A 57671-nucleotide genomic window follows, 5' to 3' on the forward strand; every position below is an offset into this window, starting at 1 on the left:
GGGTTTTAGTCTGGCGTAAAGTAAAAGCCTGCCAACCGCAAATGGGCGTGATTATTTTAGAGCCTAGTTTGTTTAGATTCGAAAATGACGTACATAAAATAGAAGGGCAAATAGGTCCAAAAAGCAAAGTGTTTATGGGCAGTGTTTGGCTATTTATAAAAGGATTTAATAACAACCATTGGCTTATTATTTCAGCCAATGGTGTTGATAAGCAAAGCTATGCCCGATTAAAACGAGCTGTTTTGAGTGCGGTTAATGGCGCTCAGGGGTCAAAATAGTGGGGGTTGGGTTTTCGTTTTGCTCAGGGTAATCAATTGTGTAATGAAGCCCTCTACTTTCTTTTCTTTGCATTGCACTTCTAATAATTAACTCTGCTACTTGCACTAAATTACGTAGCTCAAGTAAGTTGTTACTTACTCTAAAGTTAGCATAATAGTCGTGTATTTCTTGTTGCAGCAACTCAACCCGATGTAGTGCGCGCTCTAAACGCTTAGTTGAACGAACAATACCGACATAATCCCACATAAATAGGCGTAGCTCATGCCAATTATGCGTAATGACTATTTCTTCGTCCGAGTTAGTTACACGGCTTTCATCCCATTGCGGCAAGGTCATGGGTTCTGGTGCATGTTCAATTTTACTTAAAATATCTTTCGCTGCAGCATGGGCAAACACAATGCACTCTAATAATGAGTTACTTGCCATTCTGTTTGCACCGTGCAGGCCGGTGTAAGCTACTTCACCAACTGCATACAGATTATCTAAATCTGTTTTACCATTAAAGTCAGTCATTACACCACCGCAAGTGTAGTGTGCGGCAGGGACAACCGGAATCGCTTCTTTTGTAATATCTAACCCAACACTCAAGCATTTTGCATAAATGGTAGGGAAGTGCTCAATAATAAATTCTTTATCTTTATGGCTAATATCTAAGTAAACGCAATTAGCACCTAAGCGCTTCATTTCAAAATCGATTGCGCGAGCGACTATATCACGAGGGGCTAGCTCTTCACGTTCATCAAAATCTTTCATAAAGCGAGTGCCATCGGGGCGTTTTAAATACGCGCCCTCACCGCGCATTGCCTCGGTAATTAGAAAGTTTTGTAATTCAGGGTGGTATAAGCTGGTGGGATGGAATTGATTAAATTCCATATTAGCCACTTTACAGCCAGCTCGCCAAGCCATAGCAATACCGTCACCGCTTGATACATCAGGATTAGATGTATATAAGTACACCTTGCTTGCTCCACCGGTCGCAAGTGCTACAAATTTAGCCGATATAGTTTCGACTTTTTTAGCTTTTTTGTTCCACACATACATACCCTCAACGTGTGTTCCTGCTTTGCCAGTATTTTTATCAGTAATTAAATCAATTGCATTGTATTGCTCAAGTAGAGTGATGTTTTTATGTAATTTCACTTGGCTTATTAATGTTGTTTGAACGGCTTTACCAGTCGCATCGGCGGCATGCAAAATTCGACGATGGCTATGACCGCCTTCTCGCGTTAAGTGAAAACGCTCTTTGCCTTTGCTATCAAATTCCATGTCAAAAGGCACACCTTGGTCAATTAGCCATTGAAGGCAATCGTGTGCATTACTTGCTGTATAGTGAACAGCTTCACGGTCACATAGGCCGCCGCCAGCATCTAAAGTATCTTCAACATGCGATTCAATACTGTCATTTTTTTTATCAAATACTGCGGCTATACCACCTTGTGCATAAAGTGTAGAGCCTTCGGTAAGCGCGCCTTTACTAATAACGGTAACGTTACAATAGTTAGCTAGTGATAAGGCAAGAGATAAGCCAGCCGCGCCGCTTCCGATAATTGCGACATCTGCGATGTGATGTTTATTTTGGTTCATGTCAGGGGTACTTTGCGGTTACAATGCTTAAATAAAGCAGTATTTGTTTTTAATATGTGTAGTTGTATCATATTTGTCATACCACTATGTAGTGATTTTAATGGCTTAGCGCCGTTATTTATGAACTATTTTATATAAAAATAATATTAAGCAGAACTTTTTATTCATGTCGCGGTCAGAGTATTTGTGAACAATGGCGATAATATGAATAACAAGCAAAAACCAGACATAGGAGTACCGGCTCGAATGAGCGAGCAGGAATTGGATTTAGTGCTAGTAAGAAGAGTGCAGCAGGGCGATAAAAATGCCTTCAATCTATTAGTAAAGAAGTATCAAAACAAAATTGCAGGTTTGATCTCTCGTTATGTATCAAATCAAGGCGATATTGCTGATGTAGCGCAAGAAGCTTTTATAAAAGCTTACCGTGCACTTCCCAACTTTAGAGGCGACAGTGCTTTCTATACTTGGTTATACCGTATTGCCGTTAATTGTGCTAAAAATTATTTAGTTGCTCAGGGGCGTAAGCCGCCAGCTAATGATATTGACGCTGAAGAAGCTGAATTTTATGATTGTGGTGACTCGATGCGTTCAAACGCATCACCTGAAAACCTTTTATTAAGTGAAGAGGTTCGCGCTGTAATTTTTAATACAATTGATAGTTTGCCTGAAGACCTTAAAACCGCAATAACTCTCAGAGAAATTGAGGGTATGAGCTATGAAGAAATAGCTGTGGTAATGGATTGCCCTGTAGGCACAGTACGTTCGCGTATATTTCGTGCCCGTGAAGCAATTGATAACAAATTAAACCCATTAATAGGCGAGTCTTAGTATGACAAAAGCACACCTTAACAAGTTAGATAACGAATCGTTATCTGCATTACTTGATGGCGAGCAGCACCTAGCTGATGCAAAAATTGCAGAGCAAGATGTTTCTACGTTTGGTCGTTATGCGTTAATTGGTGATGCAATGCGTGCTCAAAAAAATAACCACGACATCCATATTGATATTAGCGAACGCGTTGCTCTAGCACTTGAAAGCGAGCCTGTATATGCTGACTTTACCCAGTCGAAAGCGCAGTCTAAAGTGGACGATAAGCCAGAACAGAATAACGTAGTGGCATTTAATTGGCGTAAGCCTGTTGCTCAGCTTGCAATTGCCGCAAGTGTGGCAATGTTTGCGATTGTGGGAGTAAGCACGTTACCGCAAAGTGATCCACAGCAAAATGAAATCCCATTACTGCAAACAACACCGTTAACAGGTATGGCGTCACCAGTAAGCTACTCATCTGCGCCCGCTCTTGAAAACGCAGAGCAAGGTTTACGTGAGTTGCAACAACAGCGTATTGGCGCGTTAGTATTAGAGCATCAACGTCAAGCACGTGTTGCTAACTCTCTTCAAACAGCGCAAAATGAAACAAAAGCGCAAGAGGAAAAAAACTAATTAAATGAAAGTAATCACTTTTGTTCTGTCGTTGGTATTGAGCTTTACTGCAGTTGCCAACGACACAAATCCTGCCAAAACGTTATTATTAGAAATGGCTAATGCTGTTCATAATCGTAACTTTGATGCCTCGTTTGTGGTTGTTAAAGGTAAATCAATGGAACCCTATCGATGGGTGCACGCCAAACAAGGTGAAACTGAACTCGAACACTTAAGTTTGCTCAATGGCGCAGGCCTTGAAATGATTAGAGTCAACGACCAGGTAACTTACTTTGAACCTCAGTCTGAACCTTATTCACTAAAAACAGACTCTATTGCAGGGCCTATCCCAGAAGTACTTTTTAAAGACATACAACGCTTAAGTGAGCACTACGATTTTGTACTTGGCGGAAAAGGGCGTATTGCTGGGCGTGCTGCACAACTTGTACGTATAGAGTCAAAAGATGAGCACAAATATAACTACTGGATTTGGCTTGATATGGAATCGGCGCTGCTATTAAAAGCTGCTTATGTAAACCATCAAGGAGAAGCTCTTGAGCAGCTTCAGTTAACCCATATTAGTGTGACTGAACAACCAGCTCCTATGCTATTAGAAGTGTTAAATCGAAATTTTCCTACACCCTTACCTGAAAGCGAGTTGGAAGGAGTTGATAATTCGTCAACTAACTGGAAAATAAGCTGGTTACCTGCCGGTTTTGAGCTACTCAAATCGGACAGACACAAGCTAGATTTGAATAATGAGCTTACGGATTACTATCTATATTCAGATGGGTTTGTTGAAGTGTCGGTATTTATTCAGCGACCACTACCTGGTAAACGTTTAAGTGGTGCACTCACCTCTGGCGCTACAACGGTTTATGTGCATAATGGCGGTAATTTTGATGTATCGGTTGTTGGTAATGTGCCAAGCCTAACTGCAAAGGCAATAGCCGAATCTGTTACGCGCGCTTTATAAACGATTCGTAAGGATTGTTATGATTGAACAAACCCTCACTGTTGTGGCCCTTAGTGGTCACACGGCTCATTTAGAAGCCGAGCAAAAGCAAGCTTGCGCTGGCTGCAACGGTCGTTGCGGCTCCCAAGTATTTAGTAAATTATTTGGCACTGCAAAAAAAACACTCCCTTATAAATTTGAGTCCCCTGTCGAAATAGGCCAGAAGATCACTTTATCCCTTGATGATAGCCATATGGTAAAACACGCATTTGCTGTGTATATGCTGCCGCTTTTTTTAAGTCTTGTTTTTGCACTTGCTACGTCTGAGTTATTAATAATGGGCGAAGTGTGGCAAATATTTGCAGCTGTTATGGGCGGTGTTTTGGGGTTTTATATTGCAAGAACACGTGTTAAATCGCTCAGGCACGATATAAAAGTAGTAAAAATTCACCCAATTAGCATCCCTTTAACTCAAATAGATGGTGATTGACGCCAATTAAATGTAAAATTGGCGTTTTATACCCAAGTAACTTGGAAATACAGGAAGCTGTGATTTAAAACAATTTAATAAATGTTAACCAGCATGGTTGCTGTGTGAGCCGTTATTGATTGTTTATATCATTTTTCGTCATTATGTATGTTTTGAATTAATTAAAAAGCATGCTAAAACAAGTATTTGCAAGTCACTTAGGTATCCATATTTAGTCCTTTAAATAAGAAGTATTGAACTCAGTTTATGAAGCATATCCGTAATTTTTCGATAATCGCCCATATTGACCACGGTAAATCGACCCTTTCAGATCGTTTGATTCAAGTTTGTGGCGGTTTAACCGACCGTGAAATGCAAAAACAAGTTTTAGATTCAATGGATATTGAGCGCGAACGTGGTATTACCATCAAAGCGCAAAGTGTAACGTTGAACTACAAAGCAAATGACGGCGAAACATATCAACTTAACTTTATCGATACCCCAGGGCACGTTGACTTCACCTATGAAGTATCGCGTTCTTTAGCTGCATGTGAAGGCGCATTATTAGTTGTTGATGCAGGGCAAGGCGTTGAAGCGCAAACTTTAGCAAACTGTTACACCGCAATTGAAATGGACTTAGAAGTAATTCCTGTATTAAACAAAATCGATTTGCCACAAGCAGATCCATTGCGTGTTGCTGAAGAAATCGAAGAAATTATTGGTATTGATGCTTTAGACGCTGTGCAGTGTAGTGCTAAAACAGGTGTTGGTATTGCCGAAGTACTTGAAATGATCGTCAAAGACATCCCGCCGCCAGTTGGTGAAAAAGATGAGCCTCTACAAGCGCTAATTATTGATTCATGGTTTGACCCATATCAAGGTGTTGTATCGCTTGTGCGCATTAAGCACGGTGAGCTACGCACGGGTGACAAAATTAAAATCATGTCTAACGAGCACATTCATACAGCCGATCAAGTGGGCATATTCACACCTAAGCAAACCAATACAGGTATCTTACGTACCGGTGAAGTAGGCTTTGTTATCGCAGGTATTAAAGAGATTCACGGTGCACCCGTTGGTGATACGATCACACATCAAAGAAACGCAGCACCAGAACGTTTACCTGGCTTTCAGAAAATTAAACCGCAAGTATATGCAGGTATGTTCCCAATTGCGTCTGACGAGTATGAGTCATTCCGTGATGCGCTTAACAAGCTAAGCTTAAACGATGCGTCTTTATTCTTCGAGCCAGAAAACTCAACGGCACTTGGCTTTGGTTTTCGTTGTGGTTTCTTGGGTATGCTCCACATGGAAATTATTCAGGAACGTTTAGAGCGCGAATACGATATTGATTTGATTACAACCGCACCAACGGTAATTTACGAAATCGTAACGAAGGACGATCGCACTTTCCAAATCGATAATCCGTCTGACTTACCCGCAGTAAATGACATTGTAGAAATTCGTGAGCCGATTGTTGAGGCAAATATATTAGTACCGCAAGAGTACTTAGGTAATGTAATTACCCTATGTATTGAAAAGCGCGGTAGCCAAACCAAAATGACTTATCACGGTAAGCAAGTTGCAGTAACGTATGAGTTACCAATGGCTGAAGTGGTAATGGATTTCTTCGATAAGCTTAAATCTACAAGCCGTGGTTTTGCATCGCTAGATTATAATTTTAAGCACTTTCAAACCTCAGACATGGTGCGCGTTGATATTTTAATTAATGGTGAACGTGTTGATGCGCTTGCAATTATTGCTCACAGAGACAGTGCGCAATCGCGTGGTCGTCAGCTTGCTGATGCGCTTAAAGAGCTTATTCCGCGCCAAATGTTTGATATTGCAATTCAAGCAGCGATTGGCCAGCATGTTATTGCGCGTACAACTGTAAAACAGCTACGTAAAAACGTAATTGCCAAATGTTACGGTGGTGATGTGAGTCGTAAGAAAAAGCTACTCAAAAAACAGAAAGATGGTAAAAAACGCATGAAACAAGTAGGTAATGTAGAAGTACCTCAAGAGGCGTTTTTAGCTATTTTGAAAGTTGGCAAATAACAACAAAGGATTATAAATGGCTGGTTACTTTTCAATTTTATTGGTGCTGTTAACCTTAGGCTCAGGCTTAATATGGTTAATAGACCACTTAATGTATGCACCAAAAAGGCAAGAGCGTTTAGCGTTAGCACAAACCTCTGCTGGCGCAAAGTTAGATGATGAAACAGCAGCATTAATTGCACCAGAGCCAGTATTAACTGAAACTGCAAAATCGATTTTTCCGATGATTGCTGCTATTACTATTTTCAGATCGTTTATCTTTGAACCTTTTCAAATTCCGTCAGGTTCAATGATGCCAACACTACTCGTGGGCGATTTTATTTTAGTACAAAAGTATTCATACGGTATAAAAGACCCTGTTTGGCGCACTCAATTAGTTGAGATGGACGAGCCAGAACGTGGTGATATTGTTGTTTTTAAGTTTCCTGGTAATGAAACAATTGACTACATCAAAAGAACAATAGGACTACCTGGCGATAAGGTTGTATACCGCGATAAGCACCTATACATTCAGCCAAAGTGTGCTGAAGGTGAAGTAAGCCGCAGTAACTTACAATGTGGTGAGTACAACAAAATTGACATGGAAGTGAAAGATAGAGGCGAGTTTATGCTAAAAGGCATGGAATCGGTTCGAATAAATGAATCGCTAACAGAAGATGGTCACGATATTTTAATTTACCCTGAGGTTCCAGAGAAAAAAGGTCGCTACTTCAGACAAGCTGGTACTCGCACCGATGAGTGGGTTGTACCCGCAGATCACTATTTTATGATGGGTGACAACCGAGATAATAGTGAAGATGGTCGATTTTGGGGATTTGTACCAAAAGAAAACTTGGTGGGGAAAGCTGTCTTTATATGGATGAGTTTTGAATTTGAGAATGGCCCTGATGATGTTTTACCAGGATGGGTTCCAACTGGTGTTCGCTTTGAACGCCTAGGTAATATTCAGTAACAATGAAAAAAAATGTAACAGAGTTATACAACAAAATCGGCTACGAGTTTTCTGATCAAGGTTTACTTGAACAGGCAATGACGCACCGCAGTCACAAAGGTCAGCATAACGAGCGCTTGGAGTTTTTAGGCGACTCAATTTTGAGTTTTGTTATTGCTAATGCACTTTATGCCAAATTCCCTAAAGCACGTGAAGGCGACTTAAGCCGCATGCGTTCAACACTGGTACGTGGTCAAACACTTGCTGAGTTTGGCGTTGAATTTGGTTTAGGTGATTACTTACGTTTAGGCCCAGGTGAGCTTAAAAGTGGTGGATTCCGCCGCGAATCAACACTTGCCGATGCAGTAGAAGCCATCATTGGTGCTGCGTTCTTAGATTCAGGTATTGAGCGTTGCAGCGAGCTTATTTTATCGTGGTACGAATCACGCTTAGATGCTATTTCACCAGGGCTTAATCAAAAAGATCCGAAGACCCTGCTGCAAGAGCATCTACAAGGTCGCAAACTTCCTTTACCAGGCTACACTGTGGTTGATACAAAGGGCCAAGCGCACAATCAAACATTCACGGTTGAATGTATTGTTGATGGAATGGATAGCATAATTTCTGTTGGTAGCTCACGCCGTAAGGCCGAACAAAAAGCTGCTGAAAAAGCATTGAAGATAATTAAAAATGAATCTTGATACCCTAATACAACCTCATGAAGGCGATGTTGATACATTTTGTGGCATGATTGCCATTGTAGGACGTCCTAACGTAGGTAAATCGACTTTACTCAATGAGATTATTGAGCAAAAAGTCAGTATTACTTCACGTAAGCCGCAAACAACGCGCCACCGTATTATGGGTATTCATACAGAAGGTAAACATCAAGCCGTTTATGTTGATACGCCGGGACTTCACATAGAAGAAAAGCGCGCAATTAACCGTTTAATGAATCGTGCTGCGTCTAGTTCAATTGGTGACGTAGAACTGATTATTTTTGTGGTTGAAGGAACACACTGGACTGCTGATGATGAAATGGTACTAAATAAAGTATCACAAAGCGGTAAGCCCGTGATGTTGGTTATTAATAAAATTGACCAAGTGAAAGACCGTGATTTAGTGCTTCCGCACATGAAGTTATTAGGCGATAAGTTTGACTTTGTAAGCATTATGCCGGTTTCGGCTAAGCAAGGTAAAAATATTGACCTTATAAAAGACGAAGTAACCAAACGTCTTCCGCCATGTGAGTTTTACTTTCCAGATGACTACGTGACCGATCGTTCGATGCGCTTTATGGCTGCAGAGGTTATTCGTGAAAAGCTAATGCGCTTTATGGGTGAAGAATTACCTTACTCGGTTACTGTTGAAATAGAGCAGTTTAAGTGGCAAGAAAACGGTGTTTGGCATATCAATGGGTTAATTTTAGTTGAACGTGAAACACAAAAGCGCATGGTTATTGGTAACAAAGGCGAAAAGCTAAAAGTAATTGGCCGTGAAGCCCGTAAAGATCTTGAAGAAATGCTCGATAACAAAGTATTTTTAGAGCTTTGGGTAAAAGTTAAATCTGGTTGGGCTGATGACGAACGCGCACTTAGAAGCCTAGGCTATGGTGAAGACTAAAATAGTAAGTAACCTACTTTATGGATAGTGACTTCTATACCGCATATTTATTACACCGACGTCCTTATAGTGACTCACAAGTAATGCTCGATATGCTAGTAGAAGGCGTTGGCCAGCTTAGAATGATCGCACGAATTAGTGGCCGCCAGGCCACTAAACACAAAGCGCAATTACAACCCTTTCAACCTCTACTTGTTCACTATAGTGGTAAGTACGATTTAAAATACATTAATAAATTTGAGCTGCACGGCGCACCGCTTTTTCTATCTGGTGACGAGCTTTATTGTGGGTTTTATTTAAACGAGTTAACAAACAGAATAGTGCCTGTTAATGAGCCTATTGAACAAGCTTATGAGCTTTATAAATCTCATTTAGAAAACTTAAACCGTGGCACCAATTTGCAATCTGTTTTGCGTTCGTACGAATTTCAATTACTAGAATTACTGGGTTACGGTGTTGATTTCAGTTTTGATACCAACGGTGAGCCAATAGATGAAGCGCTTACGTATAGTTATTTCTCTGAACTTGGGTTTGTTATCCAAGAAGATACTCGCTCAGGTTTTAGCGGTGAACAGCTTCAAGCAATAGCAAATCATGACTTTAGCCGAAAAGATGTGTTATATATGGCAAAACAGTTAAGTCGCTATTTACTAAAACCTTTGTTAGGTAATAAGCCATTAAAAAGTCGTGAGTTATTTACGGCCTCTCAATAAACGTAATTTTACAGGTAAAACAATGAAAGATATTCTTTTGGGTGTAAATGTTGATCACATTGCAACGCTTCGCCAAGCACGAGGAACAACGTATCCTGACCCAGCACATGCAGCAAGCGTTGCAGAGCACGCCGGTGCAGACGGCATTACCATTCATTTACGTGAAGACCGCCGCCACATTCAAGACCGTGACGTGTACGTAATGGCAAAAACCATTCAAACACGTATGAACCTCGAAACAGCAGTAACCGATGAAATGATTGCTATTGCTTTAGAGGTGAAGCCTGAATATGTTTGTTTAGTGCCGGAAAAACGAGAGGAATTGACCACTGAGGGCGGTTTAGATGTTGCAGGTAATATAGAAAAAATAAAAGCGGCAACTAAAACCCTTACTGATGCAGGTATCAAAGTCTCATTATTTATTGACGCGGATACTGCACAATTAGATGCTGCAAAAGCCTGTGGCGCACCTTATGTAGAAATACACACCGGTGCATACGCAGACGCTACAAACGATAGCGACTTAAGCAAAGAACTTGAACACATTCGTCAAGGAGTACAATACGCTGCAAGTTTAGGCTTAATTGTAAATGCAGGGCATGGTTTAAATTATCATAATGTAAAACCAATAGCGGCTATGCCAGAAATTTATGAGTTAAATATAGGCCACGCTATTATTGCGCGTGCCGCCATTGATGGCCTAGATAAAGCGGTGCGTGATATGAAGCGCCTAATGATTGAAGCGCGGATTTAACTTTAATTATAACTAGCTGTTTTAACTTAACTATCAAGTATGAGTGTTAAGGCATAATTGAAAGACGCGCTTAAAGCACGTCTTTTTTGTTTTTACTATCCATTTTTGCGTCAACCAATAGGTTTTCAAGCTCATCTTGTAGCTCAAAAAGTTCAGGTTCTATATTTTCGAGCACGCACTCATTTTTAAGTGAAGTCTCAATAGTTTCAGCTAACGATTTTAATTTCGGTACACCCGTGTAGCAACACGCACCATGAAATTTATGCACAATACTAAGTACTTGTTCGCAAGCTTCATCATCAATAGCTTTAGTCAGTAAATTAAGCGTTTCTGGTACGCTTAAAAGCAGCATATTAAGCATTTCAAGCGCCAATTCGTTTTTTCCGCCAGCGCGTTGTAATGCAAGGGGCCAATCTATTCGGCTACTCTCAAAAGGCGCTGGACTTTGTGGTATTTCATTTTTGCTTTTTTCACGATTTATTGGCGTTTGTGGGCTGTGGTCGCTAATAATTTGTTTAAGTGTATCTTCATCAATAGGCTTGGTTAAATATCCTTTAAAGCCATCTTTCAGTAGTTGTTCTTTTTCACTATGCAGGGCATGCGCAGTTACTGCAATTATAGGTGTGTCTTCATTAAGCGATGACTCTTGGATAAGTTTACACGCGGTTATGCCATCCATTATCGGCATTTGAATGTCCATAAAAATAACATCGTACTTATGGCTTTTACTTAAACTATAAGCTTGTGAACCATTATGAGCGGTATCAATTACTTCAACCTGTTCATCGAGCAATGTACATATAAGTTTTAAGTTAGCATCGTTATCATCAACAACCAGCACTTTAAGCGGTAATAATTTTTGCTCGCTCTGCTCTATATTATGAACAGGATGGTCGAGTCTATATGGTGCGGCAAGCACTTCACATAACTTACGATGATTCAGCGGCTTACTTAAGCAAGCATCTGCACCGCTGCCAATAAACGCCTCACGCATATTATGTGAAACGGTATTAAGCATTAAATATAAATAGTCGGTCGAGTCTCTTACTGTTTTTACATAGCCTTTTAATAGTTGCATGTGATCAACCGATGCCATGTGGCCAATTAAACAAATATCAAATTTGGTTTGGGTATTTTCTACGGCCGATAAAAAGCTGGCTTCGTTAAAGCATGGCGTTACATTTGCTTGCCACTCAGTCAATAAAGACAATACAGCATGATGCGTATGCTCGTGCGGCTCAAGGTATAAAATACGCTTACCAATGAGTGACTTACTTGGTAGATCGTTTGTAAATACGTGATTAGGCAGTCTAAAAACACTATTGAATGTAAAACATGTTCCGTTACCAGGCGCTGAGTTTAACGATATTCGACCATTCATCGCTTCAACAATATGTTTGGTGATAATCAGGCCGAGGCCGGTCCCCCCAAATTTGCGCGTAATGCTTGAATCTGCTTGGCCAAAAGGAGTAAACAATGAATCTTGCTTATCCATTGGTATACCAACACCGGTATCTGTTACCGACACTAAAACAGAGGCACTTTCTTCATCAAGTAAGCGGTAGCTAATATCTACTTTTATAGAACCTTGCTCGGTAAATTTAATTGCGTTACTTAATAAATTAATAAGTACTTGTTTAAAGCGAGTAGGATCGCCAGTCAAATCGTCAGGGACTTGTGGGTTTATATAAATAGAGAGCTCAAGCTGTTTTTCATGGGCGCTTGGGGCAAGCAATGTCATTACTTCATTTACTGCATCGCGCAATTGAAATTGAATCGATTCAAGTTCCATCGCTCCAGCTTCTAGTTTAGAAAAATCTAAAATATCGCTGATAATAGTCATTAAACTATTAGCCGATAACATGATTGTATCGAGGTAATCTTTTTGATGCTTGTTCAGTGGTGTTTTATAAAGCTGGCGGGTAAATCCCATTACACCATTAAGTGGTGTACGTAGCTCGTGACTCATTTTTGCTAAAAAGTCAGACTTAACACGGTTGGCATCTTGTGCTTCTTTTTTTGCCATTGTGAGCTGAATATTTTGCGTTTCATATTGTTCAAGCGTTTCACGATAATCACTGGTTGCTTGGTCAATATTTTTTTGCATTTCGTCTTTTTGCATCACCATAGTATCGGCTATGGTATTTAATCCTTCACGAAGAATATCAAATTCACCCAACATGGTATCAGTAAGGCCAGTACTTCTTTTTCCTTCAACGAGTTTGTCGGTTGCAAGTACTAACTTATTTAAAGGAGTCATGAACATGCGGCTAAGTTTAAATGCCATAATTGCCGCTAATACCAAAGATAAAATAATAACTATGCCACTAATAAGTAAGGCGCGTTGTTGGTCTATAACGGCTTTATCTTTGTTTAGCTGTAAAATGACCGTACCTAACGATGTTTGAAAGGCTGAAGCGTCCCATTGAGTATTAGGTGAAGAATGACCAACAATTGGCGTATAGAAGGTAATTATATCTTTTGAGGATTCTATTTTTGTGGCTTTAAGTGATGCAAGAGACGCTTGATTGATTAATTCATCAAATGAGCGGTGGTAATTACTCGTCATCAACAGCTCGTTGTTAGTGTCAAATATAGCAATTGACTTAATAGACGGGGAGTGCCGATTATGTGTAAAACTGATTAAACGATTTAGTAATACTTTATTTTTATCAAGAAGCGGTTGTTCTAAGGCAATTGCTAAAGGCTCCGAAATAGTTGCGCCTTGCTGATATAAAATTTCATCAAGCTCAATGTAACGATTTACTGTAAAATAACCACCAAGCAGCAATCCAATGATCACAGTGGGGATCAGGGTCAAAGTTAAAACAGAATCACGTAAGCCTAATTTGGTCATAGTGGCAGCATTATTATCATTATTAGTATGTTTTGAGTATATACGTTTCGATGCCTATTCTCAAAGCTTCACCTACACGTGATTAGTTACGAGTTTTAACCTAAATAAATGTAAGGTAATGCCACATGGCGCAAATTTTTAAAGCGAAAAAAAAACCTCTTCAACAAAAGTCAGTGGTGCTCGATATAACAAATATGGATCACCAAGGCCGTGGCGTAGCAAAATATAACAATAAAGTATGCTTTGTCGCAGGCGCATTACCGGGCGAGAAAGTAAAAGCGACCCTTGTTGATGATAAGGCGCGCTACAGTAGTGCAATTACACACAAAGTGATTAAAGCAAGTGAAGCCAGAGTAGCGCCTTTTTGTGAGCATTATAACCATTGTGGAGGCTGTCAATTACAGCATTTAGATGTAAACCAGCAAGTAGTTGAAAAGCAAGCCGCAGTTGAACAGCTTTTCGAAAAATTTGCCAAGCAAACAAATTTAAACTGGCAAGCTCCAATATTAAGTAGTGCAACGCATTATAGGCGAAGTGCACGAATAGCGGTTATGTTTGATAAGGCCGCTAAAAAAATGCGTATAGGGTACAGAGCGAGTGGTTCAAAAAATATTGTGAGTATTAATAAGTGTGCGGTTTTGACTGACGCCTATGAAACTGTTTTTACACTCTTTGACGAATTAATTAATCACAATAAGTCATTACACAGTATAAGCCACCTACAATTATGCCAAAGTGAAACGCATAACTTTGTGGTCATTCGTCACACTAAAGCAATTAGTGATGAAGCAAAGGCTGTGGTCATAAAAGCCTGTACGCCTTACAAATACTCAGTTATTTGGCAAAGCGAAAGTGATGTAATTGACCATACTAATATTACTATGCCTTACTATTACCTAGATGAATTTAAACTAAAATTTGAGTTTGGTTTGGATAATTTTATTCAAGTTAATGCTCAAGTTAATCAAGCTATGTTAAAACAATCGGTAGATTGGCTTGGTTTAAGTGGTAATGAAAATATATTAGATTTATTTTGTGGTATTGGTAACTTTTCACTTGTGCTGGCAAAACAAGCAAAAACGGTGATTGGTATAGAAGGTGTTGCTTCTGCGGTTGCAATGGCCGCGCAAAATGCGCAAACTAACTCTATCAGTAACGCGCAGTTTCATTGTTTTGATTTAACGCAAAAAATACAAAATGCGCAGTGGTTTAATAAAAACCTAGATGTGTTGGTATTAGACCCTTCACGTACTGGTGCAATGGCTATATTAGAGCAGTTACCTTTAAAGCAATTTAAAACAATTTTATACGTCTCTTGCGACCCTGTTACCCTAGCCCGTGACAGCGCTATTATTTCGCAAGCAGGCTTTGAGCTCAACAAAATTGGGCTAATGAATATGTTTCCTCATACTGGGCATATTGAAACTATGGCGTTATTTCAACGGAGGTAAAGCGCATTATGGTAGCGACACGTCAATCACATCAACAAGATGAAACGGGTGATCTTTTTACACGGTTAAAAGCACTCGATCTATCTACAGAAAAGACTCAGTTGCTTAATAAGGCGCAAGCGCTTTGTGTTAAAAGTGATAACCAAGACTGGCAAAATACAGCCATAGAAATGGTGGAAATTTTAGTCGAGTTAAACCTCGATGCTGAGTCGTTAGCTACAGCGTATCTAACACCCTATTTTTTAAATGATGTGGTCTCCCTTGAAACCGTTCAAGAGCAGCTTGGCAGCAATATATCCTTGTTGTTAACGGGGGTTTCTCAAATGGCTACTATTAGTACTTTGTCGCACCAAGGTAAAGGCACTGTTCAAGTCGATAACATTCGTAAAATGTTATTAACCATGGTTGAGGATGTGCGCGCTGTGGTGATTAAACTTGCTGAGCAGGTATGTCATTTACGTAACGTTAAAAATGCAGGTGAAGAAGAGCGTGTTATTGCCGCCAAAGAAACGGCCGACATTTTTGCTCCTTTAGCAAACCGACTTGGTATTGGCCAATTAAAGTGGGAACTTGAAGATTTATCGTTCAGGTATTTACGCCCAGATACATACAAAAAAATAGCAAAACAGCTAGATGATAAACGTCTTGCCCGTGAAGCCTATATGGAAGACATGGTAGAACAGGTTAAAAGTCGTTTAAGTGAAGCAGGTATAGAAGCTGAAGTATATGGCCGCCCTAAGCATATCTACAGTATTTACAAAAAAATGGCGCAAAAAAACTACGAGTTTGATCAACTTTTTGACATACGGGCTATGCGTATTGTGGTTGACCGCTTGCAAGATTGCTACGGTGCGCTGGGTATAGTGCATACCAACTGGCGCCATTTGAACAAAGAGTTTGATGACTATGTTGCAACGCCTAAGCAAAATGGCTATCAGTCAATTCACACCGTTGTTTTTGGCCCTGAGGGCAAAACCGTAGAAATACAAATCCGCACGCAAGATATGCATCAAGATGCAGAACTCGGTGTAGCCGCTCATTGGATGTACAAAGAAGGGGCTTTACCTGGGCGTGGCTCGGGTTACGAGCAAAAAATTAGCTGGTTACGTAAATTACTGCAATGGCAGGAAGAAGTGGTGGATGGCGGCGATTTAGCTGAAGAGCTAAAAAACCAAGTTGTTGAAGACCGTGTATATGTATTTACCCCGCGGGGCGATATTTTTGATCTACCATTAGGGGCCACGCCGCTCGATTTTGCTTACTACATTCATTCTAATGTGGGACATCGTTGTATTGGCGCGAAAGTATTTGGCAAAATAGTGCCGTTTACGCATCAATTAACGACGGGCGATCAGGTCGAAATCCTCACACAAAAACAGCCAAACCCCAGTAGAGATTGGTTAAATCCGTCACTGGGTTATATTAAATCATCTCGTGCACGTGCCAAAATACACCATTGGTTTAAGCAACTTGACCGCGACAAAAACTTAAGTGCGGGTAAAGAGATTCTTGATAACGAGCTGCAAAAGCTTGATTTAACATACAAAGATTTAGCCCCAGCAATCAAGCGATTTAACTTTAAAGAGCTTGATGACTTAATGGTCGCAATTGGAGCAGGCGATGTGCGTCTTAACCAAATGCTTAATTTTGTTACTGACCGTACAGAAGACGAACCTGTTATTCGTTTTAAAGCACCAAGCAAAGTAACGGGCGATAAAAACGGCATAGTGGTTGATGGTGTGGGTAGTTTAATGAGCCACGTTGCTAAATGTTGCCGCCCCGTTCCAGGTGATCAGATCATCGGTTATATAACGCAAGGCCGTGGTATTGGTGTACATCGTGATGATTGTGATTCATTTAATAATTTGAAAACGCAGCACCCAGAGCGTGTTGTTGAAGTTAGTTGGTCTGAAGATATAAATGGATCATACGCGCTCAGTATAAAAATTGAAGCAAGCGACAGATCTGGACTAATTCGCGATATCAGTTCTGTACTGGCTAACGAAAAAGTAAACGTACTTAACATGAATGTAAATACCGTGGGCGCTGACCAGTTAGCAGTATTTACCATGCAAATAGAAGTACATGATTTATCGGGCACTAATCGTGTACTTTCTAAATTGCATCAAATTGAAGGTGTTCACCATGCTAAGCGAGGGCAGTAGCTTTGGCTAACCATTCAGCATTAACAGAATTACTGAATATCATGCAAACATTAAGAGATCCCAATGGTGGTTGCCCTTGGGATCTCAAACAAGACTTTAAATCAATTGTGCCGCATACACTTGAAGAAGCCTACGAAGTTGCCGACTGTATAGAATCAGGTAATTTAAATGACCTTAAAAGTGAGCTTGGAGACTTACTGTTTCAAATTGTGTTTTATGCCCAATTAGCTCAAGAGCAAAGCTTGTTTGACTTTAACGACGTAATAGAACAACTAAATGCAAAATTAACACGTCGCCACCCTCATGTTTTTGGCGAGAAAAAAGCCCTCAATGATGAGCAGTTGTCAGCTCAGTGGCAAGCAATTAAAGCCCAAGAGCGAAGCGAAAAAACAATATCTGAAGAATCACTGTTATGGCAAGATATTCCTGCAAATATGCCAAGCCTTAGCAAGGCTAAAAAAATTCAACAGCGAGTAGCCTCAATGGGGTTTGACTGGCCCACCTATCATGGTGCGCTTGATAAGGTAAGCGAAGAAGTACTTGAAGTTAAAGAAGCAATAACACAAAACCCCTTGTCAGATCACACAGCAGAAGAGCTTGGCGATTTACTGTTTGCCACTGTTAATGTAGCGCGTCACGTTAAACGCGACCCAGAGCAGCTCCTCAGAAATGCAAATGATAAGTTTTCTGCCCGATTTGAAAAGGTACAGGCGTACTTGCAAGCACAAGGTAAAAGCTTAGACACGGCAAGCCTTGAAGAAATGGATAATGCATGGGAAGCAATCAAAAAACATAAATAAAATAGCGCACGTTTTTTAATCGCCCATTCGCTAATTTTAGCTGGATTGCTAAAGCGTGTTTTGGTACAATTTCGCCCCGTCTTGATGATATGCCCATAGCCATTTTTTTTGGGTGTTATATTCCTTTTAATTCCTGATATTCTAGGGTTCGCATGAGTACAAAATTTATCTTCGTTACTGGCGGGGTTGTTTCTTCGTTGGGTAAAGGTATTGCAGCAGCATCGTTGGCGGCTATTTTAGAAGCCCGTGGCTTAAATGTTACTATTTTAAAGCTGGATCCTTACATCAACGTTGACCCAGGCACAATGAGCCCAATTCAACACGGTGAAGTATACGTTACAGAAGACGGCGCAGAGACTGATCTTGATTTAGGTCACTACGAACGTTTTATTCGCACCAAAATGACTAGCCGAAATAACTTCACACAAGGCCGCGTATATGAAGACGTATTACGTCGCGAGCGTCGTGGTGAATACTTAGGCGCAACTATTCAGGTTATCCCTCATATCACTAACGATATTAAACAGCGCGTTTACGAAGGCGCTGAAGGCCATGACATAGCAATTGTTGAAATTGGTGGCACAGTAGGTGATATTGAATCACAACCGTTTATCGAAGCAATTCGTCAAATGGGCACAGAGATAGGTCGCGAACGCGCACTCTTTATTCACTTAACGTTAGTGCCTTTCTTAGGCCCTGCAGGCGAAGTGAAAACAAAACCAACACAGCACTCAGTTAAAGAACTTCGCTCTGTTGGTATTCAGCCAGATATTCTAATTTGTCGTTCAGACCGTAAGTTACCTAACAATGAGCGTGCAAAAATTGCATTGTTTACCAATGTAGAAGAAAAAGCGGTAATTTCATTACCCGATGTAGACAGTATTTATAAAATTCCAGCACTGTTAAAATCACAAGAACTAGACAACTTTGTATGTCGTCGTTTCCACTTAGACGCACCTGAAGCTGATTTAGTTGAGTGGGAACAAGTATTGTACCAAGAGTCTAACCCTACGGGTGAAGTAACCATTGGTATGGTTGGAAAATACATTGAACTACCCGATGCATACAAGTCGGTTAACGAAGCTTTAAAACATGCGGGCCTTAAAAACCGTTTAACTATCAACATTGAATATGTTGATTCACAAGACTTAGAAAGCAAAGGTGTAGAGCTGCTTTCTCACCTTGATGCTATTTTAGTACCAGGCGGTTTTGGTGGTCGTGGTGTTGAAGGTAAAATTTTAGCGGCTAAATACGCACGTGAAAATAAAGTGCCTTACTTAGGTATTTGTTTAGGTATGCAAGTGGCGCTTATTGAGTATGCACGTAATGTTGCAGGCTTAACCGATGCAAACTCAACAGAATTTAATGCTAAATCAGCAGCGCCTGTTGTAGGTTTAATCACTGAGTGGTTAGACGCCGAAGGTAAAGTAGAAGTTCGTGACGAGAAATCAGATCTTGGTGGCACAATGCGCTTAGGCGCTCAAAAATGTCACTTAGCACCAGGTTCTAAGGTACACGAAGTTTACGGTAGCGACGAAATTGTAGAACGTCACCGTCACCGTTATGAAGTTAATAACAACTTTGTAGACCAACTTGAAAAAGCAGGTTTAACATTCTCTGGTTTATCTGAAGATAAAAAACTAGTAGAAATTATTGAAAACAAAGATCACCCTTGGTTTATTGCCGCGCAGTTCCACCCGGAATTCACGTCAACACCACGTGATGGTCACCCGCTATTTGAAGGATTTGTAGCAGCAGCGCATATCCACCAAAAAGCGTCGTCGTAACTTATAAAAGCCGTGCATATATTGCACGGCTTTTTTGTTTTAAGACTGACTAAACTATGCAAAACATAGTAAAGTAAACAAAACTCACCATTTTGGGAATATAGAGGAAACAAGATGTCAAATATCGTAAAAGTAATTGGTCGCGAAATCATGGACTCGCGTGGTAACCCAACTGTTGAAGCTGATGTACATTTAGCTGATGGCTCATGGGGTCGTGCGGCCGCACCTTCTGGCGCATCTACTGGTACTCGCGAAGCATTAGAGTTACGTGATGGTGACAAAGCGCGTTACTTAGGTAAAGGCGTATTAAACGCGGTTGGTTACATCAATAAAGAAATTGCTGATGCGCTAGCTGGCCAAGACGCACTTAACCAAAGTGCAGTTGATAAAGTAATGCTAGATTTAGACGGCACTGAAAACAAAGAAAAATTAGGTGCAAATGCAATCTTAGCAGTATCACTAGCAACAGCTAAAGCCGCAGCTCAGTCTAAAAAAGTAGAGCTATACGAGCACATTGCTGATTTAAACGGCACACCGGGTGTTTATTCAATGCCACTTCCAATGATGAACATCATCAATGGTGGTGAACACGCAGATAACTCTGTAGATATTCAAGAATTTATGATCCAACCTGTTGGCGCTTCAAACTTCCGTGAAGGCCTACGTATGGGCGCAGAAGTTTTCCACAGCCTAGCAAAAGTACTTAAAGCAGATGGCCACTCTACAGCTGTAGGTGATGAAGGTGGCTTTGCGCCAAACCTTGAGTCTAACGAAGCAGCACTTGCAGCAATTAAAGTTGCAGTAGCAAATGCAGGTTACGAGTTAGGTAAAGATATTACGCTTGCAATGGATTGTGCTGCCTCTGAGTTTTACGACAAAGAAGCAAACATCTACGATCTTAAAGGTGAAGGCAAAAAATTCACGTCTGAAGAATTTAACTACTTCTTACAAGAGCTTACTCAGCAATACCCAATTGTTTCAATTGAAGATGGCTTAGATGAGTCTGATTGGGATGGATTTGCTCACCAAACTAAATTAATGGGCGATAAAATCCAGTTAGTAGGTGATGATTTATTCGTAACTAACACTAAGATTTTAAAACGTGGTATCGACAACGGTATTGCTAACTCAATCTTAATTAAGTTTAACCAAATCGGCTCACTAACTGAAACGTTAGCAGCTATTAAAATGGCGAAAGACGCTGGCTTTACTGTTGTTATCTCTCACCGTTCTGGTGAAACAGAAGATGCAACAATTGCTGATTTAGCAGTAGGTACTGCGGCAGGTCAAATCAAAACGGGTTCATTAAGTCGTTCTGACCGCGTAGCTAAGTACAACCAATTGCTTCGTATTGAAGAGCAATTAGGCGCTAAAGCACCGTACAACGGTTTAAAAGAAGTTAAAGGTCAGTAATTTTTTAGAAGCTGATTTTAAATTTTAAGCTATAAAATCCTCGCCATTGCGGGGATTTTTTGTTTAAGCTTTTTGAGTAACTACAACACTAATTAACAAGAATCCTCAATTAATTTGAGATACTAATATGGCGTTAATGGTGTTAAAACTTCCTAAAAAGTTTTATGGAAAATTTAAGCCTTGTTGTCGACAAGGATTAATCAAAGCAGAAATTGCTGCTTTAAAATGTCACCTGTAAAACTGGTTTTTAAGTAAAAACCACGGGGGAGGGTTTTAATTATTTGCCCGTTTGGGCCAATGGCATCGGTCACAATTTTGCTATTAGCGGCTTTTGGACGAATTTGCATTGCATCGCCTAAATGGCCTGATATTTCATCAACCCTACCAAGCGCAATAAGCTCCATTTGCTCTTCCCAGTCTCGTTGTAGTTTAGCGTCCTGCTCAGGCGTTGGTTGCCATAAAAAGCCACTGCCAATGGTTCTATTAAACGGTGCTATATCTCGCTCGCTTAAAACCGGAAGCCATAAAACGTGGTTAAGCTTTTTACGAACCGCACTAGTGTGCCATGTCATGCCCGTTACGTTTATTAGTGGCGTTACCGATACAAAGGTGGTTTCAAGAGGTTTGCCCTTATAGGAAATAGGCAGCGTTTTGAGTTCAATACCTAAATCCTCAAAGTCAGGAAGGGGTTTAGAACCCGCGGTTGCACCTAAAACGTACTCAATTAATTGACCCGTCCAGCCTTTTTCTCTTAATAAATCATCAGGGGTTTTAAAGTTATATTGCTCGGCAAGCTGTCCAAGCGTAAGGCCTGCAATACTGTTAACACGTTGAATAAGGTCATTAATTGAATGTGGTTTAGTTGGACGCATAGCACTAATTTGAGTTGAATAAATACCATGCTCATGATAGCAAATCAGCTAAGCCGTGGATATCTTTAGGGTTGTGTGTTTTTTGTTCGGTGGTTGGGTGTGTTAATTTTATACATTGTGAAAATTGCATCTAATTCGTTAAGTTGCTGACTAACTTGGCTTTTTTCTGTTGTCGAGTATTGATTGTATTGGGCGTAATAAAAGTTACAGGGATAAATACAACTATATGAACATGTTTATCCACAGAATCTGTGGAGAACAACACGTTTTCGATCTTGTATTGTGGATTTGTTTGCAAAATGAACGTGTTTTTTAAAAGTTATGCACAAACTGTGAGTAACTAGAGCAAAATAATAACTGCAATAGCTTTCATACATTTTTTTAAATCTTTTTACTCGTATCTCAGTATTTTCATCTCTGAGCTGAGTGTAAATTACACTTACCCAGTGGCTCGCTTATAATAGTGTTTGCCGTATTGCGGCTAATGTGGAACAATCATTAAAAATCGACTTACAAATGAGGCACTAAGGTGATTGATGCCGAAGGTTTTCGTGCCAATGTCGGAATTGTAATTTGCAATAATCAGGGACAAGTATTTTGGGCCAGGCGCTACGGTCAGCACTCTTGGCAATTTCCCCAAGGCGGTGTTGATGATGGTGAAACACCAGAACAAACTATGTACCGTGAATTACACGAAGAGGTCGGACTGCGACCAGAAGATGTAGAAATTGTCGCAAGTTCAAAACATTGGTTACGCTATAAATTACCCAAACGATTAATTCGTCGCGACTCAAGTCCGGTGTGTATTGGGCAAAAACAAAAATGGTTTTTACTGAAACTTCGTTGTAAAGACGAAGATGTAAACTTACTTAAAACTCATCACCCAGAATTTGATGACTGGCGTTGGGTGAGCTATTGGTATCCTGTAAGGCAGGTTGTGTCGTTTAAACGGGACGTTTACCGACGTGTAATGAAGGAGTTTGCTCCTTTCGCTATGCCTTTTAATAAAAGAGAACAACATAAAGACCACTGGCGAAGTAAAAGGTAATAACATTATAGTAAAATAAAGGAGCAGGACATGCTGGCAACATTGAGGTCTATTGCTGAGTCTGTATCGCAACAAGCGAATTTAGACACTGCATTAGTGTGCTTTGTGCAAATGGTTAAAGACGCCATGAAAACCCAGTGCTGCTCTATTTATTTTGCTGATTATAGCCAAGACAACTTTGTGCTTATGGCTACCGAAGGGTTAAATCCTGATGCGGTTGGTAAGTTTAGAATTGGCTTTACAGAAGGCTTAGTAGGATTAGTTGCTCAACGCGAAGAGCCCATAAATATTGCCTTTGCTAAATCACACCCGCGCTTTAAGCTCTCTCCTGAGGTAAACGAAGAAGGCTATAATGCTTTTTTGTCGGTGCCTGTGGTACATCAAAAAAAAGTGTTAGGCGTTATTGTTGTTCAACAAAAAATGGCCCGTGTTTTCAGCCAAGATGAAGAATCATTTTTAATAACGCTTTCTGCTCAGCTTGCTTCACAATTGGCACATGCCGAAATTAAAGAAGTACTTCGCCAAGACGAGTCATCTCATCAAACATCCGTTTTAAAAGGTGTATCCAGTGCACCGGGTATAGGTATAGGTACTGCTTTTGTTCTTTTACCAAAGCTTGACTTTAAATCAATTGAGCTTCAAAAAAATAGTGATGTAACTGAGCAGCGGCGGCTATTTACTCAAGCGGTGGCCGCCACACGTAAAGAATTTAACACGCTTTCGATGACGTTAAGTGACTCTATTCCTCAAGAGGCGTTAGCCGTATTTGATGTTTACCAACAGTTATTGGATGCTAAAAGTTTAGGTCACAATGTAGAGGTTCAGTTACTCGAGGGATGGTGTGCAAAAAGCGCGCTTAAAATTGTGATTGAGCGTTTAATTTCGCAATTTAATGCGATGCAAGACCCATACATAAAAGAGCGTGCTGTTGATGTTAAAGACATAGGCTTACGCGTATTGCATCACTTAGTTAATACTGAACACGCAATAAAAGATTACCCCCCAAATACTATTTTGATTGCTAATACATTAACCCCCGCCATGCTTGCTGAAGTACCAAAGGGGCATTTAGCAGGGGTTGTTAGTGTTAATGGCTCTGCCAATAGTCATGCTTCTATTTTGACTCGCGCAATGGGGATCCCTGCTATTTGGGGGATAGAAGACTTACCATTACTTCAATTTGATGGTAAACCAATGATTTTAGATGCATTTGCAGGGCGCTTGTATATCTCACCCTCGCAGATGTTATTAGATGAGTACGCAGACTTACAACATCAAGATAACCTGTTAAATAATCGCTTTTTAGCAGAGCAAGAGTATGAGTCTATTACTTTAGATGGCGAACACGTCAGTTTATTATTAAATGCCGGACTAGAGTTAAAAACAGATCAAAACAACGCTCATGTGTGCGACGGCGTAGGTTTATACCGCACTGAAGCGTGGTTTATGCAAAAAGGCCAGTTTCCTTCTCAGTTAGAGCAAGAAAATTGGTATCGAGAAGTGCTCACTAGTTATTACCCAAATCCCGTTGTAATGCGTACTCTCGATATTGGCGGCGATAAAGTGCTCGACTATTTTAATATAACCGAAGAAAACCCATTTTTAGGTTGGCGCGGTATACGTATTAGTCTTGATCACCCCGAGTTATTTTTGGATCAGCTCAAAGCAATGCTTAAGGCTAATATAGGTTTAGGCAATTTAAAAATAATGCTGCCGATGATCAGCGGCACTGAAGAAGTAGATGAAGCATTAGGGTTATTTGAACAAGCTTATTTTGAACTCAACGAACATTTTCCTGAGCAGCAAATAGATCGCCCCGATATTGGTATTATGCTTGAGGTGCCTTCCAGTGTGTTTATGTTGCCTGAATGGTCTAAAAAAGTAGATTTTTGTTCAGTAGGCAGTAACGATTTAACACAATATTTATTGGCAGTAGATAGAGCCAACGCGCGTGTTGCTGAGCTTTTTAATCCTTATCATCCCGGGGTGCTCAGAGTTTTAAGTAAAATAGCCAGTGAGTGTGAAAATTACGAATTACCCTTTAGTTTATGTGGTGAACTTGGTGGTGACCCAGAAGGGGCCATATTGCTAATAGCAATGGGCTACAGACGATTGAGTATGAACTTATCGTCTTTAAATAAGGTAAAATGGGTGCTTAGGCGTTTGAGCGTTGCCGACATGGAGCAGTTGTTGAGCGAGTGTTTAGCACAATCAACAGCTAAACAGGTCCTGCGTTTAACGCGCAATTTTATGTTAGAACATAATTTAGGTGACCTATTTTATACCCCAAAGTAAAAAGTACTGACTTAATTAATTTTAATACGCAGATGCTATTCGTTTTATAATCCTTTAACATATAAGCCTTCAAAAGGCATTTGAGATAACTATGTATGACTTAGGTTTGTTGGTCGCATGTTGCGCACTACTAGGCTGTATTGTTGGTTTTTTAGCAGGATTATTAGGTATTGGCGGCGGATTAATAATTGTGCCTGCACTGAGCACATTGCTGATTTTATTTAATGTTACATCTGCAGAACATGTTGTAGTTATTTCGATTGCGACCTCTTTGGCCTCTATTTTATTTACTTCTACGTCTTCAGCATTGGCTCATCATAAAAATGATAATGTGCCTTGGCATGTTGCACCTTGGGTTATGGCTGGTGTAGCAGTAGGGGCTTTAATTAGTGGCTTTGCCGCAAGCTTAATACCGGAGCAGTTACTTCGTAGTGTATTTGCAGTAAGTGTTGTATTTATTGCAGCTAGAATGGCGCTATCATCACGTAATAAACCCTCATCAACTAAGCCGCTCCCACCGGGTCCTATTTTAGGGTGTATTTCCGCTATTATGGGTGGTTTATCGGGCTTGATTGGTATTGGTGGTGGAGCGTTAATTGTGCCTATGCTCAATTACTTTTCTATTGATATAAGAAAAGCCATTGGCTGCGCTGCCGTTTCGGGCATTGTAATTGCCTTATTTGGCTCTATTGGCTACATTAGCGCGGGTTGGAAGGTGACCGACTTAGCACATGGTTTTGCAGGGTTTGTATATTTACCTGCGTTATTTGGTATTGTTATTACGTCGTGGTTTGTGGCGCCTTACGGGGCTAAAGCAACTCATTATTTACCTGTTAATACAATAAAGAAAGTTTTCGCGGTACTGCTTGTTGTTATCGCAATTAAAATGGTTTTTAGCTAAAGGTTTATTTTTATGGCACTTGAGTTTCCTCAAATCGATCCAATTATTTTTTCGATTGGACCACTGAGCGTACGTTGGTACGGATTGATGTATTTAATTGGTTTTGCATTTGCGATGTGGTTTGCAAATCGTCAAGCAGCAAAGCCTAATTCTGGCTGGACCAAAGAGCAGGTAAGTGATCTATTATTTTATGGCATGTTAGGGGTCATACTTGGTGGTCGTATTGGCTATGTATTGTTTTACCAATTTAGTTATTTTTTAGAAAACCCACTTTACTTGTTTCGCATCGATCAGGGCGGTATGTCGTTTCATGGTGGTACGCTGGGCGTAATTACAGCCGTTGCTATTTTTTCGTGGACACGCAAAAAATCACTGCTACAAGTTGGCGACTTTGTAGCGCCACTAGTGCCAGTGGGGTTATTAGCAGGGCGTATAGGTAACTTTATAAATGGTGAGTTATGGGGGCGTGTATCAGACGTACCTTGGGCTATGGTATTTCCAACCGGCGGGCCGCTTGCTCGCCACCCTTCGCAGTTATACGAAGCCTTTTTTGAAGGGCTCGTTTTATTTTTAATTATGCTATGGTTTATTAAAAAACCACGCCCTGCGGGCAGTGTTGGCGGTGTATTTTTATTAGGTTACGGTGTGTTTAGGTTTGGTATTGAATACTTCCGCCAACCAGACGCACAACTAGGCTTATTTGCCGACTTTATTTCTATGGGACAAATACTGTCACTGCCTATGATTATAGGTGGTTTAGGTTTATTAATTTGGGCTTATAAAAACCCGCAGCAAGTAACAGCAGCAAAGGCATAATAAAAGCATGAAACAATATTTAAAATTATGTCAGCGTATCGTTGACGAAGGTCAATGGGTAGAAAACAAACGCACAGGCACACGTTGCTTAACCGTTATAAACGCCGATTTAGAATATGATGTAGCAAACAATCAGTTCCCGATGATCACAACGCGTAAAAGTTACTATAAAGCGGCCATTGCAGAGTTACTTGGCTATTTACGTGGCTACGATAGCGCAGAACAATTTCGTGAAATTGGCTGTAAAACATGGGATGCCAATGCCAACGATAACCAAGCTTGGCTTAATAACCCAAATCGTAAAGGTGAAGACGATATGGGGCGGGTTTACGGCGTCCAAGGTCGCGGCTGGCAACGCCCTGATGGCTCAACACTCGATCAGTTAGCTAAAGTAATTAACAATTTAAAAAATGGCATTGATGATCGTGGTGAAATAATCACGTTTTATAACCCAGGTGAATTTGAACAAGGTTGTTTAAGACCTTGCATGCACACGCATACGTTTTCACTACTAGGTGACACGCTTTACTTAACATCTTATCAGCGCAGCTGCGATGTGCCGTTGGGGCTAAATTTCAATCAAATTCAATGTTTTGTATTGCTTGCACTAGTCGCTCAAATTACTGGCCATAAGCCGGGCAAGGCGTACCATAAAATAGCTAACGCTCATATTTACGAAAATCAGCTCAAATTAATGCGCGACGTTCAGCTCAAGCGCGAACCATTTGAATCGCCTACACTTACAATTAATCCAAATATAAAGTCACTTGAAGACATAGAAACGTGGGTTACCCGAGATGATTTTGAAGTAACAGGCTATCAATGCCATGACGCAATTCAATATCCATTTTCAGTATAATAACCGATTAAGGAAAACAACATGAAAGCAGTGATCCCAGTAGCGGGACTTGGTACGCGCATGCTACCAGCCACAAAAGCAATCCCTAAAGAAATGCTTCCTGTCGTAGACCGACCTTTAATACAATACGTAGTAAACGAAGCGGTTGCCGCAGGCATAAAAGAGATAGTACTTGTCACGCACTCAAGTAAAAACTCTATCGAAAACCATTTTGATACCAGCTTTGAGTTAGAAGCAACGCTTGAAAAGCGTGTTAAGCGGCAATTGCTTGCCGAAGTGCAAGCTATATGTCCTAAAGACGTAACAATAATTCACGTTCGCCAAGGCGAAGCAAAAGGGCTAGGCCACGCTATTAATTGCGCCGCGCCAATTATTGGTAACGAACCGTTTGTCGTTATTTTACCCGATGTGATTATAGACGACGTTGAAAGCGATCTTAAAAAAGACAACCTTGCAGAGATGATCGCCCACTTTGAACAAACTAAACACAGCCAAATTATGGTAGAGCCTGTACCAATGCAGGAAGTAGATAAGTTTGGTGTGGTGGACTTAGGTGGCACCGAAATAGCACAGGGTGAAAGCTCACCAATTGTTAGCATGGTAGAAAAACCACCGGTTGACGAGGCACCTTCAAACCTAGCAGTAGTTGGGCGTTACGTGTTAAGTGAAAATATTTGGCCGCTACTTGCAAAAACGCCGCAAGGTGCTGGCGATGAAATTCAGCTGACCGATGCTATTGCCATGCTTATGCAAAGCGAAAAAGTGGATGCTTACGCAATGAAAGGCCGAAGCCACGATTGTGGTAGTAAAATTGGTTATTTAAAAGCAACCATTGAGTTTGCACTTCGTCGTGACGAATTTGCCGATGAGTTAAAAACGTTTATTAAAACACTTGTATAACCGTTTACATTTAATCAGCAAAAAGCGCCTAATTAGGCGCTTTTTTTATTGGTTTTTGCATAACTTGTTTTTTTAATGTAAAAATTAGAATAGTTTTGATTACTTTACAGACATAATGTAATTTATGTTGTAATGTTTAGTTTAAGTGGCATTAAAATTGTATTGAAAAGTGTTCTCATGGAGGAGTCAAAAATACATAAGCTTATTGAATTAAATACGCTTATTTATGTAAAGGGCTAGGGTGTGGCTCGAAAATTAAAGTAAGGTTAAACGCTTTGTAAAGAGGATGTTTAACTGAAATGTAAGTGTGATTACACTGCTTTCAGGACAGCGATTAAATGTTAACTAATAACAAAAAAATAACAGGATTACTTTTAAGCCTGCTGATACTGCTATTTGGTACAGCATGCTCTATTACGCCTGAAGCTAAATTAGTGCAAGCACCAGAAACACAAACTAATTCGCCTGAGTATGTACCTATTACTGCATTAGAGCTGGCTCAGTTAAAAGATGCAGCATTGCAATGGCAGCAAGCCAGAGCGGGTATAGAGCGTATTTTAAAGCTAGAAAAAGAAATTACCTACCTTGTTAATCACATAGATATTATTAACAGTAAGGCAATAGCCCAATCTAATCAGCCTACAAATAGCTCGTACAGCACGCGCACAATTCACAATCAGCAAGCTGCTCGTTCGCGTAGCCAAAGCGTTAATCAATACAGAAATAAAAAGCAGACGGTTAAACTTAATACACCTAGGCATATTTTTGCTCTGCAAGTGGCATCGGTTGACTCAGAAAAAGACATCGCAAAAGCGTGGAAAGAGCTAAACACCAAAGCTGCCCCCTTATTCAGAAAAAAAATACTTACCAATGTTGAAACCGCAAAAATTAACAAAAAAACGTTTTACAGGCTTAAGTTAGGTTCTTACCAAAATCTAAAAAATGCCAAAGCAGACTGCGAAGTATTTAAAGTGTATAAGCTTGACTGCATAGTGAGTAACTACACAGATAAACCCGTAAAGCTGTAGTTAAAATAGTAACTTGCTAAAAATTTTTTTATCCATAAAATACCTGACCATAATCAAAAGGGTGGTAGGTAAAAAGTATGGTTATTAAAAAGGAATTTATAAACACTTTATTTTGTATTGGGGTTTTGCTCGTTATAACAGGGTGTACTTCATTTAAAAAAGCGCCACCGAGTTCAACAACACCAAACACTGTCCTTATTTCAAGCGAGGATTTAAAAGCGCTCAAACAGTCTGCAAATGAGTGGAAAACAGTTGAGCCTAAAGTTAACGACCTGCTTGAGCTAGAAGGCCAGCTATCAAAGCTGACTACTCGTTTAAAAGCCATTGACGAAACCAACACGGCTGGAACAAACAATGCTCAAACAACCACTTCAGCAGAAAGTATTTTAAAAAGCGACCAAGCATTTTTCGCTATTCAAGTAGCAGCATTTAATAGTGAAGCTAAATTAAACGCGGCACTGGCTAATTTAAAACGTAAAATACCGACGTTTTTTGATACTAATTTAGCTGTTAATGTTGAAACTAAAGTAATAAAAACCAATACGTTTTATCGTTTAAAGTTAGGCGCATATAAAACAAATAAACAAGCAACAACCGGTTGCGAAGTATTAAAACAGCAAAAAATTAATTGTTTTGTCACCTATTATACGCAGGAAAAACCACAACCAACCCTCTAGGCATAATAATTGCTTAGTCTCTTGTATGATCACAAGAGGATGGCAACTATGCGCCTTTTACTACCCTTATTATTAATTAACTTGGCCGCGTGCAGTTTAATTCCTGAACCCGAGCCAAGTATAAGCACATATGCCCCAAAAGCAGCGATGGCACCTTATACAGTAAGTGACTATGTACACAACTTAACTGTGCAATTAAGTCATTTAAAAGGTCCATTAAGCAACAATACTCGCATAGGTGTGAGTAGCTTTTATTTTGCAGATGCGCTCGACACTAAGCTAATGACGCAGCAAGCGTCGGGCTTAAGCCAACAAATACAAGAAAGCATATTAACCAAAATGACGCAAATGGGTTATCACACGGTCGAATATCGCTTAGCAAATAACCTACACTTATCTCATAATGCCGACAGCGCGCTGACCCGTAATTTAGAACAGTTACGAGAGCGCCAAAATATTGACCTTATAATCACCGGCACCGTGACACGTCAACAGCATGCATACATTGTAAATGCGCGCATGGTAAACATTAGCAATAAGCAAGTTTTATCTGCTGGCAGTACCGAGATCCCAATCAATGTTATGTGGGGAAATGAAAAAATTCAGCAGCGCGATGGCTCACTCTATCGCAGTGAATATTAACGAGGAGTACACAATGAGAAACTTATTAATCACGCTATGTTTGCCACTAGGTTTTGGTTGTTCACAAATTATGAACACCCCTAGTGCCGACCCAGCTGTTGAGCAAAGTAACCAAGGAGCGCAACTGGCAACAAGCCAACGCAAAGTGAGTGCTCCAGTTAATCACGATAGCATGTTTCAGTCGGGGTTAGCTCAGCAAACTAACTACACAAAATCGACGCCGCCAATGCATAAAAATATAAACCACTATGTGCGCGGAATAATGCAAGACATGGTCGAAAACTTACAATACGTAAATGATAAAACACCACTAGCGGTATCAAGTTTTGTATTTTTAGACGACGATTACAGTAATGGTAGCTTATTAGGAAATCAAATTGCTGAAAGCTTTATGCATGAGCTCCACAATTTTGGTGTACCGGTCATTGATTTTAAAACCACCGATTATGTGCGTGTAACACAAACCGGCGACTTTGTTTTTAGCAGAGACTATCTTGAATTAGACCCAGAGCAAAACTTTCAATACGTACTGGCAGGCACGCTAGTAAGTCACCAAGGCGGAGTTTTAGTCAATGCACGAATTGTTGGCTTAACAAGTAAAGCGGTTGTTGGTTCGGCGCAAGGGTTTTTACCGCAATCAGTTATTGATGCGTTAAATGGTAATTACCGTACCGATGGTATTATGCTAAAACAAGCGAGTGAGTGAGGTGAGTATGCGCTTTACACTAAACACCAATTTACGGACATTATCACTAGCTGGGTTAGTCGTTGCTCTATCTGGTTGCTCGCTAATGCATCACCATGAGCATGATTCAAATTCGCACACACGAACGCAAGCAAGTACCAGCTATGTATTAAATGGCAGTTACGATACTCAAACACACAACCAAACTGTGCAACCAAACAATGATTACGATGCGTCAAAACCCTTTAAGCCAGTAAAGCATCATAAAACGCTCGTTAATTACGTAGAGCAAATGGCTTTAGACTTAGTTGACACGCTAGAGTACGACACAGAATCCGATACACAGGTTAATATTGCTGTTAGTACATTGGTAAATTTTGACTCGTCACTCAATAAAAGTAACCAGTTAGGTAACCAAATATCCGAAACATTAATCCATCAATTACAAAAGTTTGGTTACAGTGTGGTTGATTTTAAAACCACCAGCACGATAGAGGTAAACAGACGCGGTGATTTTGTGTTTTCACGAAATATCAAAAAGCTGAGTGAAGATCATATGGCAAGTCATATACTCGCGGGCACCTTAATTTACAGGCAAAACGGTATTGTTATTAATACACGCATTATAAATGTCAACACCAAGCAAATAGTGGCCAGCAGCCGAGAGTTTATACCGCAATACGTACTAAGCAAAGAAGATATATATTTATCAAGTAATTAACTCAAATTCCACTTGATTTAAAACTTGATATTAAAAATCAGATGCCGTTATAATTTAGCTCTAGCACATCGCTGTGGCCTCTTAGTTAAATGGATATAACGGCCCCCTCCTAAGGGGCAGTTGCAAGTTCGATTCTTGCAGGGGCTACCAATAAAATCAAAGGCTTATGTTTATTTTTCTTTCTTATTTAATTTATGTGTAGCACATGTGTAGCACATATGTAGCATGTTTATTTGAGTGAGAATATAAACTTTAGCAAGTTAAAGGATTAGCTTTTGTTTGAGCAGGTTTTTAGTCATATACAGCATAATTATAATTTATCTCCAACAGTTGAGGTTGGTGAAAGAGATTCTTTATGTAGGTTCTGCAAGTTAAATGATGTGAAGTTCAATAAGAAAAGAGCCCATTCCTTTCCTGAGTTTCTTGGCAATAAAAGCATCTTTACAGTTAATGAATGTGATGAGTGCAATGCTAGATTTTCAAAAATAGAGAAAGATTTAAGCAATTTTATACCCCCAACGATTATTACTCGACTAAGAGGCAAGAAAGGTTATCGGCCGAATTATATAAAAGGTGGTAGTAAAGTTTATGGAGATGATCAATTTATAACATTAATACAAGAAAAATCTTCAGAGAAAAGCTCATTAAATTTTTCTTCACAAACTTTTGATATGGTCAAAGTTTACAAAGCAATTTTAAAGAGCTTAATATCCATTCTTCCAGATGAAAAATTAAAAGAATTTAGTACTGCTATTGGGTGGTTGAGATCAAATCAGAATTTTGAAAGCCTTAATCATTTTCCTATTTTTTGGTGTGGATACAGAATGCCTGATGTTAACTTTCCAATAAAAATGGAAATCGAATTAACTAGAGAAATTTCTGATAATCACATTATCTATATTTTATATTGCCAATTTAATAACTTTTTTATTTACTTCCCTTTCTCTCCAACTAGCAAATTATTTTTTAAAGCTGAGCAATTAGCATCAAAAGCGATAGCCGAGAACATACATTATGAAAAAGTTGACTGTGGTGATGTAATAACAAGCCATTCATATAAAATCAACCTTCCTCTTGGTGAACCTGATATAACTTCGAGAGAAGAGCTTACGATAGAGCAGTTAAATAATATATTGAAAAACAGGGAATGAAACAGTAATCAAGGGTGAGCACTAATATGAATCAACTAAAACTCGCAACGACTAAAGCTAAAGAGGGGTTATTTGATGAAGCTATAGAAATTTTATTGTTCGCTTATCAAAGTGGAATATCATCAGAAGCTGACATTTTAAAAGTATTGCCCTATTATCAGAAAGCTGGCAGATACAACGAGCTTGAGAAAGTTTGTCAAGAAGACTTCATTCCACAATTAGAACAATTAAACTATTCGACGCTTTCTCACAAATGTGAAGAAATTCAAAAGTCTTTTCTATCCTTAAAGTTGAACAAGCTATACGCAAAGTTAGCTTTGTGTGCAGAAAGAGAAAATCAAACTGAGGATGAAAAAAGATATATTAGTTTTAGCCAGCATTATTATGGGGCTTATGAAGATCTTTTAGAGCAAGGTACTAAGGTAGAGGAGCTTAAAGAGTTTAAAAGCATAGTGAAACTATACGGAAAGAACAGTCATTTGTGGCCTGAGTTTTTGCAAAAAGAATATTCTAAATATATAAAATAGTTAAACTCAGATAGTACAGTTATTTACAGAACTCCAAGTTAAGATCTTTTTTGCCATTCTGGCAAATGGTAATCTAAAGATAATTTTTGGCTTTGTACTGCTGTGTGATATGAGCTAAAGCTAAATTAAGAGCTTTAGCTATTTGAAAAGTCGTATTTAACTGCAATTTTATTTATTGGTGATAGCTTTAGCTCTTTTTAGATAATACGGAGCTTTAGCTAACTCGTTCTAGCTTTAGGTTATGCTTTTTCTACCTTCCATAAGTAATGCCTAGTGATAATAGCTTTACCAGCGAACCACAAGCCTTTTACTTTGAAAGAGCCGTGGGTCAAATCTTGACTTCATACATCAGAACTTTTGACTGACAATTTCTCTCAAACCAGCCCTTAAAAATCTAAGATATCAATAACTATTGAGTTGAAACGTTAGCAAAGTAGTTTTTTTATAGCTAAAAGTTTATAACTACACATAAAAAAGCGAGTAAATATAAACCTACTCGCTTTACAATTTAATAGCTAATAGTTAGTAATTAACCATCATTAGTGATTTTATCTATCAGCTCAGTGAGTACTGTGTCGGCTTGGCTGGTCTCTACTTGGCAGGTTCCTGCATTTAAGTGGCCGCCGCCGCCGTATTTAAGGCATAACTCACCTACGTTTGTGTTTGAGCTGCGGTTAGTAATTGACTTACCAATTGCATACACTACGTTTTGCTTTTTAAGCCCCCACATTTTATGAATTGAAATATTGCAGTCGGGGTACATAGCGTAAATTACAAAGCGGTTGGTGGCGTAAATGGTTTCTTCTTGAGTTAGATCTAATACCACTAGGTTTTTATGCACTGTTGCACACTGTGTTATTTGTGCTTTTGCTTTTTCGTTGTGCTCATTATAAAGCGCAACTCGCTCTGCAACATCTTCCATTTGCAAAATGTCGTCGATGTTTTGATCTTTACATGCATCAATGAGCTTCATCATTAACTGGTAGTTTGAAATTTTAAAATCGCGAAAGCGGCCTAGACCTGTGCGGGCATCCATTATAAAGTTCATTAACACCCAGTCGGTTGGATTGAGTATTTCATCTTTAGAAAACTGAGCTGCGTCGCCTTTATCTACAGCGTCCATCATATCTACTGAAATATTAGGAAATTTTTCGGCGCCGCCGTAGTAGTCGTAAACGACTCGAGCAGCTGAAGGCGCTTTAGGGTCAATTATGTGATTTTTAATGTCGCTTGCGTTTCGAACGGTTTCACTTAAGTGGTGGTCAAATGCTATGTGACAACCCGCTACGTAGGGAAGGTTAGTGGTAATATCGTTAGCGGTGATGTCTATTTTTCCATCTTGCATGTCTTTTGGGTGTACAAACAAAATGTCATCAATTAGATCTAAATCTTTTAGTAGTACAGCACATACAAGGCCATCAAAATCGCTACGAGTGACTAGTCTAAATTTATTATTGGGCATAGCTATTCCATCTTTTTAATTAAATTACGTATTCAGTGTAACAGCTAAACTATTTTTTGAGATACCAGTGCTTAAAAATTATATAAATAAAAAAGCCAAAACAGACGTTTTGGCTTTTTAATAGCAAGTGTTTATTTTTTGTAAGTTATGCGCCTGGGCCACATTCCATACAGTGGTTAATGATATCTGGGCCAAACTTAAGCTTGGCGTTTAAATCGCGCAGTGCGGTGCGTAAGCCTTCTTCAATAACCGGGTGGTAATACGGCATATTAAGCATTTGTGGTACGGTCATTTTATTTTGTACTGCCCATGCAAGCAGATGCGCTATGTGCTCGGCTTGTGGGCCAATAAATTCGGCGCCTAAAAATAAGCCGGTGCCTTGCTCTGCGTATACACGCATATGGCCCTTATTTTTAAGCATTACGCGGCTTCTGCCTTGGTTTTCAAAGCTGACTTCGCCCACTTCAAAACAGCCACATGAGCCTAAACGGTCTGTTATTTGGGTAAAGCTTTCGCCTACCATGGCAATTTGTGGGTCGCTGAATACAGCGGCAATTTTAGCTCTGCGCAGGCCAATACGTATATCTGGGAAACGCCCTGCATTTTGCCCTGCGATGGTTCCCTGATCAGACGCTTCATGAAGTAGCGGGATCATGTTGCTTGCATCGCCGGCTATAAATATGTTTGATTCGCCACATTGCATTGTGTGCGGATCGGCATGCGGTACGCCGCGTTCGTCAAGTTCTATACCTGTGTTTTCGAGCCCTAGCTTGTCTACATTAGGAACTCGGCCTGTTGCGGCTAGTACATAGTCAAACTGTTCGGTGTGTTTTTCACCTTGTTTGTCGGTGTAAGTAAGCTGCGCTTTGTCGCCTATTTGCATCATGTCTGATACGTTTGAGTCGGTATCAACAAAAAACTCTTTTGCAAAAACTGTATTTGCATAGTCTTTTACTACGGGGTCGGTGAGTGGACCAATTGCACCACCTACACCAAATAATTTTACATTAACACCTAAACGGCTAAGTGCTTGACCTATTTCAAGGCCAATTACGCCCGGGCCAAATACGGCAACTGATTCTGGTAGGTCGTCCCACTCAAATACGTCGTCGTTAATGATTAATTTGTCACCAAAATTATTAAATACGCCAGGGTAAGAAGGGCGAGAGCCTGTAGCTATGACAAACCGCTTGGCTGTAATAATGGTGTGGTCATCTATTTGTACACGGTTTGCATCTAAAAATTTAGCGTAACCTTTAATTTTGTCTTCGTCTGGTAGTTCATCAACGGCTTCTACTACAAAACCAGCAAAACGATCGCGTTCACTTTTAACGCGTGCCATAACTGCTTTGCCGTCTATTACCGGCTTTGAGCTATGCACACCAAATGCAGGTGCCATTTCTATAGCGTGCGCAGCTTCTGCAGCAGCTATTAATAATTTGCTTGGCATACACCCTACGCGTGCGCAGGTTGTACCATAAGGACCTGATTCGATCATAAGTACGTTAGGGGTAAACTGTTTAGCGTTTCGGTATGCACTTAAGCCTGCTGTACCTGCGCCTATAACTACTACGTCGGTTTGCAATTGTTTCATTGTATTTTCCTTCAATAAATAGGGGCACTTGGCCCCCATTTAAATTTACTTATTAGGCAAAGTATTTTTCTAGGTCGTCTGAACCACCAATGTGATTACCACCAATAAATACTTGTGGAACGGTGTCGCGGCCAGAGATTGCTTTTAGGCTTGTTAATGATGCACCTGCACCCATAACAATTTCCTCATAGGCAAAGCCTTTTTCTGTAAGTAGTTCTTTTGCTTTTTTACAGAATGGACAACCGGGCTTAGTAAAAACGCTTACTGGCTCAGGTTTAGCTTGTTTAGGGTTGATGTAATCAAGCATGGTGTCTGCATCAGACACTTCAAACGGGTCGCCTGGTAGGTCTGGTTCGATGAACATTTTTTCAATTACGCCATCTTTTACCAGCATAGAGTATCTCCAGCTGCGCTTACCAAAGCCTAAATCGTTTTTGTCTACTAACATGCCCATGCCGTCTGTAAACTCGCCGTTGCCGTCTGGTAGTAAAGTAATGTTTTGCGCTTCTTGGTGTTCAGCCCATGCATTCATTACAAATGTATCGTTAACTGATAAACATACAATTTCATCTACGCCATTTTGCTTAAACACACCAGCTAGCTCGTTGTAGCGAGGAAGGTGAGTAGATGAACATGTTGGGGTGAATGCACCCGGTAGTGAAAACACAGCAACGGTTCTGCCTTTAAAAATCTCGTCTGTTGTTACCGATTTCCATTCGTCGTTTTGACGTGTTGCAAATGTAACGTTTGGGATTGTTTGACCTTCAATATTCTTTAACATGGTTTAGTTCCTCTTGATTTGTTAAAGCCATTATGGCGAAAATTTAAATATAGTTCTAATCGTTTGTTTGTATTAAACTGATAGTCAAAAGCTATCAGGGTGGAGCTGAACATGAACTTAAAAGACTTTGAATACGTTAAAGCCATAGCACAACATAAACATTTTCGTAAAGCAGCCGATGCGTGCTTTGTTAGCCAACCTACACTGAGTGGGCAAGTTAAAAAGCTTGAACAAACATTAGGTGTTACTTTATTTGACCGCTCAACCAAACAAGTAACCCTAACTGCTAAAGGTGTACGTTTATTAGCGCAAATAGAGGTTATTTTAGAGCAAACTCAAATACTCAAAGAGCTGGCTTCTACCTCTAATGAACCATTACAAGGTAAGATAACAATTGGTATTATTCCAACTATTGCGCCGTATTTATTGCCAACTTTGTTAACCTCAATGAAAGAAGCATTTGTAGATAGCCAATTTGCGTTTATTGAAATGCAAACAGCCACCATATTAGATGCGCTTAACAATGGTGAGCTTGATTTTGCAATTCTGGCCGATGTAGCTGAGCTTAATCATTACCACACTATTCCACTTTATAAAGAAGACTTTTTAGTCGCTGTTTCAAAAGATAACGCGCTGGCTAAGCATAAAAAAGTCGCGCTTAGTGATCTTCAGGGTTGCAGCCTATTAATGTTAAGTGATGGTCATTGCTTTAAAGATCAAGCCCAAAAGTTTTGTTTTTCGGCAGGGGTTGATGTGTCTAATCAATATAAAGGCAATAGTTTAGAAACGTTACTTGCGCTGGTGGCAATGGATGATGGCGTTACTTTTGTGCCAAAGTTAGCTTGCACACAGCGCACGGGTATTGATTATATGCCTATATTTCCCAATCAGCAGCGTAATGTCGTGTTTGCATGCAGAAAGCATTATCCGCATTTGGCAGGGGTTGAGCAGTTGGGTGAGTGGTTGTCGGCTCACCCTAATTTAAAAACACAGCTTGCTAAAGCGCTTTAAAGATCTTGGCTTATTACTTCAACTACATCGTTGATTTGTACGCCGGGTAAGGGCTGGTCGTCAATGCTTACTGCAACCGCAGTTTGTTGATATAACTGCTCTACACGTATTTTGTTGAGTGTTGTAGTGGTGTGAGGCATTACATTACCAGCTGCATCAGTTAGGTAGTTATGGTGTGCAATACTCAGCATTTGCCCTTTTTTTAGGCCATGTGCTTTACCTAAATTAATTACTATTTTGCTGTTTTCCATATGCATTATTTTACCTTGCGTTGGAAAGCAGGCTAATACAGCTTGTAAGTCATAACTTAGGGTTTGATTTATATCTTGTATACTTTGACCGTAGGGTGATTGCCAAAACCTATCACTGTTTACATCAATAATGGCGGTTTTTTCGAATGGCCAAGTGCCTTGGCCCTGATAACTATTGCTCCAAAGCTGCTCATAGGTTGTGCCATTAAAAAGGCTAAACTCTATTTTGTAGTTGCGTTGGTAGCTATCGTCTTGCCAAAAAGCATAATCGCTATTGAGTTTATCGCTTGTTGATAGGTCGGTAATTTGGCTAAGTAACACGTACTGAGCGTTGGTGCGAGATGATATTTCTTCTAACTGAACTTTTGAGTAGTCGTACTGCTGCGAAAAGTAATTATCTACATTTAAAGGTATATTGTAATAAGCAACGGGTAGGGCGCTCATTTTTGATTTTTGTAAGGTGGTGAATATTCGTTTGCTAATTGCTTTATTTACGTCAAATATTTGACCCATTCTAGCTTGCTCTCGATGAACCAGCTGACTTTGTGTTACGGCAACAAACTTGTTAAAGCTGCTTTGCGGGCATTGCTCTGTTTGCGCAAATATATCTAAACGCAGGGTAATCGCAAATTTATCGTCGTATTTATTTTCACTTACAAGTTCAATTTTTTGAATTTCGCCGTGGCTACTAATTTTTAACTGATCTTGCATTAATACGCCGTCTACCAAGGTTTGTACTGAGCTGACACGCGCCCCAGAAAAAACCAACGCTTGAGTTATAGCATCTTTTATAGCTGCAGATTTGGCCGCGCTTATGTCGTCGTTTTGAATAAGTGCGTGCCCTGTAGATTCATACCACTGCGCATTTGAAAAAGTCGAAAACGTAAATAACGCAGTTGCGCTTAATCCTGCAAATGCCTTTAATAAAAACGATTTCATACTTTTTGCTCCAAATAAACGTTAGCTTTACCTTGAGGCAGCAAGGACTGTACCAATGTTATTAATCAATAAAAATAACGTTATAAATGGCATTAAACATGCATATACCACCGTAATTAATTTACTAGGGCACAAAATTATGCGAGCAATTTCATTAGTTATTACACTTGGGTGTTTAACCTTGAGTGGGTGCAGCAGCGTGTTTGATAAGCATGTTGAGTACAAATATGTTGAGCCTAATAATTACCCGGTATTAAAAGCGGTAGGTTATGCACCTATTAGTTTACAAAAAGGGGCAAGCGCTTCACAAAAGCAGCTTATGGCTATTAAAGCCTCTAAACTTGAAGCATACAGAGAGCTTACAGAGCAAGTATATGGGCAAAAGGTAACTGCGGGTATGAGCGTTGAAAACGCAGTCGCTAAGGATGATTATCTAGAAAGCAAAGTGCAGGGCGTAATTAAAGGTGCACAAATTATAAAAACGTATGCAGTAGATGACACATACGTCACTGAGCTGGAACTCAATATGAAGCGCGTGCATGATTTATATATTGGCGAAATAAAACCACGTGAAGTAAAAAAAGTAACGTATTACTGATAAATTGACGTTCGCAATAAATTTTACAGCTGTACGTTTAGTATTTAGGCAAGTTAGAGTTTTAAGTATACAGCAGTTTAAATATTACAATGCGTCAACTAAACAGTCTCACCTGAGTACAAAAACCTCAGTCAAAAAGGTTGACGCAGCTTGTCTCAATTTTTGGGTTTTCAAGTTTGAGATACCGGTAACTAGCAGGTTTAAATATTATAGAAGTAGGTAATTTGGCTGAAGCATTTTGAGTTTATGCTTTTAAATTTCTGACAAGCTGACCGTTGGTGTTAACTTCACCGCCAGACTGATTATATGTGGTGGACGATGGGGCACCAATTAAAATGTTTTTTAGTTGTTTTACACTAAGCTGCGCCTGATGTGCTGCATGCGCGTTTACTTCGTTTTGTTTTTGGCATTTCTCTAACTTACTGCGAACTTGGGCTATAAGCTCGGGAAGCTCTTCAGACTGCTCGTCATTCTTAGCAAGTAACTTGTTTAACTCTTGATCTAGGCTATTTAGCTTGGTTAAAAAAGTCATTTTTTGTTGGGTAATTTCTTTTAAACCTTCACCTCTTCTTGAGGCAATAGCTGTTAGCTCGTCGTTTAATAAAACAGCGAGAGAATCTAAACACTTATCTTGCTCGTTTAACTTAACAATAATCAAGCTATTATGATCAGCCATAGACATCAAACTCGAAGTCAGCTAAATTTTTGGCAAGCTTTTCACTGTCTATTTGGTACTTACCTTCAGTGATTGCTTTTTTTAGCTCAGCAACTTTGTTACTGTCAAAACCAGAAGATTGCTGTGCTTTTTCTTGCAGTGTTTTTAATTGCTGTGCTTGTGGTGTTAAGCTTACAGAATCGCTAGCAGCTTTAGGCGTAGCCGATTGAGCCGCTTGTGTATTTGCATTATCTCTTTGCAAATCAACCTTTTGTTGTTTAGCATTAGCTAAAGCGCTTGGTTGTTGATTACCTGAATTGACTTGATTAACCATAATAAAAATCCATAATTTACCCAACTAATACCAGTATATCGGCATATCTTTAGTAAACTTTAATATTATTTTTAATTAAATATTTACTTGTACAGACTCTACACCATCTACACGCGCATTTAAAACTTTACCTGTTTTTTTGTTCTCTACAAGTATTTGTTCGCCCAGAGTGCCATCTTCAAGCGCAACACCGGTCGTTTTTATCTGTAAGCCTTTTGTGCTTGCATAAATATTAATAGCATCACCTTTGCATACCATACATATTTGATTGAGCAATATTGGCATACCTTCGCGAATGTTGCGTTTACTTCGACTGCCAATAAGTGCTTTAGGATCGTCTTGATATTGCACTCTTACAAAGTGTGTCGGTTTCATCTCAATGGTTAGGTGAGCGCTGGTTATTACTTCACCGCGCGCAATATTATCAGTTGTTACAACAACAGGTGCCATTTTTAGCACCTTTATATGTACGTATTGTGCCCAGCTTTGTGGATCGTCGCATTTTACTTGTATTGTAATTTGTCTGTTAAACGGTGGTTCACTTGATGAAATAATATCAGGTGTCGTTGAACAAGCACGATCAGGTATACGGCTGTCTAATGGCAATGCACTGAGGTGTATTTGCTCACTATCGTGTTCGCCAATTTGCTCAGCAATGTATTTTACAGCCATTTCTTGTAGTGATGCTTTACTAAATACTTGTGCAGATACAGGGAATGCCATTCCTAGGCTAGTAACAAAATAAAAAACACTGTATCTTTTGATTTTTTTTAACAAACTCATAATGTTTCGACTATGCTTATGGTTTCAAACAGGGTATAAATATTTTGCGTCAAAATTAAGACGCTCCCACGATGTTGTGTAGCTTTGTATATGTAGGAAGCAATTATCGTTCCGTATTATTTGTTTTCTAAAGGAGATTTTAATGGCAGGCATTTTAGACTCAGTAAACCAGCGTACTCAGTTGGTTGGCCAGAACCGCCTAGAATTACTATTATTTAAACTCAGAGGGCGCCAGCGTTTTGGGATCAATGTATTTAAGGTAAGAGAAGTCCTTCAATGTCCTCCGCTTACTAGTATGCCAAAATCGAATTCTTATATTCGTGGTGTAGCTCATATTCGTGGACAAACTATTTCTGTCATAGATTTATCTATGGCGGTAGGTGGACGTCCAATCGATAACATCAAAGACAGCTTTATCATAATTGCTGAATATAATCGCTCAGTGCAAGGTTTTTTGGTCGGTGGTGTTGAACGTATAGTTAATATGAACTGGGAAAAAATAATGCCACCACCTTCTGGTGCCGGACGTTATTCATATTTAACCGCCGTTACTGAAATAGAAAACGAGCTAGTAGAAATTTTAGATGTTGAAAAAATATTAAATGAAATTTGCCCTGTTAACACAGAAGTAAGTTCTGAAGTTGCTGAAAGTGGTGACATTCAAAAAGATTTAGGTGAACGAATTGTATTTATAGCTGATGACAGTGCGGTTGCGCGAAATCAGGTAAAACGAGCACTTGAGCCGCTGGGTGTACAAACTGAGTTGGCTAAAAATGGCAAAGAAGCACTCGTAAGATTAAAAGAAATTGCCAAGCTTGATTGTCAAACAGATATTACAGAACGTGTTGCTTTGCTTATATCTGATGTTGAAATGCCTGAAATGGATGGCTATACACTAACTGCAGAAATAAAAGCAGACCCTAAACTTGCCCCTTTGCATGTCATTTTGCATACATCACTGAGTGGTGTATTTAACCAAGCAATGATTGAAAAGGTTGGGGCTGACGATTTTATTGCCAAATTTAACCCTGATGAATTAGCGACGGCGGTTAAAAAGTGGGTTCATTGTGAATAATCAAAACAGGTGCTACTAATTTGAATAATAAAGACTTGCAGCAAAATGAATACGATCAGTTCCGTTCGTTTTTAGAACAGCAATGCGGTATTGTTCTTGGTGAAAACAAGCAATACTTGGTAAAAAGTAGACTTGCGCCCCTTATGGCTCGTTTTGATGTAGGGTCGTTATCTGAACTTGTTAGCAAAACACTGGGGCCGCATGAGAGGCAATTGCGCGCGGCTGTTGTTGATGCGATGACTACAAACGAGACCTTGTGGTTCAGAGACCAATACCCCTTTGAGCTACTTCAAAACAGGTTGTTTCCTGAGTTTAAAGATTTGAGGCGGCCTGTAAAAATTTGGTCTGCAGCTAGTTCGTCTGGTCAAGAGCCTTATTCTATTGCTATGTCGGTTGCTGAGTTTCAATCTAAGCAGCCTAACGTTTTAAAAATGGGTGCTCAGATCATTGGTACTGATATTTCTAACACTATGCTAGACATGTGTAAAAATGGCGAGTATGACGCGTTAGCCTTGGCGCGCGGGTTGTCTGCAGAACGTCGAAAAAAGTTTTTTACAGACAGCGGCAATGGTATGGCAAAAGTTAACGACACTTTGAAAAGACAAGTGAGCTTTAGGCATTTAAATTTACTAGATTCGTATGCATTAATGGGTAAATTCGATATTATTTTTTGCCGCAATGTACTTATTTACTTCTCTCCAGAGGTAAAAGCAAAAATTATTAAACAATTTGCACAAGCGCTTAATCCTAAAGGTTATTTATTTTTAGGGGCTTCGGAGTCAATGGCCGGGTTGAGTGACGAATTTGATATGGTTAGATGCAATCCTGGCATTATTTACCAAAAGAAATAAACCTTTTTTCTTTCCTTCAAAACGACACATCATGTGTCGTTTTTCATTTTAAATCATTCGATTACAAAAAATATAATCACTCAATTATAAATGGCTTATTTATTGCTTTATTCAAGTTAAGTCAATTTTTTGGAGATGGTTATGGCTATCAGTTTTGATAAAGCTTTAGGTGTGCATCAGCATACTATGTTGATCCGTTCACAACGAGCAGAAGTGCTAGCAAGTAATATTGCTAATGCTGATACGCCGGGCTACAAAGCAAAAGATATTAACTTTGCCTCAGCATTAAAAGCGGCAAAATCACACCAGCAAAGCGGCAATACAATGGTAACTACTAATGAAAAACACATTGGTGGTGGTACCCGTAGTGTGGGTGGTGATGAATTATTTCGTACGCCAAATCAAACAGATACAGGTGATGGTAACTCAGTGGATGTACAGGTGGAACGGAACTTGTATACACAGAATGCTATGGAGTATCAGGCCAGCTTACAATTTTTAAGCGGCAAATTTAAAGGCCTGAATAAAGCCCTCGGTAGTCAAGGATAATAATTATGAGTTTATATAACGTTTTTGATATTGCTGGTTCTGGTATGAGCGCACAGAATGTTCGTTTAAATACCACTGCGAGTAATATTTCGAATGCTAATACAATTAGCTCTTCTCAAGACAAAACGTACCGAGCGCGACAACCTGTATTTGCTGCAGAGCTTACCAAAGCTTCTGAGTCGGTAAGTAATAATCAGGGCTCTTCTGTTGGTGTTAAAGTGCTGGGCATTGTTGAAAGCAGTGCACCACTGCAGATTGAATACAACCCTAATCACCCGAGTGCGGATGAAAATGGTTATATCTACAAACCCAACGTTAATGTTGTAGAGGAGATGGCGAATATGATTTCTGCCTCTCGCTCTTATGAAACAAACGTGCAAGTTGCTGATGCAGCTAAGCAAATGTTAAGTAAAACTCTGCTGCTAGGTCAGCGTTAACCGAGGGTAGGTTATGAGTAACGATATTAGTACATCTTCATCCTATTTAGATTCTTTGCGTTGGCAGGATACAACACCAACGACAACCGAAGAGCAAAGCGATGCGTTAACTCAAGAAGATTTCTTCTCGTTGTTAACTCAGCAATTATCGTTTCAGGATCCGAGTAAACCTGCTGATAACGATCAAATGATTGCACAAATGACCAATTTTACGATGGCTGAAGGTATCTCAAATCTCAATAGTAATTTTGAGTCGCTAGCAGCTTCGATGACATCTAACTCTGCTTTGCAGGCATCAACATTGGTTGGTAAGCAAGCATTACTTGAGTCGGATTCCTTAGATTTAAATGCAACGGGTGAAGCGAAAGGTTCAGTCGTTGCAGAAAGCCCAGTAGATAGCTTAACGCTTCGTATTACTGATGAGTCAGGTCAATTAGTTCGCAGTATTGATTTAGGGTCACAGTCTGCTGGTGCAATACGCTTTGCTTGGGATGGTAAAAACGAAGCCGGTGAGCGGTTGCCTGAGGGTGAATACAATATAGTGGCTGAAGGCAGTACAAATGGTGAGTTTTCAAGCTTACCCATTGCTACGTTCAAGAATATTGAAAGTGTAAATATAAACGGTGCTAACGGCATCATTATTAACACTAAAGAAGGTGCGGTTAGGCTGACTGATGTCGCAGAGATCGCGTAATAGAGTTTGATAATATTTCGCCTGTTTGCAGGCTGTATTTAATAGGTTAGAGGTCAATTATGAGCTTCAATATTGCATTAACAGGCATAGCTGCCGCACAAAAAGATTTAGACGTTACCGCAAATAATATTGCGAACGTTAATACAACTGGCTTTAAAGAGTCTCGCGCTGAGTTTGCAGATGTATATGCTTCTTCAGTGTTTAGTTCAGGTAGAACTAAAAATGGTGACGGTGTTCAAACCACTATGGTTGCTCAGCAATTTCACCAAGGTTCGCTGCAATTTACTAATAACTCACTTGATTTAGCGATTACAGGCGAGGGTTATTTTGCAATGAGCCAAGACTTGGGCGCGCAAGACTTTACCTTTACAAGAGCTGGGGCTTTTAAATTAGATAAAGATAACTTTATCGTAGATGCCAAAGGTAACTTCTTACAAGGTTTCCCTGTTGATGAAGCTACCGGAGATACTACCTCAGTCAGTTTGAGTACTTCGTCGGCACTTCAAATCCCTGATTCATCTGGGTCACCTCGTGCAACGGCAACGGTATACAGTTCATTTAACTTAGATTCACGTGCAGATGCGCCTTCGCTGCCATTTGATCCAACAGAAAGTGCTTCGTATAATTCATCAACTTCAACCACTGTTTACGATTCACTAGGTGAAGCACATGTTTTACAATACTTTTTTGTAAAAAATGATCCGACGACAAACCCTAATGAGTGGGATATACATGCAACACTTGATGGTTTAGTTGTTGATCCAGCAACGGGGGCTGAGCAAACGACTGCGCCATACACACCTTTAACTACTATAGGTTTTAGCTCAAGTGGTTTACCTGAAACAACAAACGGAGTTGCGAATACAAATCCAGGTACTTTCGACGAGTTAGTTTTACCTGCAACAGCAACAACAGGGTTGTCTTCATTGCTGACTAACGGTGCGTCATTTCCTGATACGGGCGTGGAGCTTAATTGGCGAGATGAGGCTGCAACTACAAATAAGCAGCCAACCCAGTACGCAAGTCGATTTGAAGTTAAAGCACTCGACCAAGATGGTGCTACAGTTGGCCGCTTGGCGGGTATTGATATTGGTACTGACGGAAAAATAGTAGCTTCATACAGTAATGGCGACACATCTTTCCTAGGTCAGGTAGCGATGGTTCGTTTTTCTAATTCACAGGGCTTATCTCAAGTTGGTGATACCTCGTGGAAAAAAAGCTTAACGTCAGGTGAGCCAATTGCGGGTGAACCTGGTTCAGGTACTTTAGGTTCAATAAATTCATCAGCACTAGAGCAATCAAATGTGAATTTAACTAACGAGCTGGTTGACCTAATTAGTGCCCAGCGTAACTTCCAGGCTAACTCTCGTGCGCTTGAGGTTAACTCAACACTACAACAGGCAATCTTACAGATTCGTTAATTTAATACTTAACATAATTTTAAGGGCTGCTTTTTAAAGTGGCCCTTTTTATTTTCACTTCATTTAGTTTGTTTTATAACCATTTTACATCATTTCCTATTGTGGCATCTATTTTGCATTTCTTGTGTATAGAGATTTTTAATATGAGTCGATGCTATGGACAAAATGGTCTACATTGCGGCCTCAGGCGCTAAACAAAGCCTACAGGGGCTGGCCCTTAAAGCCAATAATTTGGCGAATGCGAATACTACTGGATTTAAGTCAGACTTTGCACAAGCTCGCTCTATGCAGGCTTTTGGTGAAGGGTTGCCATCACGTGTGTTTTCCATGCAAGAGCGCCCAGGTTCTAATATGACCTCTGGTGGCATAGTTGAAACAGGTAGAGACCTCGACATTGCAATGAGTGATAACGCATGGTTAAGCGTCCAAGATGCCTCAGGCAATGAAGCTTACACCAAAGTGGGTACATTAAATATTACCGCTGAAGGTATGTTAATGACCAGCCATGGTCGTCAAGTAATTGGCGAAGGCGGGCCTGTCATTTTACCAGTACCGATTGAAAAAATTGAATTTAGTGAAGACGGTGCAATTCAAGTTCGCCCGCAGGGGGCGCCTGCTACGTTTTTAGAAGAAGTTGACCGCTTAAAGGTGGTTGAAGCTAATAGCTTTCAACTAGAAAAAGGGAATGATGGTTTATTTAGGCCTAAGGCAGGAGAGGTTGTTGATACCTCTGCCAATGTCAAAGTATTAAGCGGAACCTTAGAAATGTCTAATGTGAACCCAGTTCACGAAATGGTCGATATGATCAGCCATCAACGTCAATTTGAGTTACAAGTAAAACTGATGAAAACAGCTGAAGATCTGGATAGATCACAAGATCAGCTGATGCGCATAGTTTAACTTTAAATGAGGACACGATTATGAATCCAGCATTGTGGATCAGTAAAACGGGGCTAGACGCTCAGCAAACCGATATTTCGGTTATATCAAACAATTTAGCGAATGCCAGTACGGTAGGTTATAAAAAAAGCCGCGCTATTTTTGAAGATTTACTTTATCAAAATATTAACCAGCCAGGTGGGCGCTCGTCGCAAGACACTGAAATGCCCTCTGGTTTAATGCTAGGTGCCGGTGCAAAAGTAGTGGCTAACCAAAAGAATTTTTCTCAGGGTAATATGCTAACCACTGAGAATTCATTGGATTGGATGATCTCAGGGCCTGGCTTTTTTGAAGTATTACAACCCGATGGCAATATTGCTTATTCGCGTAATGGGCAGTTTACTACCGATGGCGATGGTCGAATTGTCACGTCTGGTTCTGGTTATGTAGTGCAACCAGAAATGAATGTTCCCGATGATGCGCAATCAATTACTATTTCACAAGATGGTGAGGTATCTGTTCGTATTTCAGGTCAAGCCGACAATGTTGTTATTGGCCAGCTTACAATTAGCGATTTTATTAATCCATCGGGCCTTGAGCCTGTAGGGCAAAATCTTTATACCGAAACGGCAGTAAGTGGCGCGCCTGTGCAAGGTAACCCGGGTGTAGAAGGCTTAGGCACAATTATTCAGGGCTCACTTGAAACATCAAACGTAAATGTAACTGAAGAGCTGGTTAACCTAATTGAAACGCAGCGTATTTACGAAATGAACTCTAAAGTCATCTCGGCTGTTGACGAGATGATGAGTTACATCAATCAGCAATTATAAGGTGTAGGGGGAATTATGCGTCATTATATGTTATTTGCGGTAGGTACATTATTTTTAAGTGGCTGTGTTTCAACACAAAACAGTGATGTTGTTCAAGATGACCCCTATTATGCGCCAATGTATCCTGAACCAAGTATGGAACCCGTAGTTGCAACAGGTTCGTTATTTAATACTAATGTGTCAAACGACTTATACGCAGACAGAAAAGCACTGCGTACTGGCGACATTATTACTGTAAATTTACAAGAATCTACTCAAGCAACTAAAGCAGCTAAAACAGAAACCGATAAGCAATCTGATGCAAGCCTAGACCCTGTCATAGGGCTCGGAGGCCTTCCGGTCAATATAGGCGGCGACAGTATTCAGTTTGGCATTGGTAGTGACGCCTCTTTTACGGGGGATTCTAAATCAAATCAATCAAACAGCTTGTTTGGCAATATTTCGGTCAATGTTATGCGTGTTTTACCTAACGGTAACTTAGTGATTCGCGGTGAAAAGTGGTTAACGTTAAACACTGGTGAGGAATTTATTCGTTTGGAAGGTTTAGTACGCCCGCAAGATGTGAGTTCTGATAATACAGTTGAGTCAAACCGAATAGCCAATGCGCGTATTCAGTACTCTGGCAAAGGGCAAACACAAGAAGCGCAAAGTGCAGGTTGGTTAACACGCTTTTTCAGCAGCTCGATTTTTCCTTTTTAGAGGGCATTCATTATGAATGTATTAAAGTTAATTTGTTTAATCACGCTAATAGGTTGCCAATTTTCGGCACATGCTGAGCGTATTAAAGATATTTCTATGGTCGAAGGGGTTAGATCGAACCAGTTGGTAGGTTATGGCTTAGTAGTGGGTTTACCCGGCACGGGTGAGCAGAGCCGCTTCACTCAGCAAAGTTTTAAAGGCATGTTAAGCAATTTTGGTATTTCGCTACCTGCAAATTTAAGCCCTAAAATTAAAAACGTTGCTGCCGTTGCTGTACATGCTGAATTACCCGCATTTAGAAAGCCAGGACAAACAATTGATATAACCGTTTCATCTATTGGTAGTGCGGGTAGCTTGCGCGGTGGCACGTTATTACAAACGTTTTTAAAAGGGGCTGATGGCAATGTATATGCCGTAGCTCAAGGTAGCTTGATAGTGGGGGGCTTAGGTGCCCAAGGCGCTGACGGCAGTCGGGTTGTTATTAATACCCCAACAGTTGGCCGTATTCCAAATGGCGCAACAGTAGAGCGTGAAGTTAAAAATCCGTTTATGCAAGGCGATTTTATTACGTTTAACTTAAACCGCCCTGATTTTACAACGGCAAAGCGCCTTGAAAAAACAATTAACGATTTAGTCGGGCCTAACAGTGCAAAAGCAATTGATTCTGTGTCTGTTCGTGTGATTGCCCCTAGAGATGCTTCTCAACGTGTGTCTTATTTATCAACGCTTGAAAATCTTGAATTTAAACCTGCAGATATGTCTGCAAAAATTATCGTTAACTCGCGTACGGGCACCATTGTGATTGGTAAAAATGTCAAGTTACAGCCTGCAGCAATAACACATGGCGGGTTAACCGTCACCATTTCAGAGCAACAAAATGTGGCTCAACCTAATGCATTAGCTGAGGGCGAAACCGTTGTAACGCAGCAATCAATTATAGATGTAAATGAAGACGATTCGCGTGCATTTGTGTTTAACCCGGGTGTTAGTTTAGACGATTTAGTTCGTGCTATAAACGAGGTAGGCGCAGCGCCTGGCGATTTAATGGCTATTTTAGAGGCCCTTAAAGAAGCCGGAGCAATAAACGGTCAACTTGTTGTTATTTAATATTTATTAAGCTTTAGCAAAGCCTTTGCTAAAGCTTCCCTTTCACTCCCTCATTCACATTTTCAATCTGGCTTAATTTTTGCATTTTAATTTGTATTATTCATTATTGTGTCAAAAAGCTGATGGAAACTAATCATCTAGACAAACAAAACTTTTTTGATTTAGGCAATTTAGATTCACTTCGTAAAGAAGCCTTAAGCGGTGGTGATGCATCAACCGATGCATCTAAAGCCGCTCTTAAAAAAGCAGCTGCGCAATTTGAAGCTATTTTTACCCAAATGCTACTTAAAAGTATGCGTAAAGCTAACGAAGCGTTTGAAGATAAAGAAAGCCCACTTAACTCAAGTAGCGTTAAGTTTTTTGAAGACATGCATGATCAACAGTTATCTACAGAGCTTTCATCAAATGGGTCTTTAGGCCTTGCTGATTTAATTGTTCAGCAGTTATCGCCAGACGGCAAAACTTTTATGCCGGGTTCTGTTTTGAGAACCACCAATGACTTTTTAAGTGATATGCGTGCGGGCTCTTCGCTTCCACATACCCAAAATAAAGAAAAAGCTGCTGTAAATGTTCAAAACGATAAAACCGATTCTAAAGTGGCTGCAGCTCCTTCAGCGCCATTCGAAAGTACTGAAGAGTTTGTAACTACAGTATGGGAACACGCTAAAACCGCAGCACAAAAAATTGGCTTAAACCCTGCTGTTATGGTTGCACAAGCCGCACTTGAAACCGGTTGGGGTAAGCACATTATTAATAAAAGCGACGGTAACAGTTCAAATAACTTATTCAATATCAAATCAGATAAAAGCTGGGGTGGCGAAAAAGCGAGTAAAGTTACCCTAGAGTTTGAACAAGGAACGCCTGTTAAAAAACAAGCAAGCTTTAGAGCTTATGACTCAATAAAAGAGAGCGTAAACGACTTTGTTAATTTTTTAACCCAAAACCCACGCTACCAAGAAGCATTACAAAATACAGCTAAGCCAGGCGAGTTTTTAGATTCATTACAAAAAGCCGGCTACGCAACGGATCCTAATTACGCTAGTAAAATAAAAAAAGTGCTTAACAGTGCTCAATTAAAAGATGTTGCAGCCAGTGTTATTCGCCAAGGAGTAAAGTAAATGTCGTTTAACTTATTAAACATTGCCAGTTCTGGGGTTAGAGCAAATTCGGAACTACTGCAAACGACAAGTAAAAATATAGCGAATGTAAATACCGAAGGCTATGTGCGAGAGCGCACAGAGCATACAACTATGGTCGATAACCAGGTAGGGAAAGGAGAAACCTATCGCTTGTTAAACCAGTTTGCCCAAGAGCAACTTAACAGAGATACCTCTAATAAAACGTTTTTTGATCAATTTGTTACAGAGTCAAACCGCGTTGATAGTTTGTTTTCAGAAGATTCTAATAGTTTATCTACTAGTATAAATTCATTGTTTAATAATGTTCAGGAGTCGTTAAATCAGCCTTCGTCTACCGTTGCTCGCTCGCTGGTAATGACGGATGCTGAAAACTTAGTGAATCAAATGGACAGACTCTCAGGCATTGTTTTCGATCAGAAAAATATTGTAAATGAACAGCTAGACGTATTTACAGAAGAGGCAAATGGCTTAATTCAAAAAATTGGTACATTAAATCAAGATATTGCTGCTGTTAACGGCACTAATAACCAAGCGGATGCAAGTTCTACTTATAATGAACGCGATAAGGCAATCCGTGATTTATCAGAACTTATTGATATAGAAACACTGGATGGCCCAAATGGTGAAAAACTTGTATTTATGGGCACCGGTGAAGCGGTTGTAATGCAAAATGGCTCGTTTAATTTGTTTTCTATGCGTGGCGATCCTGATCCAAACTTTAAAGAACTTAGTTTAGATGTAAATGGGGGCAAGGCAGTGCCGCTTGAAGTTGATGTATCTAAATTAAAGGGAAAAATTGGTGGATTACTGGCATTTAGAGACGATGTGCTAGTCCCTGCTCAAAATCAAATTGGCCAAATGGGCTTAGCAATAGCCGATTCTTTTAATGAACAAAACAAGCTGGGTATGGACGCTAGCGGAGAGCTCGGGGGCAATATTTTTAATATTCCTACGGTTGGTGGCTATGCTTATACCGCTAATACGGGTAGTTCAAGTATGACTGCAACCCTTGAAGCTGGTAAGGGCAGTGAATTGCCTGCAAGTGACTTTATAATTACTTATACCAGTGCTTCAACGGTCGAAATTCAGCCAGTAGATAATAAAGGTGAGCCGCTAGGCACAGCATCGACAGCAAATATAACCGCTGGCGTCATTGATTCATCAACAATTACTAGTGGCGAATCGTTTGGTTTAGAAATTAATGTTGCTGGCGCTGCTAATGCAGGTGATCAGTTTCAAATAAAGCTTAACTCTGAGTCGGCGGCAAATATGTCTTTAGCAACCACTCGTGGTGAAGATTTAGCGCTTGCAGCACCTATAAGAACAGCAAACGACATTAACAACATAGGAAATGCCACGATTACGGTTGGTGAGGTAAATGATGTTACTACTGGTAGCTTTACAACGTCACCGGCAGGTCTTACAAATGGCCCTATTAGTGTTGTTAAAACCGCTAATCTAAATGAATACACAATAAGTGATGGTGTAAATACCAGTACTTTTACAGCAACTTTGCCAGCAAAAGACATGTTACAACAGGCAGGTAATGGCTTTGAACTATATGGTTTTGACTTTGATATTGAAGGCAGCCCTGAAACTGGCGATACATTCACACTTGAGTTTAACCAAGGTGGCTTTGATGATAACCGTAATGGTCAAAAGTTAGCGGGGTTACAGCAAGGTGAATTAGTGCGTCAAAATGTTGTTAGCGGTGCAAATTCAGACAACCACAAAACATTTAACCAAGCTTATGCAGGATTAGTAAGCGATATAGGCGTGGTAACTAACCAAGCAAAAACGAATGGGGAAGCATTTGAAGCGCTTGCTCAGCAATCTGAAGCCTGGTATGAATCGCTTTCTGGCGTAAACCTTGATGAAGAGGCTGCTAATTTATTACGTTTTCAACAGTCTTATGCGGCTTCTGCACAGGTACTTGCAACTGCTCGTACTGTTTTTGACACTATATTAAGTGCTGCGAGGTAATTATGCGCTTATCAAACAATTTGATGTACCAAAGTAACATTAATAAAATACTCGACAATCAGCAAAGAGTTGCTAATGCACAAGAGCAAGTAACAACGGGTAAAAAATACTTAACTACTTCAGAAGCACCTGCCGCTATTTCGCAAGGGATGCTTTACTCAAATAAAATACAGGCAAATGAGCAGCATGCTAAAAATATTGACCAACTAAATGGCCGACTAGAAACAGAAGAAACAATTTTACAAAGTATAAATACCAATATTCAGCAAGCGCAAGAACTGGCTATACAAGCGGGCAATGGTGCTTATACTCAAGATGATTTAGAGTCTATCGCTGCTGAGCTGAGTGAAATACAAAAAACACTCGTCAATTTAATGAATACTCGCTCAGAAGATGGCAGATTTATTTTTTCAGGCTACCAAGACAGCACCCAACCTTACCAATTTGACTCTACAACAGGTGAGTACACCTATAATGGGGATCAAGGCCAGCATGTAATAACCATTGCTGAAGGCGTAAGTATTAAATCTAGCGATAACGGTTTTGATACGTTTGAAAAAACCGACGCACGACTTAATGTTACTGATAATCAAGCTGCGATCCCGGTAACTACGCCTGCAAATAATATTACTGCAGGAACGGTTTATGTTGATGGTCAAACAGAGTTCGACCGTTTCCACCAAGCAAATTACAACGCAGATCCAACCGCAGCGGCAACAGCTAACACCTATAATGTGGTAATAACACCAGGTGCTACAGCGAACGACCCTGATACTTATGAAATTTTACGAGATGGTGTACCGCTTAATCCTGCACAAGTAGGAGAGGTAACGGATGAGCCAATCGATTTTGCCGGTATGAAAATCGAATTTGAAGGCGCAGCACCAGGCCAGCTTGATTTTACGCTTAAAAAACCAGGCAAAGAAAACGTGCTTAACACATTACAATCACTCATTACTGGGTTAAATGATGGCACACTTGAAGGTGATGACTTTCAGCAAGTTTTAGCCGGTGGCTTAGTGCAATTACAAAATGCCAGCGAGCAAGTTGTGTTTACGCAAGCCAGTTTAGGTGGGCGTATGAACGCACTTGAAAGAATAAGTGACTCAAATTTTGCACAAGATATTCAAAACAAAAGCAACCTTTCTGACTTAGTAGAAGTAGACATGGCAGAAGCCATTAGTGAACTCACTAAACAAGAAACGGCACTGCAAGCTTCGCAAGCCACGTTTGGCCGTTTAACTAACCTTTCTTTATTTGATTACTTATAAACAGTTTATAAGCAGAAATACCTTGCCGCTTTAGCTAATATAAAGCGGCAAAAACCTCCCTCAAAATAGCGGCAATAAATTGTCGTCACTCCAGCTAACCAGATAACTTATTATTTACGTTTAATATTTTGATATAAAATACTTTAAAAACATGTGGTTATATTTATTTAAAAGTTGGCACAGTAAATGCTTTTCTAATAATTAGAAATTATCGAATAGTGGTTCCTGTTAAAACGTGTTGAACCACACTCTGTTTAAACCTAGGAGATGGTAAAATGGCATTAACAGTAAATACTAATGTGTCGTCATTAAACGCACAACGTAACTTAACTAAATCTGGCGAAGGCCTAGCAACGTCAATGGAGCGCCTAGCTTCTGGTATGCGTATTAATAGCGCAAAAGATGATGCGGCGGGCTTACAAATATCAAACCGCTTAACCTCACAAATAAATGGTTTAGCTGTAGCGCAGCGAAATGCCAACGACGGTATTTCAATGGCGCAAACTGCTGAGGGTGCTATGCAGGCATCTACTAATATTTTACAAAGAATGCGAGAGCTTTCCTTGCAGTCTGCAAATGGTTCAAACTCAGATAAAGATCGTGATGCTCTTCAAAAAGAAGTTGTTCAACTCAAGTCAGAACTTACAAGAATCGCAGAGACAACCCAATTTGGTGGTCAGCAATTATTAAATGGCGATTTCGGCACGAAATCTTTTCAAGTCGGAGCTAATGCAAACGAAACTATAGGGCTGACACTTAAAAATGTTTCTGCAGATAGTATAGGATCATTTGATAAGGTGTTAGTTGGTACAGCTGGTTTGGGCAGGGCTAGTACGGCAGCTAACGATGGTGCAGCATCTAGTAATGGATTTGCTGGTACCGGTGCTTTAACTGTCAATGGAACTCAATTAGCAGCGAACCCTGCTGCTGGTAGTGAAGCAAGCGCAATTGCAGAAACAATAAACGAGTTATCAGGGACCACAGGTGTTACAGCCGATGCTAGGACACAAGCTGAGATTAAGCTAACAGCTGGCGACTCTGTCAGCTTTACGCTCAACTCTGTTCAAATATCAGCTTCTGTTTCGGGTACCGATGATTTAACTGATTTAGCAACAGCAATTAATGAAGAGACAAGTAATACAGGTGTAACCGCAGAAAGTAAAGATGGCAGATTAATACTGACAGACGAAAGTGGTAAAGATATTGAAATTGCAGACTTTACAGCAGCTACGGCTGACATGACTGTCGCTGGAATAGCCCAAGATGGAACAACGCAGGCCGCTCCAATTTCACTTGACGGTCAAGGGGCTACAGTAGATAGTACAACTATAGCTGGTAGTATTAAGCTTTCATCTGATAATAGCTTTAGTGTTGTTGCTGCCACAGCGGCGGACTTTGGTGCTGGTGGTGTTTCTGATTTAACAAAGGTTTCTGATATTGATATTAAAACCCAAGACGGCTCGCAAAGCGCTTTAGCTGTTATAGATGGTGCGCTTTCACAAATAGATTCGCAACGAGCAAATTTAGGTGCTGTACAAAATCGCTTCAGCCAGACAATTAGTAATTTAGCCAATGTTCAAGAAAATGTGTCTGCATCGCGTAGTCGTATTCAAGACACAGACTTTGCTACCGAAACCGCACAAATGACGAAAAACCAAATCTTGCAACAAGCGGGTACATCCATTTTGTCGCAAGCAAATCAAATACCACAGGCAGCCATAAGCTTGTTAGGCGGCTAATTATTAGTCTAACTAAATCCAGAAAGTACAAACGCACTTCAATTTAAGTGCGTTTTTGTTTTCTAATACTAATTAAAGGAGTAAATCGTGGTGTATTTTTTAATTACTCATTTTAAAACAGGTGGTTAGGATTTATTTTATAAATAAATCTATTTATTTTAAAAATATTCCTAAAGATAATAAGTTTCCTGCCGTTAACTTAATCAGT

At 39.9% G+C, this 57671-nt stretch carries 55 protein-coding genes and 1 tRNA gene (1 of these 56 cut by a window edge); 46 read left to right on the plus strand and 10 right to left on the minus strand.

The annotated features are described in order from the left end of the window. Positions 1 to 278 carry the 3' portion of a hypothetical protein gene (locus MTP24_RS04050; RefSeq protein WP_033025877.1) on the plus strand. Its footprint begins 79 nt before the window's first position, so only the last 278 of its 357 coding nucleotides appear in the window; its start codon lies off the left edge, out of view; its stop codon occupies positions 276 to 278. Here the strand turns inward: MTP24_RS04050 and nadB are convergent. Beyond that, on the minus strand, positions 253 to 1863 hold the full coding sequence (gene nadB / locus MTP24_RS04055; RefSeq protein ID WP_006794142.1) for an L-aspartate oxidase: 1611 nt from the start codon (positions 1861 to 1863) through the stop codon (positions 253 to 255). The genes MTP24_RS04050 and nadB overlap by 26 nt on opposite strands. Before the next feature lie 246 nt (positions 1864 to 2109). Between nadB and rpoE the strand changes: the two genes are divergently transcribed. The 10 genes from rpoE (at position 2110) to pdxJ (ending at position 10786) form a co-directional block, all read left to right on the plus strand. Continuing rightward, a complete protein-coding gene (gene rpoE / locus MTP24_RS04060; protein WP_006794143.1) occupies positions 2110 to 2691 on the plus strand; it encodes an RNA polymerase sigma factor RpoE in 582 nt (193 codons plus the stop codon). A 1-nt stretch (position 2692) separates the two neighbouring features. Further along, the gene (locus tag MTP24_RS04065; RefSeq protein ID WP_203984476.1) at positions 2693 to 3304 is read left to right on the plus strand and encodes an RseA family anti-sigma factor; all 612 of its coding nucleotides are present in this window, start codon (positions 2693 to 2695) and stop codon (positions 3302 to 3304) included. Positions 3305 to 3308: 4 nt separating this feature from the next. Next, entirely contained in the window at positions 3309 to 4259 is a 951-nt protein-coding gene (locus tag MTP24_RS04070) for a MucB/RseB C-terminal domain-containing protein (protein WP_008132755.1), read from the plus strand. A 19-nt stretch (positions 4260 to 4278) separates the two neighbouring features. Then, entirely contained in the window at positions 4279 to 4728 is a 450-nt protein-coding gene (locus tag MTP24_RS04075; protein ID WP_008132754.1) for a SoxR reducing system RseC family protein, read from the plus strand. A 246-nt stretch (positions 4729 to 4974) separates the two neighbouring features. Further along, positions 4975 to 6765 carry a translation elongation factor 4 gene (lepA, locus tag MTP24_RS04080; RefSeq protein ID WP_008132753.1) on the plus strand — a complete coding sequence of 597 codons (1791 nt, stop codon included), beginning with the start codon at positions 4975 to 4977 and terminating at the stop codon, positions 6763 to 6765. Positions 6766 to 6781: 16 nt separating this feature from the next. Further along, positions 6782 to 7717: a signal peptidase I gene (gene lepB, locus MTP24_RS04085; RefSeq protein WP_008132752.1), complete on the plus strand. Its 936-nt coding sequence runs from the start codon at positions 6782 to 6784 to the stop codon at positions 7715 to 7717. Positions 7718 to 7719: 2 nt separating this feature from the next. Then, positions 7720 to 8397, plus strand: a complete 678-nt coding sequence (gene rnc / locus MTP24_RS04090) for a ribonuclease III (protein ID WP_006794149.1) — start codon at positions 7720 to 7722, stop codon at positions 8395 to 8397. Next, a complete protein-coding gene (era, locus tag MTP24_RS04095) occupies positions 8387 to 9319 on the plus strand; it encodes a GTPase Era (RefSeq protein ID WP_058428511.1) in 933 nt (310 codons plus the stop codon). The genes rnc and era overlap by 11 nt, the downstream gene beginning before the upstream one ends. 20 nt (positions 9320 to 9339) lie before the next feature. Further along, positions 9340 to 10032: a DNA repair protein RecO gene (gene recO / locus MTP24_RS04100; RefSeq protein WP_203984467.1), complete on the plus strand. Its 693-nt coding sequence runs from the start codon at positions 9340 to 9342 to the stop codon at positions 10030 to 10032. Positions 10033 to 10054: 22 nt separating this feature from the next. Next, entirely contained in the window at positions 10055 to 10786 is a 732-nt protein-coding gene (gene pdxJ, locus MTP24_RS04105; RefSeq protein ID WP_006794152.1) for a pyridoxine 5'-phosphate synthase, read from the plus strand. 70 nt (positions 10787 to 10856) lie between these two features. On the opposite strand, the gene barA is transcribed toward pdxJ, so the two are convergent. Then, positions 10857 to 13643 (minus strand): two-component sensor histidine kinase BarA, encoded by a 2787-nt coding sequence (gene barA, locus MTP24_RS04110; RefSeq protein ID WP_243532913.1) that lies wholly within the window; start codon positions 13641 to 13643, stop codon positions 10857 to 10859. 125 nt (positions 13644 to 13768) lie between these two features. Between barA and rlmD the strand changes: the two genes are divergently transcribed. The 5 genes from rlmD (at position 13769) to eno (ending at position 21259) form a co-directional block, all read left to right on the plus strand. Continuing rightward, on the plus strand, positions 13769 to 15094 hold the full coding sequence (gene rlmD, locus MTP24_RS04115) for a 23S rRNA (uracil(1939)-C(5))-methyltransferase RlmD (protein WP_203984456.1): 1326 nt from the start codon (positions 13769 to 13771) through the stop codon (positions 15092 to 15094). Between the two features lie 8 nt (positions 15095 to 15102). Beyond that, positions 15103 to 17259, plus strand: a complete 2157-nt coding sequence (gene relA / locus MTP24_RS04120) for a GTP diphosphokinase (RefSeq protein WP_006794155.1) — start codon at positions 15103 to 15105, stop codon at positions 17257 to 17259. A gap of 2 nt (positions 17260 to 17261) precedes the next feature. Further along, a complete protein-coding gene (gene mazG, locus MTP24_RS04125; protein ID WP_243532915.1) occupies positions 17262 to 18059 on the plus strand; it encodes a nucleoside triphosphate pyrophosphohydrolase in 798 nt (265 codons plus the stop codon). 152 nt (positions 18060 to 18211) lie between these two features. Next, positions 18212 to 19846, plus strand: coding sequence for a CTP synthase (locus MTP24_RS04130; protein ID WP_006794157.1), 1635 nt, complete (start codon positions 18212 to 18214; stop codon positions 19844 to 19846). Positions 19847 to 19960: 114 nt separating this feature from the next. After that, a complete protein-coding gene (eno, locus tag MTP24_RS04135; RefSeq protein WP_203984436.1) occupies positions 19961 to 21259 on the plus strand; it encodes a phosphopyruvate hydratase in 1299 nt (432 codons plus the stop codon). A 200-nt stretch (positions 21260 to 21459) separates the two neighbouring features. Here eno and mutH read toward each other — a convergent pair whose 3' ends face one another. Further along, positions 21460 to 22131, minus strand: coding sequence for a DNA mismatch repair endonuclease MutH (gene mutH / locus MTP24_RS04140; protein WP_008132736.1), 672 nt, complete (start codon positions 22129 to 22131; stop codon positions 21460 to 21462). A gap of 529 nt (positions 22132 to 22660) precedes the next feature. Between mutH and rppH the strand changes: the two genes are divergently transcribed. The 14 genes from rppH (at position 22661) to MTP24_RS04210 (ending at position 34381) form a co-directional block, all read left to right on the plus strand. Further along, complete coding sequence (gene rppH / locus MTP24_RS04145) at positions 22661 to 23179, plus strand: RNA pyrophosphohydrolase (RefSeq protein ID WP_006792674.1); 519 nt, start codon at positions 22661 to 22663, stop codon at positions 23177 to 23179. A 30-nt stretch (positions 23180 to 23209) separates the two neighbouring features. Then, positions 23210 to 25474 carry a phosphoenolpyruvate--protein phosphotransferase gene (gene ptsP / locus MTP24_RS04150; protein ID WP_058428516.1) on the plus strand — a complete coding sequence of 755 codons (2265 nt, stop codon included), beginning with the start codon at positions 23210 to 23212 and terminating at the stop codon, positions 25472 to 25474. A 91-nt stretch (positions 25475 to 25565) separates the two neighbouring features. Continuing rightward, the gene (locus MTP24_RS04155) at positions 25566 to 26375 is read left to right on the plus strand and encodes a sulfite exporter TauE/SafE family protein (protein WP_006792676.1); all 810 of its coding nucleotides are present in this window, start codon (positions 25566 to 25568) and stop codon (positions 26373 to 26375) included. 12 nt (positions 26376 to 26387) lie between these two features. Then, positions 26388 to 27191 carry a prolipoprotein diacylglyceryl transferase gene (gene lgt, locus MTP24_RS04160; RefSeq protein ID WP_008132732.1) on the plus strand — a complete coding sequence of 268 codons (804 nt, stop codon included), beginning with the start codon at positions 26388 to 26390 and terminating at the stop codon, positions 27189 to 27191. A gap of 7 nt (positions 27192 to 27198) precedes the next feature. Beyond that, a complete protein-coding gene (locus MTP24_RS04165) occupies positions 27199 to 28050 on the plus strand; it encodes a thymidylate synthase (RefSeq protein ID WP_138740779.1) in 852 nt (283 codons plus the stop codon). Between the two features lie 21 nt (positions 28051 to 28071). After that, positions 28072 to 28950, plus strand: a complete 879-nt coding sequence (gene galU, locus MTP24_RS04170) for a UTP--glucose-1-phosphate uridylyltransferase GalU (RefSeq protein ID WP_006792679.1) — start codon at positions 28072 to 28074, stop codon at positions 28948 to 28950. A gap of 338 nt (positions 28951 to 29288) precedes the next feature. Then, positions 29289 to 29978, plus strand: a complete 690-nt coding sequence (locus MTP24_RS04175; RefSeq protein ID WP_008132700.1) for an SPOR domain-containing protein — start codon at positions 29289 to 29291, stop codon at positions 29976 to 29978. A gap of 77 nt (positions 29979 to 30055) precedes the next feature. Next, positions 30056 to 30655, plus strand: a complete 600-nt coding sequence (locus MTP24_RS04180) for an SPOR domain-containing protein (RefSeq protein ID WP_243532917.1) — start codon at positions 30056 to 30058, stop codon at positions 30653 to 30655. Positions 30656 to 30703: 48 nt separating this feature from the next. Then, a complete protein-coding gene (locus MTP24_RS04185) occupies positions 30704 to 31297 on the plus strand; it encodes a FlgO family outer membrane protein (RefSeq protein WP_010555877.1) in 594 nt (197 codons plus the stop codon). Positions 31298 to 31310: 13 nt separating this feature from the next. Continuing rightward, positions 31311 to 32003, plus strand: a complete 693-nt coding sequence (locus MTP24_RS04190; RefSeq protein ID WP_243532919.1) for a FlgO family outer membrane protein — start codon at positions 31311 to 31313, stop codon at positions 32001 to 32003. Between the two features lie 7 nt (positions 32004 to 32010). Further along, entirely contained in the window at positions 32011 to 32703 is a 693-nt protein-coding gene (locus tag MTP24_RS04195) for a FlgO family outer membrane protein (RefSeq protein ID WP_243532921.1), read from the plus strand. A 75-nt stretch (positions 32704 to 32778) separates the two neighbouring features. After that, a tRNA-Arg gene (locus MTP24_RS04200) sits at positions 32779 to 32853 on the plus strand. A gap of 125 nt (positions 32854 to 32978) precedes the next feature. Next, positions 32979 to 33854, plus strand: a complete 876-nt coding sequence (locus MTP24_RS04205; RefSeq protein ID WP_243532924.1) for an HNH endonuclease — start codon at positions 32979 to 32981, stop codon at positions 33852 to 33854. Between the two features lie 26 nt (positions 33855 to 33880). Next, positions 33881 to 34381 carry a hypothetical protein gene (locus MTP24_RS04210; protein WP_243532926.1) on the plus strand — a complete coding sequence of 167 codons (501 nt, stop codon included), beginning with the start codon at positions 33881 to 33883 and terminating at the stop codon, positions 34379 to 34381. A 529-nt stretch (positions 34382 to 34910) separates the two neighbouring features. On the opposite strand, the gene MTP24_RS04215 is transcribed toward MTP24_RS04210, so the two are convergent. The 3 genes from MTP24_RS04215 to MTP24_RS04225 form a co-directional block, all read right to left on the minus strand. Then, positions 34911 to 35843 (minus strand): exopolyphosphatase, encoded by a 933-nt coding sequence (locus MTP24_RS04215; RefSeq protein WP_243532928.1) that lies wholly within the window; start codon positions 35841 to 35843, stop codon positions 34911 to 34913. Positions 35844 to 35988: 145 nt separating this feature from the next. After that, entirely contained in the window at positions 35989 to 37437 is a 1449-nt protein-coding gene (locus tag MTP24_RS04220; RefSeq protein WP_243532929.1) for a dihydrolipoyl dehydrogenase, read from the minus strand. A 52-nt stretch (positions 37438 to 37489) separates the two neighbouring features. Next, positions 37490 to 38218 (minus strand): glutathione peroxidase, encoded by a 729-nt coding sequence (locus tag MTP24_RS04225; RefSeq protein WP_006792689.1) that lies wholly within the window; start codon positions 38216 to 38218, stop codon positions 37490 to 37492. Positions 38219 to 38329: 111 nt separating this feature from the next. On the opposite strand from MTP24_RS04225, the gene MTP24_RS04230 reads away from it, so the two are divergent. After that, positions 38330 to 39229 carry a LysR substrate-binding domain-containing protein gene (locus MTP24_RS04230; protein WP_243532932.1) on the plus strand — a complete coding sequence of 300 codons (900 nt, stop codon included), beginning with the start codon at positions 38330 to 38332 and terminating at the stop codon, positions 39227 to 39229. Here the strand turns inward: MTP24_RS04230 and MTP24_RS04235 are convergent. Then, positions 39226 to 40419, minus strand: coding sequence for a flagellar assembly protein FlgT (locus tag MTP24_RS04235; RefSeq protein WP_243532934.1), 1194 nt, complete (start codon positions 40417 to 40419; stop codon positions 39226 to 39228). The two genes, MTP24_RS04230 and MTP24_RS04235, sit on opposite strands and share 4 nt — an antisense overlap. A 139-nt stretch (positions 40420 to 40558) precedes the next feature. On the opposite strand from MTP24_RS04235, the gene MTP24_RS04240 reads away from it, so the two are divergent. Next, entirely contained in the window at positions 40559 to 41017 is a 459-nt protein-coding gene (locus tag MTP24_RS04240) for an LPP20 family lipoprotein (RefSeq protein WP_033019180.1), read from the plus strand. 244 nt (positions 41018 to 41261) lie between these two features. On the opposite strand, the gene MTP24_RS04245 is transcribed toward MTP24_RS04240, so the two are convergent. The 3 genes from MTP24_RS04245 to flgA form a co-directional block, all read right to left on the minus strand. Then, positions 41262 to 41693, minus strand: a complete 432-nt coding sequence (locus MTP24_RS04245; RefSeq protein ID WP_006792693.1) for a flagellar protein FlgN — start codon at positions 41691 to 41693, stop codon at positions 41262 to 41264. Next, on the minus strand, positions 41686 to 42006 hold the full coding sequence (flgM, locus tag MTP24_RS04250; RefSeq protein ID WP_006792694.1) for a flagellar biosynthesis anti-sigma factor FlgM: 321 nt from the start codon (positions 42004 to 42006) through the stop codon (positions 41686 to 41688). Before flgM ends, MTP24_RS04245 begins: the two co-directional genes overlap by 8 nt. 75 nt (positions 42007 to 42081) lie before the next feature. Then, a complete protein-coding gene (gene flgA / locus MTP24_RS04255) occupies positions 42082 to 42789 on the minus strand; it encodes a flagellar basal body P-ring formation chaperone FlgA (RefSeq protein ID WP_243532935.1) in 708 nt (235 codons plus the stop codon). A gap of 142 nt (positions 42790 to 42931) precedes the next feature. Here flgA and MTP24_RS04260 point away from each other — a divergent pair, with 142 nt between their 5' ends. The 14 genes from MTP24_RS04260 to MTP24_RS04325 all read left to right on the plus strand — a co-directional run bounded on the left by MTP24_RS04260 (position 42932) and on the right by MTP24_RS04325 (position 57463). Further along, complete coding sequence (locus tag MTP24_RS04260) at positions 42932 to 43864, plus strand: chemotaxis protein CheV (RefSeq protein ID WP_006792696.1); 933 nt, start codon at positions 42932 to 42934, stop codon at positions 43862 to 43864. 20 nt (positions 43865 to 43884) lie between these two features. Beyond that, the gene (locus tag MTP24_RS04265) at positions 43885 to 44715 is read left to right on the plus strand and encodes a protein-glutamate O-methyltransferase CheR (RefSeq protein ID WP_006792697.1); all 831 of its coding nucleotides are present in this window, start codon (positions 43885 to 43887) and stop codon (positions 44713 to 44715) included. A gap of 141 nt (positions 44716 to 44856) precedes the next feature. Next, the gene (gene flgB, locus MTP24_RS04270) at positions 44857 to 45264 is read left to right on the plus strand and encodes a flagellar basal body rod protein FlgB (RefSeq protein ID WP_006792698.1); all 408 of its coding nucleotides are present in this window, start codon (positions 44857 to 44859) and stop codon (positions 45262 to 45264) included. 5 nt (positions 45265 to 45269) lie between these two features. Further along, complete coding sequence (gene flgC, locus MTP24_RS04275; RefSeq protein WP_006792699.1) at positions 45270 to 45701, plus strand: flagellar basal body rod protein FlgC; 432 nt, start codon at positions 45270 to 45272, stop codon at positions 45699 to 45701. Between the two features lie 13 nt (positions 45702 to 45714). Then, a complete protein-coding gene (locus tag MTP24_RS04280; RefSeq protein ID WP_006792700.1) occupies positions 45715 to 46395 on the plus strand; it encodes a flagellar hook assembly protein FlgD in 681 nt (226 codons plus the stop codon). A gap of 59 nt (positions 46396 to 46454) precedes the next feature. Next, entirely contained in the window at positions 46455 to 47816 is a 1362-nt protein-coding gene (gene flgE, locus MTP24_RS04285; RefSeq protein WP_243532937.1) for a flagellar hook protein FlgE, read from the plus strand. A gap of 156 nt (positions 47817 to 47972) precedes the next feature. Next, the gene (locus MTP24_RS04290) at positions 47973 to 48716 is read left to right on the plus strand and encodes a flagellar basal body rod protein FlgF (protein ID WP_006792702.1); all 744 of its coding nucleotides are present in this window, start codon (positions 47973 to 47975) and stop codon (positions 48714 to 48716) included. Between the two features lie 20 nt (positions 48717 to 48736). Then, positions 48737 to 49525, plus strand: coding sequence for a flagellar basal-body rod protein FlgG (gene flgG / locus MTP24_RS04295; protein ID WP_006792703.1), 789 nt, complete (start codon positions 48737 to 48739; stop codon positions 49523 to 49525). 15 nt (positions 49526 to 49540) lie between these two features. Continuing rightward, complete coding sequence (gene flgH / locus MTP24_RS04300; RefSeq protein ID WP_006792704.1) at positions 49541 to 50224, plus strand: flagellar basal body L-ring protein FlgH; 684 nt, start codon at positions 49541 to 49543, stop codon at positions 50222 to 50224. A gap of 12 nt (positions 50225 to 50236) precedes the next feature. Beyond that, complete coding sequence (locus MTP24_RS04305; protein ID WP_243532939.1) at positions 50237 to 51331, plus strand: flagellar basal body P-ring protein FlgI; 1095 nt, start codon at positions 50237 to 50239, stop codon at positions 51329 to 51331. A 122-nt stretch (positions 51332 to 51453) separates the two neighbouring features. Further along, positions 51454 to 52449, plus strand: coding sequence for a flagellar assembly peptidoglycan hydrolase FlgJ (gene flgJ, locus MTP24_RS04310; protein ID WP_243532941.1), 996 nt, complete (start codon positions 51454 to 51456; stop codon positions 52447 to 52449). Further along, entirely contained in the window at positions 52450 to 54453 is a 2004-nt protein-coding gene (flgK, locus tag MTP24_RS04315; RefSeq protein WP_243532943.1) for a flagellar hook-associated protein FlgK, read from the plus strand. Positions 54454 to 54455: 2 nt separating this feature from the next. Beyond that, positions 54456 to 55724 carry a flagellar hook-associated protein FlgL gene (gene flgL, locus MTP24_RS04320; RefSeq protein ID WP_243532946.1) on the plus strand — a complete coding sequence of 423 codons (1269 nt, stop codon included), beginning with the start codon at positions 54456 to 54458 and terminating at the stop codon, positions 55722 to 55724. A 275-nt stretch (positions 55725 to 55999) separates the two neighbouring features. Continuing rightward, positions 56000 to 57463, plus strand: coding sequence for a flagellin (locus tag MTP24_RS04325; protein ID WP_243532948.1), 1464 nt, complete (start codon positions 56000 to 56002; stop codon positions 57461 to 57463). The last annotated feature ends 208 nt before the right edge of the window (positions 57464 to 57671 follow it).

The sequence above is a fragment of the Pseudoalteromonas sp. APM04 genome, assembly GCF_022809815.1.
GTDB classification, from domain to species: domain Bacteria; phylum Pseudomonadota; class Gammaproteobacteria; order Enterobacterales; family Alteromonadaceae; genus Pseudoalteromonas; species Pseudoalteromonas marina.

Excerpts from the sequence above, each read along its gene's own strand:
- nadB (WP_006794142.1), bottom strand. The coding sequence starts at position 1,863 with ATGAACCAAAATAAACATCACATCGCAGATGTCGCAATTATCGGAAGC.
- rpoE (WP_006794143.1), top strand. The coding sequence starts at position 2,110 with ATGAGCGAGCAGGAATTGGATTTAGTGCTAGTAAGAAGAGTGCAGCAG.
- MTP24_RS04065 (WP_203984476.1), top strand. The coding sequence starts at position 2,693 with ATGACAAAAGCACACCTTAACAAGTTAGATAACGAATCGTTATCTGCA.
- MTP24_RS04070 (WP_008132755.1), top strand. The coding sequence starts at position 3,309 with ATGAAAGTAATCACTTTTGTTCTGTCGTTGGTATTGAGCTTTACTGCA.
- MTP24_RS04075 (WP_008132754.1), top strand. The coding sequence starts at position 4,279 with ATGATTGAACAAACCCTCACTGTTGTGGCCCTTAGTGGTCACACGGCT.
- lepA (WP_008132753.1), top strand. The coding sequence starts at position 4,975 with ATGAAGCATATCCGTAATTTTTCGATAATCGCCCATATTGACCACGGT.
- lepB (WP_008132752.1), top strand. The coding sequence starts at position 6,782 with ATGGCTGGTTACTTTTCAATTTTATTGGTGCTGTTAACCTTAGGCTCA.
- rnc (WP_006794149.1), top strand. The coding sequence starts at position 7,720 with ATGAAAAAAAATGTAACAGAGTTATACAACAAAATCGGCTACGAGTTT.
- era (WP_058428511.1), top strand. The coding sequence starts at position 8,387 with ATGAATCTTGATACCCTAATACAACCTCATGAAGGCGATGTTGATACA.
- recO (WP_203984467.1), top strand. The coding sequence starts at position 9,340 with ATGGATAGTGACTTCTATACCGCATATTTATTACACCGACGTCCTTAT.
- pdxJ (WP_006794152.1), top strand. The coding sequence starts at position 10,055 with ATGAAAGATATTCTTTTGGGTGTAAATGTTGATCACATTGCAACGCTT.
- barA (WP_243532913.1), bottom strand. The coding sequence starts at position 13,643 with ATGACCAAATTAGGCTTACGTGATTCTGTTTTAACTTTGACCCTGATC.
- rlmD (WP_203984456.1), top strand. The coding sequence starts at position 13,769 with ATGGCGCAAATTTTTAAAGCGAAAAAAAAACCTCTTCAACAAAAGTCA.
- relA (WP_006794155.1), top strand. The coding sequence starts at position 15,103 with ATGGTAGCGACACGTCAATCACATCAACAAGATGAAACGGGTGATCTT.
- MTP24_RS04130 (WP_006794157.1), top strand. The coding sequence starts at position 18,212 with ATGAGTACAAAATTTATCTTCGTTACTGGCGGGGTTGTTTCTTCGTTG.
- eno (WP_203984436.1), top strand. The coding sequence starts at position 19,961 with ATGTCAAATATCGTAAAAGTAATTGGTCGCGAAATCATGGACTCGCGT.
- mutH (WP_008132736.1), bottom strand. The coding sequence starts at position 22,131 with ATGCGTCCAACTAAACCACATTCAATTAATGACCTTATTCAACGTGTT.
- ptsP (WP_058428516.1), top strand. The coding sequence starts at position 23,210 with ATGCTGGCAACATTGAGGTCTATTGCTGAGTCTGTATCGCAACAAGCG.
- MTP24_RS04155 (WP_006792676.1), top strand. The coding sequence starts at position 25,566 with ATGTATGACTTAGGTTTGTTGGTCGCATGTTGCGCACTACTAGGCTGT.
- lgt (WP_008132732.1), top strand. The coding sequence starts at position 26,388 with ATGGCACTTGAGTTTCCTCAAATCGATCCAATTATTTTTTCGATTGGA.
- MTP24_RS04165 (WP_138740779.1), top strand. The coding sequence starts at position 27,199 with ATGAAACAATATTTAAAATTATGTCAGCGTATCGTTGACGAAGGTCAA.
- galU (WP_006792679.1), top strand. The coding sequence starts at position 28,072 with ATGAAAGCAGTGATCCCAGTAGCGGGACTTGGTACGCGCATGCTACCA.
- MTP24_RS04175 (WP_008132700.1), top strand. The coding sequence starts at position 29,289 with ATGTTAACTAATAACAAAAAAATAACAGGATTACTTTTAAGCCTGCTG.
- MTP24_RS04180 (WP_243532917.1), top strand. The coding sequence starts at position 30,056 with ATGGTTATTAAAAAGGAATTTATAAACACTTTATTTTGTATTGGGGTT.
- MTP24_RS04185 (WP_010555877.1), top strand. The coding sequence starts at position 30,704 with ATGCGCCTTTTACTACCCTTATTATTAATTAACTTGGCCGCGTGCAGT.
- MTP24_RS04190 (WP_243532919.1), top strand. The coding sequence starts at position 31,311 with ATGAGAAACTTATTAATCACGCTATGTTTGCCACTAGGTTTTGGTTGT.
- MTP24_RS04195 (WP_243532921.1), top strand. The coding sequence starts at position 32,011 with ATGCGCTTTACACTAAACACCAATTTACGGACATTATCACTAGCTGGG.
- MTP24_RS04210 (WP_243532926.1), top strand. The coding sequence starts at position 33,881 with ATGAATCAACTAAAACTCGCAACGACTAAAGCTAAAGAGGGGTTATTT.
- MTP24_RS04215 (WP_243532928.1), bottom strand. The coding sequence starts at position 35,843 with ATGCCCAATAATAAATTTAGACTAGTCACTCGTAGCGATTTTGATGGC.
- MTP24_RS04220 (WP_243532929.1), bottom strand. The coding sequence starts at position 37,437 with ATGAAACAATTGCAAACCGACGTAGTAGTTATAGGCGCAGGTACAGCA.
- MTP24_RS04225 (WP_006792689.1), bottom strand. The coding sequence starts at position 38,218 with ATGTTAAAGAATATTGAAGGTCAAACAATCCCAAACGTTACATTTGCA.
- MTP24_RS04230 (WP_243532932.1), top strand. The coding sequence starts at position 38,330 with ATGAACTTAAAAGACTTTGAATACGTTAAAGCCATAGCACAACATAAA.
- MTP24_RS04235 (WP_243532934.1), bottom strand. The coding sequence starts at position 40,419 with ATGAAATCGTTTTTATTAAAGGCATTTGCAGGATTAAGCGCAACTGCG.
- MTP24_RS04240 (WP_033019180.1), top strand. The coding sequence starts at position 40,559 with ATGCGAGCAATTTCATTAGTTATTACACTTGGGTGTTTAACCTTGAGT.
- MTP24_RS04245 (WP_006792693.1), bottom strand. The coding sequence starts at position 41,693 with ATGGCTGATCATAATAGCTTGATTATTGTTAAGTTAAACGAGCAAGAT.
- flgM (WP_006792694.1), bottom strand. The coding sequence starts at position 42,006 with ATGGTTAATCAAGTCAATTCAGGTAATCAACAACCAAGCGCTTTAGCT.
- flgA (WP_243532935.1), bottom strand. The coding sequence starts at position 42,789 with ATGAGTTTGTTAAAAAAAATCAAAAGATACAGTGTTTTTTATTTTGTT.
- MTP24_RS04260 (WP_006792696.1), top strand. The coding sequence starts at position 42,932 with ATGGCAGGCATTTTAGACTCAGTAAACCAGCGTACTCAGTTGGTTGGC.
- flgB (WP_006792698.1), top strand. The coding sequence starts at position 44,857 with ATGGCTATCAGTTTTGATAAAGCTTTAGGTGTGCATCAGCATACTATG.
- flgC (WP_006792699.1), top strand. The coding sequence starts at position 45,270 with ATGAGTTTATATAACGTTTTTGATATTGCTGGTTCTGGTATGAGCGCA.
- MTP24_RS04280 (WP_006792700.1), top strand. The coding sequence starts at position 45,715 with ATGAGTAACGATATTAGTACATCTTCATCCTATTTAGATTCTTTGCGT.
- flgE (WP_243532937.1), top strand. The coding sequence starts at position 46,455 with ATGAGCTTCAATATTGCATTAACAGGCATAGCTGCCGCACAAAAAGAT.
- MTP24_RS04290 (WP_006792702.1), top strand. The coding sequence starts at position 47,973 with ATGGACAAAATGGTCTACATTGCGGCCTCAGGCGCTAAACAAAGCCTA.
- flgG (WP_006792703.1), top strand. The coding sequence starts at position 48,737 with ATGAATCCAGCATTGTGGATCAGTAAAACGGGGCTAGACGCTCAGCAA.
- flgH (WP_006792704.1), top strand. The coding sequence starts at position 49,541 with ATGCGTCATTATATGTTATTTGCGGTAGGTACATTATTTTTAAGTGGC.
- MTP24_RS04305 (WP_243532939.1), top strand. The coding sequence starts at position 50,237 with ATGAATGTATTAAAGTTAATTTGTTTAATCACGCTAATAGGTTGCCAA.
- flgJ (WP_243532941.1), top strand. The coding sequence starts at position 51,454 with ATGGAAACTAATCATCTAGACAAACAAAACTTTTTTGATTTAGGCAAT.
- flgK (WP_243532943.1), top strand. The coding sequence starts at position 52,450 with ATGTCGTTTAACTTATTAAACATTGCCAGTTCTGGGGTTAGAGCAAAT.
- flgL (WP_243532946.1), top strand. The coding sequence starts at position 54,456 with ATGCGCTTATCAAACAATTTGATGTACCAAAGTAACATTAATAAAATA.
- MTP24_RS04325 (WP_243532948.1), top strand. The coding sequence starts at position 56,000 with ATGGCATTAACAGTAAATACTAATGTGTCGTCATTAAACGCACAACGT.